Origin of the sequence: Corynebacterium pseudodiphtheriticum DSM 44287 (genome assembly GCF_000688415.1) — a bacterium.
Lineage (GTDB): Bacteria > Actinomycetota > Actinomycetes > Mycobacteriales > Mycobacteriaceae > Corynebacterium > Corynebacterium pseudodiphtheriticum.
The window spans coordinates 1-57671 of record NZ_JIAH01000012.1; the positions used below are offsets into that span (position 1 = coordinate 1).

A 57671-nucleotide genomic window follows, 5' to 3' on the forward strand; every position below is an offset into this window, starting at 1 on the left:
CCTACGGCGAGACAAAGTCGACAACGACGGAAAAGTAACCCTTCGCTGGGCCGGCAACATGCGCAAACTCTACGTCGGAAGAAAACACCGCACCAAAGAAATCATGCTCATCTGCATCAACAACGACATCACCGCCATTAACCCCCACACAGGCGAAATCTGGGGCCGATACCACTTAGACAAAACCAAAAAATACCACCGCAACCAACTCGGTGAAATCTAGAAAACGAACCCCCAAAACGAAGAAAATCTCGAGACACCGAAATAGGAACGATGTCTCGAGACTTCACAAGTGTGCGCCCGGAGGGATTCGAACCCCCAACCTTCTGATCCGTAGTCAGATGCTCTATCCGTTGAGCTACGGGCGCTTCCCGCTACACTTTGAGAAAATCTTTCGATCACTCTCCTGTGCAACGAGAATATACTCTACTAACCATTCCAGCTTTTACCAAATCGCCAGCATAAAGGCCCAAAACGAACAATTACTGCACAGCTAAAGCCCGGTTACGGGCAACTACCATGCAACTACAGCACGATATCGAAAACTGGGATGGCAACGAAGTAGACCACCAGCGTCGTCAAGATCACGGCCACGACGTTCAGCCACACGCCACCCTTGATCATGTCGCCGATGCGCACGTAGCCAGAACCGAAAGCAATCGCGTTTGGCGGGGTGGCCACCGGCAGCATGAACGCACAAGTTGCCGCCAGCGCAACCGGGATGGCCAGCACCAACACGTTGTGCTCGGCATTTGCAGTCAGGCCAATGCCGACGGCAACACCACCCATGATCGGCAGGAACGTCGCCGCGGTTGCCGTGTTAGAAGTAAATTCCGTCAAGATCAGCACCAGACCAGCGACGGCGAAAATCAGCAGGAACAGCGGCAACGAGCCCAGCCCTTTGGCGATCTCACCGATCCACAGCGACAGCCCCGTCTTCGTAAACATGGACGACAACGCCAGACCACCACCGAACAGCAGCAGCACATCCCACGGCAGCTCGTTCGCGGTTTTCCAATCCATCAGGCGCGTGCCCTTTTTATCTGCCGGGAGAGCAAACATCAGCAGGCCTGCAGCGATACCGACGATGGCGTCCTCGTAGCCGGTTTCAATTTCTAGCCACTGATCTAAAATCAGCGGCACTAGAATCCACGACACCGCAGCCAACACAAAGATGATGCTGACGCCGATCTGCGGGCCGGTCCACTTGCCCATCTCGTGCAGCTCTTTTTTAATCAGCTCACGGCCACCAGGGATTTCCGTCATCTCTGGTTTGAATACCGCCACCAGCACCGCCCAGGCGATGAACACGAAAACCACCGCGATCGGCATACCGACCATCATCCACTGTGCAAACCCGATGGTGTAGCCGTGCGCCTCGCTCATATAACCAGCCAGCAGCGCGTTCGGCGGAGTACCAATCAAGGTGCCCAACGAACCAATCGACGCCGAATACGCAATGGCCAGCATCAAGCCGGTAGCAAATTTCGCCTGCTTGCGCATGCCACCAACCACGTCTGCGGTCAGTTGCAGCACCGACATACCAATGGGCAACATGACGACGGCCGTGGCGGTATTGGACACCCACATGGACAAAAAGCCGGTAGCCAACATGAAGCCCAAAATCAGCTTCTTCGGCGAGGTGCCTACCAACAACACCACCATGAGCGCGATGCGACGGTGCACGTTCCAACGTTGCAGGCCGAGTGCGATCAAGAAGCCACCCAAGAACAGGAAGATAGTCGCCGAAGCATAAGGCGTGGCGACGTCAGAAAACTCGCCAACCTGGAACAGTGGGAACACCACTAGCGGAACCATCGCGGTCGCGGCCAACGGAATGGCCTCTGTCATCCACCAGCTGCCCATCAGCACCGTTACCGCGGCTACCAACCGCAACGACTGCAGATTGTAATCAACTTCCGGGTCCGCACCAGCGGATTGGCTCAGCGTTTCCACCGCATTCGACGGAAAAATCAAATACACCAGAACCGACAGCGCAATACCAACGAGCAAGCCGGTGTACTGGCGGGTGGTTTCGCGACGCTCACGAACCTCGGAGTCCTGGCCTTCGGCCTTCGAGGTGCTCTCGTGTATGTGAGGAGTACTCATACGAGTCCATTTCTTGATCTATGACATACGGGCTAGGGTGCCTAAATCCTAACCCATGAGCAACGCCTAAATCCCCAAAATGGTTTTCGCAATCAAGAAATAGATAATCAGGCCCGTCGCATCGCAGAACGTCGAAATGAACGGGTTAGAAAATACCGCAGGGTCCGCGCCGACGGTCTTGGCGACGATCGGCATCGCGCCACCGACGGTTGCAGACATCGCGCACACACTCAACAGCGTCAGGCCGATCACGAATCCAATATCCGAGCCATAGACCAGCGTCGCCAAGACCAACCCCAGCGTGCCCAAGGTGATGCCAAGCATCAGGCCCACACGCAGCTCACGCCACATAACCTGGGCGATATCGCGTTTTCGCACATCGCCCAGCGCCAACGCGCGGGTGACCGTCGTCGCAGCCTGGTTACCCGTGTTACCGCCGGTACCGGTCAGCAGCGGAATAAACAGCGACAGCACCACGGCTTTTTCCAACGTGCCTTCAAAAGCATCCAATACCTGCACTGTCAGCAGTGCAGACACAGCCAGCACCAGCAGCCAGACGATACGCGAACGCATGATCTTCACCAGTGGCGTCGACATGTACGGCTGCTGCAGTGGCTCAGCACCACCGGCACGGGCGGAGTCCTCGCTGTCTTCTTCCTCCACGATGTCCTGCGCATCGTCGAAGGTCAGAATGCCCACCAGGCGGTCAGTGTGATCGACAATCGGCATCGCCAGCAAGTCCAATGGCAAGAACCAACGCGCGGTTTCCTCGGCGTCGTCGTTCGCATGGGCAAAAATCGGATCCGCCATCACAGACTTCACCTTGCGATCCCCATGCGCCAAGAACAGCTCACGCAAGGAAGTCACGCCCACCAGGCGGCGATCCCGGCGCGTCACCGGAATGGAATACAGCGTTTCCAGGTCATCAGCCTCTTTGCGCAGCAGCGTCATGGCCTCATTTACCGTCATATCCTCATGGATTTCCGGCACCTCTGGCGACATGCGGCGGCCAATCGATCCCTTGGGGTAGCCCAAGATGACGCCGGTGACATCGCGTTCGGTTTTATCCAGGTTCTTCAGCAGCCGGTCGGCGATTTCCGCTGGCAGCTCGTCGATCAGCGAAACCCTGTCATCCGGGTCCAGCTCATCGAAGAAGGAATAGACGTCTTTATTGCCCAGCGCGCCAATCACGTCGGCCTGATGAGCAGCGTCCAAAGCATCGAAAACCGCGATGGAACGATCCCGCGATAGCAGACGCAGCACTACCGCCGCACGGGTGGCGTTCGAGCGTTCTACCAGCGCAACAATGTCTTTGATCTGAGGTTCGTCCAGCAGCTTGCGTAATCGCAGCGCCTCCCGCGGAGGTACGTCGTCATGACTCCTCAGCAGACCTTCTAGTTCGTCAATTGCTTCTACTGCTGCATCGTGCATAACGCACCTCCCTTACAGGATTATTGAGCGCCTCTATAGGCCGGACTAAACCCCTGGGCATGCGGTATACCCAGTAAGCTCCGGCTAGAATATACCGGTTGGGCGGTTATCAAAAATCCTGCCGGGGTGCTGGTACAACGCTACCGCTAGCCCGCCACAGCTTTTACTGCGGTTTCAAAATTCACCAGTCCCTGTGCCGGGCTGGCAAAACCCACCATGGTCACGCTCATACGGTCATCGCCCGTCGCGATCAGCATGAATCCACATTCGTTCACGTCGGCAACCCAGACTTGCCCATTCCAGTGCGGGCACATGGGCTGGGTCCGATCACTAAGCACCAATCCGTCGGTCACCCCCGCCATCACCTCTTCGTGCAGGGTGGCTAGGCGGCGCTTGCCGACGACATCGAGTACCTCACGCGCGGCAAACTCGTCGAGTCGCTCTTGCCCGGCGGCCCGCTGTGCATCGCCGTCTTGTAGCTCCGCCATCCGCACCAAGCTTGCGCCGCAGGGCCAGTGCAGGTGCGCGTGGTCCAAAGTCACGATTCCGAAGCGCAGAAACGGGGTGGGTTCTTCCACCAGGTCTTGCGCCGCATACCAGCCGGCTTGCCATTCCACTTCTGCCACGGCGTGCAGGCTGGCGATAGTGATGTCGGTACTGAACTCCAAGGCCTTCTTAATGCCGTCCAGGCGCACACGCCCGTCGCCAAGACAGGCAACATCGTCGACATGGCAGGCGATCACCATCTGGCCATGGTGGTCAAAGCCGTGGGCGGCTACCGCGATAGACACGGTGGCATCTATATCCAGCGGGACCAGTGAAAGCGTGCCAGCGCCACCCAGAATGCGTCTGGTTAGGCTTTGCGCACATATTTCCGGCGTGAGCATACAACCTCCATCTTTAAGGTATGGCTACCCTATTGCATGCTGACCTCTTTACGCAACACTGCTTTGTTAATAAGCCGCGCCACAACCCATTCCAGCGGACCACGTCGGAAAAACACCTTCCACACCGCCGCGAACACAATCAACCCCAGGGCATTCCACGCGGCGGTGGCCCAATTATGGATCTGACCAGCGTCTTTCACATCCAGCTCATCCGGATCAAACTCGTCGTCACCCAGAACCCAGCCGTTGGACTTGCCATCCCAGAATTCCGCGGTCAGCTCGTCATATTCCTGCCAGGTATCCGCTTCTTGAATAATTTTTTGGTAACGCTGAAAGCTCGGGTCAGGTTCGTCGGGTTTGGCAGGCTTGTTAATTTCGTCAGGTTTCTCAGGTTTGTCAGTTTCGGCTGCACTTTCGGATTCCGTACTTTCATGCATGCTGCCCTCAGCGGGCTCAACCCGCGAATACTGCACCGGGCCAGTACCGCTGATATCGAAAGTCTTGCCCGCATCCAACGGAATGCCACCGAGCATGAAAAAGCCCGCGATAAACACGTGTGCGACGTACGTCGTCAAGGCCATCGCACCCACCGCGCGCAACGGATAGGCAAGAATATTCGCCCAGCGCACCTGGCACAACAGGCAGCACAGGCAGATCACCGCGATGGCGCAGGTGATGCTCGCCAACAGATCACCGAACAATCCCGTGTGCGGCTCGAAGCTCTGCGTCAACAGCAATTGCACAAGCGGTTCTTTATCAAACTGCGGCTCAGTGTAGTCGGCAAGCGGGTCATACGGAAAAACCGCGGCATTGTTCACACGAATAACAAACCCCACGGCCGCAAGCAGCAACGCAGGAACCACCGCAATGGCCTGGGCCTTCGTGTTGCCCACCAGGAAGCGGTGCACCAGAACGCCCACGGCACCGTAGGTCAGCCACGCCAGCACCGGGTACGGCGGCATGAACAACTCAAAACCGAATGGCACGAGATCCACCAGCACAAACCCCACCGAAGAAACCGCCGCCAGCACCGCGATTACCACGGAAATCACCCAGGTTTTACAGCGCGGCAACCAGAACAACAGCAGGTAAATCACGGCAATGGTGCTGAGCACGATCGCGATGGTGGACTGCACCATCGACATCAACGTGCCCGCGACCAAAAGAATCACACCCCGCACCAGCGTCGCCAGGCGCGTGCGCACAGGGTCATCGGCCCCGCGCTCGTGAAAAAGGCCCAAAGAAACGCCCGCCAGCACCGCGAACAGTGCCGAGGGGTAGCCGGCAAAAGCGGTGCTCGTGTAATCCGCAACAACCCCGCCATCAAAACCGGTGGGGCCCAGATGCGCAAACACCATGCCGACGATGGCGAGGCCACGGGCTAAATCAATGCCGTCAAAGCGAAAAGCTGCTTTCATGCGCTAAGCATAGATCAGGCCAGCGTGAGCCATGCAACCGAAAATTACGCGATGCCAAAAGCCCCGGTAAGAAAAATCCTACCGGGGCCAAGCTGCGGAGATGAGAGGATTCGAACCTCCGGCCCGCTGTTAAGCAGGCAACTCATTAGCAGTGAGTCCCATTCGGCCACTCTGGCACATCTCCAACGCGATCTAGCATAACCGTTAGCATGCCCTCGCGCAATTAATCCCGTGCGCCCGCTAGATGAGACTACACTTACACGCATGTTGCGAGAAGATCTGGAATCACTGCCCGCCTACGTCCCCGGTAAGCGCATGCCGGATGCAGTCAAGCTTTCTTCTAACGAATCTGCCCACTCACCGCTGCCGAGCACCACCCAGGCCATCGCCGAATCCGCTGCGCAATCCCACCGTTACCCGGATATGGGAGCCGTGGAGCTGCGCAAGAAGCTCGCCGCACATCTGGGGCTTGCCGACGAAACCAGCGTCACCGTCGGCACGGGTTCTTCCGCATTGTGTCAGCAGCTAGTGACCATCACCTGCCAGCCGGGTGATGAAGTCATCTTCCCGTGGCGCAGCTTCGAGGCCTATCCGATTTTCACGCAGGTCACCGGTGCCACTGCCGTGCCGGTCCCCTTGCGCGAGCTGCGTAATGACCTCCCTGCCATGGCCGACGCCATCAGCGAACGCACTCGCCTGATTTTCGTGTGCAACCCGAACAATCCCACCGGCACCACCATCAGCACCGAGGAATTCCGCGAGTTCATGGACCGGGTGCCCGCCGACGTCGTCGTCGCGCTAGACGAGGCTTATGTGGAATACAACACCGCCGATAACACCCCGCTGGCCACCGAAGCCGTGCAGCAGTACCCGAACGTGATCGGCCTGCGCACGTTTTCGAAGGCCTACGGGTTGGCGGGTTTGCGCGTCGGCTATGCCTTCGGCAACCCAGAAATCATCGCTACGATGGGCAAAGTGGCAATTCCCTTCAGCGTGTCCGCAGTAGCGCAAGCTGCAGCAATAGCTTCTTTGGAGGCTGCCGACGAGCTCAACGAACGCATCACCGAAACTAATCAGCAGCGCGACCGGCTTGCCGACGAGCTGGCGCTCACGCAATCTTTCGCTAATTTCGTGTGGGTTCCGGCCGAATCTTTACACGACAGCCCACAAGAAGTGGCTGCACAGTTGGCTGAATCTGGGGTTCTGGTGCGTGCTTTCGACGAAGGTCTGCGCATCACCGCCACCACTGCAGAAGAGACCGACGCCTTGCTTACCGCGTGGAAGAAGGTGCGTGCATAATGCGTGCGCTCGCGCTGCTACTCAATATCATCACCATTGCCGCGGCCCTCGCCGTGACTGTTTGGCTGGTACCGGGCGTGAATTACACGGGCCCGAATAAACTGCTTGTCGACGAATCCTTCGATCCTGCTATCGCGCTGGGTATCGTCGCAATCGCGTTCATGCTGGTCAACTCCACCGTCGGCCCACTTGTGCGCACAGTGGGCGCGCCGATCAATTGCCTGACGCTGGGCCTGTTTTCTTTCTTCGTGAATATCGCGATCCTGTGGTTGGCTGGGGCGATCACCAATGCAATCAATATCTGGGGCATTACCTTTACTATTGACGGCTTTTGGTCCGCTGCCTTCGGTGCCGGAATTTTCGCTTTCGCACGCAGCATCGTCGCGATGATCACCTCCCCGGTACGCGCCCGGGGATAAAGTGACGACGCTGCGCAGATGAAACCGCTAGTCACACCCCGTTCTGCCCTGGTAAAGCCCCTGCATCTTAGCGTTAGCACAAACAACGCAACAGGGCAATGAAGTCAAATCAGCATTAACTTCATCACAGTTTGCGGACAATATTGACTTCACCAAGGTTTGCGGAGGACCGAAAGGAGAACATCAATGTCTAACTTCACTGAGCCCAAGAGAATCATTCGATCATTCGCTGCGGTCATCGCCGGTAGCTGGATCTACTGCCTAGTCCTAGCACCAGCTTTTTCTGCACAAAATTATGCCGATGTCGCGGCGGAAAAATCAAAAGAAATCGGTATCGGATTTACAGTCGCGGCACTGCTCGTAGGCGCAATCTGGTTCTTTATCGCCAATAAAAAATCAAGATCCTAGCGCTCTGTCCCTTGGTGTTATGCCCGGGGATTTTTCTTTGCCTGGAATCCAAGCCAAGTCAGGCGAATTCTTGCTCAGGGTATTGCACATAAAAACAATCGGTAGCACCTGAGATAGAAACAACCGGTGGCACCTAAAATAAAACAGGCGCCACCGGCATTTCCACTGGCGGAGGCGGCGGGATTTGAACCCGCGGTGAGTTTCCCCACGCTGGTTTTCAAGACCAGTGCATTCGGCCGCTCTGCCACGCCTCCAGCGACATTAACCTACCATGGAATTCTATGACTCCGAAAAAGTCCCAGAAAAATGTAACCACCAACACTGCAAAAGCCACCACAGACGCGACTATCCCGGCCACCATGCACGCCATCGTGCAAACCGATGCCGACGACCCACAGTCGCTAGAACTCACCCAAGTGGACGTGCCGACCCTGCGCGCGGGCGAGGTGCTGGTCAAGGTGGCAGCATCTGGCGTGAACCGTGCGGACTTACTCCAGGCCAAGGGCGCATACCCACCACCACCGGGGGCATCCGAACTCATCGGCCTGGAAGCCGCCGGCACCATCGTCGACGCAGGTGATACCGGCCGCTTAGTAGGCGAAGAAGTCGGCGCCTTGCTCGCCGGTGGTGGTTATGCGGAATACGTCGCTGTGTCCGAAGGTCAACTCACGCCAATCCCAGAGGGCTATTCCCTGGAAGATACTGCTTCTGTCGTGGAGGTAGCCTGCACTGTCTGGTCCAACCTGGTGATGACGGCTGGCCTGCGCTCTGGCCAAACCATTCTGATTCACGGCGGCGGTGGCGGCATCGGCACCTTCGCCATTCAGGTCGCGAAAAAACTGGGCGCGAAAGTCGCCGTCACTGCAGGCTCGGCGGAAAAGCTGGAAACCTGCAAGAAATACGGCGCGGATATCTTAATCAACTACAAAGAAGAGGATTTCGTCGACAAGCTGAAAGGCTCCTGCGACGTCATCTTGGACATCATCGGCGCGAAATACCTGAAGCAAAACCTGAAATCGCTGGCCAAAGACGGCAAGCTGGTGATCATCGGCATGCAAGGTGGCACGAAAGAAGAGATCAACCTGGGCGCGGTGCTGGCTAATCGCCTAAGTATTTTCGGCACCACACTGCGTTCCCGCGACACCGAGGCAAAAGCCGAGATCGTGCGCGAAACTGTTGCCAACGTCTGGCCTTGGCTTGCCGACGGCTCCATCACCCACCACCGGCACGCCAGCTACCCACTTGCCGACGCCGCTACCGCGCACCAAGCACTCGACTCTGGCGAAGTCACCGGCACGCTGGTGCTCACGCAGAACAGTTAAGCCAGCGAAGCCACCACGCGCGTGAGGTGCGCGATATCGGCCTCGGTATTAAACGGTGCGGCGGAAATCGTCACCGCGCCACCGATCTCGCCGACCCCCATGTTTTCCAACAGTGGGGTGTTCGGCGCGATGGTCGTCACCAGCCCGTTATCGAATAGGCGTTGATGCACCGTCGCCGCCGGTACTCCGTGCACGGCAAACGACAAACGCGGCAGCCGGTCCGCCGTCGACCCAGCTGCGGCCTCACCAGTCACACCAACGATGTGTGCGGCGGGCAACGTGCCCAAAAACGTATACATCTGGTTGGTCAGCCGCGCCATGTACGCATCCAACTCCGCCATGGACTGCTGCACACGCTTGCGCCGTGATCCAGCAGCCGCAGAGCCCAGCCGCGCCACGTGATCCACCGCCGGGCTGACGCCACCGGCCAGACCAGCAGAAAACGGAGATTCCAGCTTCGCGTAGGTATCACAGTCTTGTGTCGGTGCAATCGGCGCAATGCGTTTAAACATCGCGGTATCGCGGAAGACCAGCGCCGCTAGCTGCGGGCCACCAATCTGCGCCAGGTCGATAGCCAAGATATTGCAGTCCCAGTCATCAGCCACGATCGGCCGGTACATCGCGATGCTGGAGACGTCGACAAGCGTCCAGGCCCGCGAACGCGAACGCACGTGCTCCACGATCTCACTGACCGGCGCGACCGTGCCCAGCAAATCATGCGCGGCGGACAGTGCAACAAAGCGCGTGTGGCCGTCGACAAGATCTTTATACTGAAACGCCGGCAATTCGCCCGTGGCTAAATCCGGCAAGGCCCAGCGGGTATCGTCGACAAGCCCAGAAAACGGGGCAGAAACCTCCGGAGCATCCAAACCCGACAACACCACCGAGGTGCCACGGCGCGCGAGCATCGGCTCCATCGCCCGCGCTAAAGACTGATACAGCACCGGCAGGCTCGAACCCAGGACGACGCGATCAGCGCGCACCCCCAGCAAATCCGCCACGGCTCCACGGGCATTCTCGATGTACACATCGCCTTCTAGCCGCCCGGCATGTTGGCGCTGCGAATGGCTCCCGGTCGGGCCGGTGCTGACAGAGGTGGCATTACGGAAAGCGCGGGCAACACCCACCGCCACGCGTTCCGGGACCTGCGGAGTGGCATGCGCATTCAGATACGTCCAGCCCTCAGATAGCGTGGTGTACAAACCACGCACGCTGTAGACGTCATAAGCCATGCCTGTCTCAGCTCCCTTCTGCCTTGCCCGCTAATACTGTATACCGAAAATTGCGGCGCATTCAATCCTCCTGGCCGGCGCCTGTCACCCAAGAAATTCCCAGCTCACGCAAAGAATAACGGCAGGCTGGTGCGCGTTGTAGCCTCGCCAGCCAGCATGCAACTGCTAAGGTTTGCCCTTGTGCAGGAGAACAAAACGCAGCTTGACCAAGATATTGCCCGGATGACCTCTGGCGCCGACGGCGATGCACCCCAGTCTAAGTCCATGACCTTCGGGGCTGCCTGGCGCGATCTGTCACATGGCCTGAAGCAGCACGAATTGTGGCTGCTGCTGGGTTTACAGGACATGAAGCAGCGCTACCGACGCTCGGTGTTAGGGCCGTTCTGGATCACCATTGCTACCGGCGCTATGGCTACTGCGCTGGGTTTTTTGTATTCCATGCTGTTTGATATCCCCACCGCGGAATTCTTGCCACACGTGACTGTGGGCTTGATCATGTGGACGTTCATTTCGGGCTGCCTGAAAGAAGGCGCGTTGATCTTCATTGACAATGAGGGGCTGATCAAACAGCTCCCCGCCGCGATTTCTGTGCACGTCTACCGGCTGGTGTGGCGCCAGCTGTTGTTCCTGGCGCACAACATGATCATCTGGGTCGCACTGATCATCATCTTCCCGCGCCACCTGGGCTGGGAGCTGCTGCTGGCGATTCCCGGGCTGGTGTTGCTGGTGCTCAATGGCGCGTGGGTATCGATGTTCTTCGGCATCGTCGCCACCCGTTTCCGTGACGTCGCCCCACTGCTGGAAGCCCTGACCCAGCTGCTGTTTTATGTCACCCCCATCGTGTGGACGGTGCGCACGCTGGAAGAACAAGGCGGCGACGGCATTGAAGGCCCAGCCCGCCTGGTGGAGCTGAATCCACTGTTCCATTACCTCGAAATCGTCCGCGGCCCGCTGATCGGCCAGCCTGTCGATGCCTACCACTGGTGGGTTGTGCTGGGCTGCACCGTCGCCGGATTTGGTCTGGCGTTGCTGGCGATGAAGCGCTGGCGTTTCCGCGTTAGCTACTGGGTTTAATTTAGCTGGGTTTCATCCTGCGGGATTGTTTAAGGAGTTTCCATCATGGTCTCAATCGATACTTACAACGCCTGCGTCGATTTCCCGATCTTCGATGCCAAGTCGCGCTCACTAAAAAAGGCAATGCTGTCCACCGCCGGCGGCGCGTTGGGCAAAAACGCCAGCAACACCGTCGTCGTCGAAGCGCTGCGTGACGTCAACTTGCACCTGCGCGAAGGCGACCGCGTCGGGCTCGTCGGCCACAACGGCGCCGGTAAATCCACCCTGCTGCGCCTGCTGTCCGGCATCTATGAACCCACCCGTGGCAGCGCCGATGTTCGTGGTCGCGTCGCGCCTGTTTTTGACTTGGGCGTGGGCATGGACCCGGAGATTTCGGGTTACGACAACATCATCATCCGCGGGTTGTTTTTGGGCCAGTCGCGCAAGCAGATGGAAAAGAAAATGGACGAGATCGCGGAGTTCTCCGAGCTCGGCGACTACCTGCGCATGCCGCTGCGTACCTATTCCACGGGTATGCGGGTGCGCTTGGCGCTGGGTGTGGTCACCTCTATTGAGCCGGAAATTTTGCTTCTCGACGAAGGCATCGGCGCCGTGGATGCCGCCTTCATGGCCAAAGCCCGCGTGCGCCTGCAAGAGCTGGTCAAACGCGCCGGTATTTTGGTGTTTGCTTCGCACTCCAACGATTTCTTAGCGCAGTTGTGCAACACGGCGTTATGGGTGGACAAGGGCGAGATCCGTTCCGTGGGCCGCGTGGAGGACGTCGTCGAGGATTACGAAGGCGTCGAGGCCGGTAATTACGTGCGTGATCTGGTACGACGCTTTCAGAGTTAAGCGTTTCCAGAGCTAAACGCTTCCAGAGTTACCCCCAACCTCAGCAATAGGATGGATTCCATGACAGCTTATTCTGCTTCGCCAGAGCCAACCTCTACGTCGTCGCTGCACCGTACAGGCACGACCGCCGCGGTGATCGTGACCCACCGGCGTGCCGAATTATTGCGCGCCTCGCTTGAGCAGGTGGTTGCGCAAACGCACCCGGTGGACTGGATCATCGTCGTCGACAATGGCGCGGAAGCTGCGGTGGAAACGCTTGTCGACGAATTAGCTGGCGAGCGTGGCCACTATTTGCCGAGCCACACGAACCTCGGTGGTGCCGGCGGTTTCGCTTATGGTTTTCTCACGGCCCTCGCGCTGGGCGCGGATGCCATTTGGTGTGCCGACGACGACGGGCGCCCCGCCGATAGGCACGTGCTGGACAAGCTGTATTCCGTGGCCGAATCCCACGGGCTGCACCAGGTCAGCCCAGTCGTGTGCAATATCAACGATCCGCAGCGCCTGGCCTTTCCGCTGCGGCAGGGCCTGGTTTGGCGTCGGCGCGTGGATGAGTTGGACGGCGAGTTTTTGCCGGGCATCGCCTCGCTGTTTAACGGCGCGCTGATTTCGGCTGCCGCCATGGAGCAGATCGGAGTGCCGGATTATCGTCTGTTTATCCGCGGAGATGAGGTGGAATACCACCGCCGCCTGGTCAATTCCGGTTTACGTTTTGGCACGTGCCTGACCGCGGCGTATTTACACCCGGATGGTGCCGACGAGTTCAAGCCGATTCTCGGTGGCAAGATGCACACGCAATTTCCCGATAATCCAGGCAAGCGATTTTTCACCTACCGCAACCGGGGTTATATCTTGTGGCAGCGTGGAATGAAGAAGCTGTTGCCGCAGGAATTCGCCCGCTTTGGGTGGTTCTTCTTGGTGCAGCGTCGTGATTTCGCTGGTTTTAAAAACTGGTTGCGATTGCATAATCGGGGACGCACGGAAGATTTCCGTCGACCTCAGGGTTAAGAAAACTGTTACCTGGGCTTTACAGGTGGTGCTATGACACCGCTGTCGGCTGTCCAGGCCGGGAGCGTGATTAATTTAGACTGTCCAAGGTTTGCCGTAGTTAATATCCGGGGTGCTGGCATGAGGAAACGGGGCAAGAAGATAAGCACTCATCCAAGGACACGGAACCCTCCAAAGATGAAGATCCTGCCGATTCCACACTATGTCACCATATTCATCTCCGGTTTCAGCTTGGGCTGGCCAAGGCCGTGGCACACCCACATAATTCATGGGAATAGTGGCTCTACGCCCCACCGGATCCATCCACTCAAAGTCTTCCTCCCAGCCCTCGCAAGTAATACCACTGAAATACACAAAAACTTCTTTTGGTGTGCCGGAGACTTCGTGAGGATTTTCCAGGATTAATTCTTCATACCAAATATCATGCTCAACTTGTTTACCTTTTTCTATCCAATCCAACACCTCATTTTCACTAAAACTGGCGCCAGCTAGGACCTGCTTACCCCACCTCATATCCATATTATCCAGCGGCTTTCGGTTGACATAAGCTAGAAAAATCTTGTCAAGTGGAGCAGGCTGCAAAGTATTTTTCATTGATTCCATCGACTCCATCAAGGAACCTCACAATCTGACGTTGGGGGTTGCGCGTTAAATCGGCTCAGCGTTTTTAAAAATGAACAGGCGCTGCACGAAGAAGTTGATGACCGTGGCAGTACCCTGCGCGATCACGAACGAAACCGCCAGAGCAATCGAATCTGCCCAGCCGAAAACTTCCGAAAACAACTCGAAAAGCAGGCGCGAACCACCGACGTTAATCAGATAAGTCATCGTGTACAGCAACGCCACCGCCGCGAAGCGTCGGAAAGATTTCTGCGCCCGGAACGTCCACGCGCGGTTCAGCAAATACGCCGTCAGCGTGCCAAAAATAAAACCAACGGTACGAGCCCAAAACGGAGCCAACGCTTCCAGGCCGATCTGCAGAATCCACGTCAACGAAAAGTCCACGATCGCGGCGACGATGCCCGTGAGCAAGAATTTCAGCGACTGTGTCTGCAGCTTCTTCGAATCATCCACCGACGACGAACGCAACGCCTGCACCGCGGAAAACTTAGGCATGAAACTCACTCGACTTTCTCGGCAAACAATCTGCCAGCAACGGCAAAACCAGCAAGGGCAAACAACAACTGCACAGATCCTACCTAACCGGCAGCATCGGCACCGCGCAACACCACGCGATACACATCCAACCGGTCCACCGGCGCCACCGCCGCCACACACTGTGCCAACACGGCAAGCGAATCCGCGCACAACTGGCGTGGCTGAGCGCTCTGGCCTGTCTGGCCTGATTGCCCAGAATCTCCCAGAGCAGCAAACAACACCCCGGCGATCTCGTCGGTCATTTCCGGCCCACCCATGCACGAAAGTCCCAGCACACAAGCCCAAAACGCTTCCCTACGCCGCGGCTCGGTTTCCAGCGGCAACTGTTCCAACCGCGCGCACCTGTGCATCGACCGTGCACTCTCGGCGCACGTCAATCGCCTGCAACAACGGCACCAGATCCGTCACGCCGGAACGGCGAATCAACGCCCCGACTTCCGGGTTTACCTCCGCCAACACCTGATCAATGGCATCCGGCCCCGTCAACTGCGCGTTAATCGCGGTGAGATCAAATTTACTGCCCAAAAACGAGCCCGAGCCGCCGACGCACAACGCCACCGGGGTTTCCTTATCGCGCGGGTACGTCTCCACGGTCTGCAGCTGAAAGACCCACAGGCCCCAGTGAAAATTCAAACCGGCGTGCTCACTGCCCAGGTATTCACCAACCAGATGCTGTGGGTCGAGCCGGGAGGTTTCTACACGCAAGCTCGTCGGCAAGCGACCCGTCGTCGTGAAGTGCCAGGGGGTTTGCTCATCACGCAGATCAAAACAAGTGGCCAACACGTCGGCAAGCTCCGCCAAATCCAGGGATTCGGAGACCCCGATATGGCGGTGAATTTCATAATCGTCACGCACCAGGGAGGCACGCACGATGACAGTCCGCTCCCGCAAATACACGACGTTGCTGTGCCTGCGCATACGCCCCAGGGTAGACGAGCAGGCCAGAACACGTAGGCTTAAAGCATGTTCGGAAAACGGAAAAAAGACTCCTATGACGCCGAAAATGACCGTCTGAACGGCTCTTATATTGCATCGCAGGAAACCAACCTGCCACTCAATGAGTTCATGACGCGCCTGTTCGCCGAGGAGCTTCCCATGTTGGATAGCACCTCCCGGCGCGAGGTCTATCGCCTGTTGCGCGAATACGACGGAGACACGATCACCTCACAGGACGAGTTGCCTGCCCCCATCCGCCATTTGATGGACTTATAGTAGTAATTATGGAATTACACACCAGCGAAGCCACCCTGCACGGCTGGGGCCGCACGGCCCCGACCCGCGCGCAAGTTCTGAGCACGGAAGACCTCGACACCATCGTCGCGGCCGTCAAGCAGGTTGCCGACGATAACGCTGACAAGCCCGACCACCTCAAGCGTGGCGTCATCGCCCGCGGCATGGGCCGCTCCTACGGCGACCCGGCCCAAAACGCGGGTGGTTTGGTCATCGATATGCAGCGCTTCAACAAGATCCATTCCATCGACCCGGACACCGCCTTGGTGGTCGTCGATGGTGGCGTGACCCTGGATCAGTTGATGAAGGCCGCCCTGCCGTATGGCCTGTGGGTTCCCGTACTGCCTGGTACGCGCCAGGTGACCATCGGTGGTGCGATCGGGCCGGATATTCACGGCAAAAACCACCACTCGGCTGGTTCTTTTGGCAATCACGTCGTGTCTATGGATCTGCTGGTAGCCAGTGGCGAGATCCTGACGCTGAAGCCGGAAGGTTCCGAGGATGATCCAGACGGCGAGCTGTTCTGGGCGACGGTTGGCGGCATGGGTTTGACCGGCATCATCGTGCATGCAACGATCCGCATGACCAAAACCGAAACCGCGTTTTTCATTGCCGATGGCGATTTGACCAGCAACTTTGATGAGACCATCGAGTTTCATGCCGACGGCTCCGAGCACAACTACACCTATTCCTCGGCCTGGTTCGACGCCATCAGCCCGGAACCGAAACTAGGCCGCGCCGCGATTTCGCGCGGCAGCTTGGCGACGTTGGATCAACTGAAAGAGCTTTCCCCGAAGCTGGCGAAGGACCCGTTGAAGTTCAGCGCACCGCAGCTTGTGACCGTGCCAGATATTTTCCCGAACTTCACCATGAATAAACTGACGATGAAAGCCGTCGGCCAGGCGTGGTGGCTGAAATCCGGTGAATACCGTGACCAGGTGCAGAACCTGACGCAGTTTTATCAGCCGCTGGATTTGATTGGTGAATGGAACCGTGGCTATGGTTCGCGCGGCTTTTTGCAGTACCAGTTCGTGGTGCCACGCGAAGCCACGAGTGAATTGAAGTCCATCGTCCGTTCCATCCAGGCCTCGGGCCACTACAGTGCACTGAACGTCTTCAAGCTCTTCGGCGAAGGCAACCGCGCTCCGTTGTCCTTCCCGATGCCGGGCTGGAATATCTGCGTGGACTTTCCCATCAAACCGGGCCTGGGGCACTTCTTGGACGAGTTGGACAAGCGCGTGCTGGATTTCGGCGGCCGCTTGTACTTGGCAAAGGAATCGCGCACCTCTGCAGAGAAATTCCACCAGATGTACCCACAGATGCAGTCGTGGTTGGATACCCGTAATCAGATTGACCCGACCGGCGTATTCGCTTCGGATATGTCGCGTCGTCTGGAACTGCACTAAGCCCACAAGCTGCACTAATCCCCAAAGATTTTTAAGGACCCTATTTTTATGTTGAATGCTGTAGGTCAAGCCCAGCACATTTTGTTGCTCGGCGGAACCAGTGAAATTGGCGTCGGCATCGCCCGCGAGCTGCTGTCGGCCGGCCCGGCCAAGGTCACTCTGGCTGCGCGCAAGGATTCGCCGCGCGTGGCTGATTCCAAGCGCACCCTGGAAAATGCCGGTGCCAGCGAGGTCAACGTCATTGATTTCGACGCCACCGATTACGATTCCCACCCAGCCGTGCTGGACGAAGCCTTTGCTGCCGGCGATGTGGATGTCGCGGTGGTTGCCTTCGGTACGTTGGGTGACCAGGAAGAATTGTGGCAATCCCACGAAGCCGCGGTGGCTTCGGCCCAGGTGAATTACACCGGCCCAGTGTCGGTGGGCGTGGCACTCGGCCAGAAAATGCGCCAGCAGGGCCACGGCACCATCGTCGCGTTGTCGTCGGTGGCGGGTATGCGTGTGCGTCGTTCCAACTTCGTCTACGGTGCCGCCAAGGCAGGCATGGACGGGTTCTACGTCAACTTGGGTGAAGCCCTGCGCGATTCCGGCGTGAACGTGCTGGTCGTGCGCCCAGGCCAGGTACGCACCAAGATGTCAGCGGAAGCCGGCGAGGCCCCTCTGACCGTCAATGTCGACGACGTCGCCAAGGCCACCGTCGAGGCGATCAAAGACGGCAAGGACAATATCTTCGTCCACCCGCTGTTCCGCTACGTCTCGCTGGCGTTCCAGTTCATCCCACAGGCGATTTTCCGTCGCCTGCCGTTCTAAGCTTCCTGCCTGCCCGACAAGAAACCCTGAATGAACAAACCAGACCAACTCACCCGGCCCCAGATTTTCACGGCCCTAGCCTGCACGGGGCTGGGCAGTTTTGTCGTCGCACTCGTCGCCTGGATCATCCTGGATCGAACGAATCTACCGGCTTTTAATACCTCCATGGTCACCCGCGCGCTGGCCACCGCATTCGCGGTCGGCTTGCTCGTGCTGGTGGCCGTGTTGTTGTGGCAGTGGCGCAAAACTGACAACCGCGCACAGCCCCAATGGCATACCGCGCTAACTTACCTGGTCAGCTACCTCTCGCCTGCCGGGCTGACCATCGCTACGCTGGGTATTCCGCTTTCTGCAACTCGCCTGTGGCTTGACGGCCTGCAAGTAGACCAGCTGTTCCGCACACAGTTCCTCACCCGAACCGCTACCAACCTTGGCCACCAGGACATGAATTACCTGGATATGCCCACTTACTACCCGCTGGGCTGGTTCTGGGGTGGCGGGCGTTTGGCGAACCTGCTGGATATGCCCGGTTGGGAGGTTTATCAGCCGTGGGCGCTAGTGTCCTTGGCGACGGCCGCCGCGCTGCTCGTTCCCGTGTGGCAAGCCTTAACCGGATCGTTGCCCCTGGCGACGACTTTGGCGCTCGCGAATACTGCGGTGACGCTTTCTATGGCGGCAGATGAACCTTATGCTGCCATCGTCGGCATGGGTATAGCTCCGGCGGTAGTGATGGCTGCCCGCGCAGTGCGTGGCTCCTGGTTGGCTGTCGCTGGTGTGGCGGTCTACCTGGGAGTTTCCGCCACAATGTACACGCTGTTCGTCGGCGTGACTGCGCTGATCACCATTGTGCTAACCATCCACTATTTCTGGACCAGCCAACCGGGCCGGCGCAACCTCGGACCGTTTATCCGCCTGGCGGTCATGGGGCTGGGTTCTATGGCTATCGCTGCCATCTCATGGGGCCCATATCTGTATTTGGTAGCCACGGCAGACTACAAACCGTCGTCAGTCGCTCAGCACTTCCTGCCGTCCGAAGGAACGCAGGTTCCGCTGCCATTTTTCGAGTTTTCCGCGCTCGGCTTCTTTAGCTTGCTCGGCTTGCTCTACTTGGTGCTGCGCAGCAAGCGCCGTCCGTTGTTAATCGCCACCATCGTGCTCTACGGCTGGGTGCTGGCCTCAATGTTGATGACGTTGTTGGGCTCCACGTTGCTGGGCTTCCGCATCGAACTACCGATCGCACTGATCTTGTCAACCGCAGGCTTTTTCGCCTTCGCCGATGCCGACCGCACCGCGGTGGTGCGCTTTTTCGAGTCTCGGAAGCTCACGTTGTCCGCCCGCCAGCTCTCCGGCGCTTTCACAGTGCTACTGGTGGCAATCAGCATTGGCTATGCGCAGCAGATTTCCGTAACCAACGAAGATGAAATTGACCACGCATATACCGACACTGACGGCTACGGCGAACGCGCCGACCAATTCGCCCCAGGTTCGGCGAAATACTTCCAGAAGATCGTCGCGACGCTCGGTGCTGCAGGCCACTCCCCACAGCAAACGGTTGTGCTGACCGACGAAAACCTACTGCTGTCTTATTACCCGTTCTATGGGTTCAATGGTTTCACCTCGCACTATGCCAACCCGATGGGGCAATTCACAGAGCGCAACGACACCATCAAGCATTGGGCGGAAGCGTCATTCGAAGAGCTTTCCGACCCCCAGGATTTCGCCGCCGCTCTGGAGGACGAGCAGTGGAAGGGCCCGGATGTTTTCGTCTTCCGCGGCGATAAAAACGACGAGGAATACAAGACGCACATCGCGGTGGATCTGTACCCGAATAACCCGAATGTGGCCTATCAAGGGGTATTTTTCAACGCCGAGGTTTTCGCAGACCAAAGTTTGTGGGATGTCGAACAGATCGGGCCTTATGTGGTGATTAATCGCACCAAGTAAGCACACCCAATAGTGCGCTGGTCACATGGGCCAGAACAAGGGCCCAGTCAAGACCAATTTTCGGCTGCGGCTGGGCTAAACTGACACGTTGTGTCACCTCAACCTCTCAACCCCCAGTCAGTCGGAACCGAGGAATCAGCACAGCGAGCAGCCAGTGCCCACAGCGCCTCGAACCCCACCGCAGCCGCACATGCAAAAAAGCTCCAACTCACGGCGATCATCACCGGCGTCGTGGGCTTTTTGCTGTTTATTGCCACTCCGCTGCTGCCGGTCACCCAAACGCAATCCTCGTTCGCTTGGCCGCAAAATGACTCACTGAATTCCGTCAACGCACCACTGATTTCCGTGGCCCCGGAATCTTTCCATGCCACGATTCCGGTTTCTGCGCTGGATCAGCTGCGCGACGAACAAACCCTGGTGTTAGGCACGGTCCCGGAGGATTCCACTGAGGCCTCCAACCGCGGGTTATTCGTGCGTTCTACCGATGGTGGCTTGGACGTTTTTGCGCTCGACGAGGTGCTACTGAGCCTGCAGGAATCGCAGGTCGCTGCGCTTGCCGACGACGCACTGATCGATATTGCGGTTACTGCAGACGGTGCTGAGGTAGCCGTCGGCAAGCATTCCGCGGAGACTGAAGATGATCTGCGCCCGCAGGTCACCGGCATTTACACCGAGATCGAGGACACCCCGGAAAATGTGGCCACGCTGACCGCAGCAGGCCTGGATGTGGACGTGGAGATCAACTCGCGGTTTACCTCCACCCCAACGCTCGCGAAATCGCTGGCGATGGGGCTGGGTGTGTTCTTCATGGTGCTTTCGCTGATCGCTTTGGCGCGGATGGATCTGCTGGATGGCCGAAAGGACCTGCGGGTGCTGCCGCCGCATTGGTTTAAGTTGCGGCCGCTGGATGGCCTAGTGGTGGCGGTGCTGGCGTTCTGGCACGTTTTTGGTGCAAACACCTCGGACGACGGCTATATCCTGACGATGGCGCGGGTGACTGAACACGCCGATTATATGGCGAATTATTACCGCTGGTATGGCGTGCCGGAATCACCGTTTGGTACCCCGTACTACGATCTTCTGGCGCTTTTTGCTTCGGTATCCACGAACTCGCTGTGGATGCGCCTGCCTGCGCTGCTGTGTGGTCTGGCGATCTGGTGGGTACTTTCCCGCGAGATTCTGCCGCGCCTGGGCGAGATGGTGAACGAACGACGCGTGGCACATTGGACCGCCGCGCTAGTGTTTTTGGCCTTCTGGTTGCCTTTCAACAACGGTATCCGCCCGGAGCCATTCGTCGCCCTGGGCGTGGTGCTCACCTGGGTATCTTTTGAGCGGGCGATTGTGGCTCAGCGTCTGCTGCCTGCGGCGATTGGCACCTTCATCGCAACGGTCACCTTGGCCGCGGGACCGACGGGACTGTTTGCGGTCGGTTCGTTCCTGATCGCGCTGCCTTATTTGCTGCGGATTCTGTTCTACCGCCTGCAGTTGTTGGAAGGTGGCAAGCTGACGGCCGCGGCGATGATCGCACCGTTTTTGGCTGCCGGAACCATGATCATGGTGATGATCTTCAACAACCAAACCATCGCGACGGTCATGGAATCTACCCGCGTGCGCGGCGAGGTCGGTCCGTCGTTGGAGTGGTTCTTCGAGTTCGTCCGCTACCAGACCTTGTTTGAACAAACCGTGGATGGCTCGTTTACCCGCCGCTTCGGCCCGGTGGTGATGTTCGCCTGCATCGTCCTGATTCTGTACGCGTTTGTGCGGGACCGGAAGATGGCGAATGGCCCGGCGTTGCGCCTGGTGTTGATCGTGTTCGTCTCGCTGTTCTTCCTCATGTTCACCCCGACGAAGTGGACCCACCACTTCGGTATCTACGCAGGTATTGCCGCCGCAATCGCAGCACTGGGTGCAGTGGTGCTTTCGCAGGTAGCGGTGCGCTCCCGGCGCGCTCGTGTGCTGTCGATCGCAGGCGTGTTGTTCCTGCTGGCGTTCACTCTGGCCGGTTGGAATGCCTGGTGGTATGTGTCGTCGTTTGGTATCCCTTGGTGGGATCGCACGATCCAGTTGCGCGGTGTCGAAGCCACCAACGTTGTGTTGCTGTTGGCTCTGATCGTGTTGCTAGTCGGCGTCGTTTATTCTTTCCGCTCGCCGAAACCAGAACGCAATACGCGTTGGGCTGGTGTAATGGCGGCACCAATCGCGGTGGTTTCTGCGCTAGCGGTTGCGCTGTCGATGGCGTCATTCGCGAAAGCTTTTGTGGATCAATACCCGTCGTATTCCATCGGCAAGGGAAATCTGCAGGCGTTGACGGGGGGCCATTGCGCGCTTGCCGACGACGCCTTGTTAGAAACCAATACCAATGATTCGTTCTTGCGTCCGGTTAATGGGGAACTCGGCGAATCGCTCGAGGCTGGTGACTCGCGCGGTTTCACCCCAAATGGTGTGCCTTCTGAGATCGAGCCGGATGGTGGCGATTCAGCTGCTGTCGGTGTGATCGGTGATGCCGATTCGCCAACCAGCGCGGGCCAGGGTTCGGAATCGACTGAGGAAACCGAGGACGGTACCCGTGCCGATGCCGGCGTAAACGAATCCACCATCCGTCTGCCATTCAACCTGGACTATAACCGGGTGCCAGTGTTGGGTTCGTGGGTGGATAAATCCGAGCCACAGGCAGCCGCAGAGCTGAGCACAGGCTGGTATGAACTGCCGGAACGCCGCGAGTCGGCCCCGCTGCTGGTCGTCTCTGCCGCTGGTCGCATCGCCCACCACGACATCAACGGCATCGAGCAAGAAGGCGAAGAGCTGTTGCTGGAATACGGCACCCGCGGTGCGGATGGCAAGGTCAAAAACACCAAGAAGGTGGAGATGATGGACGTCGGCCAGCGCCCGGACTGGCGCAACCTGCGCTTCCCACTGGAGGAAATCCCCGAAGACGCCGACGTGGTGCGCTTGGTGGCCGAGGACTATTCGCTGGACCCGGAAGACTGGATCGCGCTGACCCCGCCACGCAACCCGGAGTTGGAGCCGGTGAGCCAACGTTTCGACGGCGATACCCCGGCGCTGCTGGACTGGTCGACGGCCTTCCAGTTCCCGTGCCAGCGCCCGTTTGACCACTACGCAGGCGTCACAGAGATCCCAGAATTCCGCGTGTTGCCGGATTCTGATGCGCAATCCCAGCTGGGTGGTTTCCAGGACTACTACGGTGGTGGCGCGATGGCCACGGCAGAAGCCGTGAACTGGTCCTATGAAATCCCCGGATATTTGGATGGCGACTGGAACCGCGACTGGGGTGCGGTGCACAAATACGAGCTGCGACGCGATTCTGCAGGCAATGCGCCGGATGAAGCTACGATCGACTACAGCGAGCACACCCGCAGCGGTCTGTGGCACAGCTCGGATATGAAAATCCGTAAAGAACGGAGTTAAGCAATGGACGCAGCGGTTTTCGTCGCCAGTCTCATCGCCGTGGTGATCTTGCCCGGGTTGCTGGTTGGCTGGCGGGCTCGCCTGTCAGTGCCAGTTGCTCTGCTGGCGGCACCGGCGATTACGTTTGGCATCGTCGCTGCTGGTGTACAAATAAGCAACGTGTTTGGGGCTGGCTGGCGCTTGCCGACGGCCGCGATCACCTTGCTGGTTGCCGTTGTGCTGGCGGAATTGTGGGGGCGTCTGGTGCCCGTACCGGTAGCGTCGACGCTAGCGCCGAAGCGCCGTCGTTGGGAAGCAAAAGATTGGCTTCCGGTTGCCGGTGTGGGCGCGGGTGCACTGAGCATCGGCGGAATGTACTGGAATTACTTGGCGGATATGCCACATGGCATCAACAATGTCTTCCAAGGCTGGGACGCGCACTGGCACGCGAATGTGCTGGCGTTTATCAGTGAGGAAGGTATTGCGGCTCCGGGCGAGATGGGCGCGTTGCATCACCAGTTCACTGGCGCCCCGATGTACTACCCCACCGCGTGGCATTCCGTCGTTTCCATTCCTGCGCGCTGGGTGGATCTCACCACGATGGCCGAGTACAACCTCGGGTCCGGCATCATGCTGGCTTTGGTGACTCCTTGGGCAGTGGCTGCATTGGCTGGCCTGCTGGGTGGGCGTGCGGTGGCCGGCATCGCTGGAGCCGGCACCGCGTTTTTCCCGGCACTGCCATGGATCGAGATTCGTGTGGCAGCAATCCCCGCTGCTACCTCAATGATGCTGGGGGTCATGGCGGCGATGTTGACGATCCATTGCCTGCGCGATCGCCGAGCCATCCCCTTTGCCATCTTCGCGTTGTTTGGTGCACTGAGCAGTCAGCCCCAGGGTTTGTTGGTGGCGGTGTTCCTGGTGGTGTTCTACTGGCTTTTCCATGCGCTGTTCGCACCGACGCGCTCACGCTTGGGCGATTTCTTAACTTTGGCCGCGGTGGGCCTCGGTGCAGTGGCTACCGCCATTCCGGCTGCTGTGTTTCTGTTTGGCAACGAGGATGCAGAAGATTTCGGTGATTTCGCCCGTACCTTCGAGGTCCAGGGAATTGACCGCGCGGAAAGCTGGCGTTTGGCTGCGGGATTGCTCACGAGGCACACGAATGAATTTGGCCCTACTTGGCATTTGCTGATCATCGGTGGCATTGGTGCGCTGGTTTTGCTGGCTCGCAAAACCGTCTGGCCTATTTTGCTGTGGGCTTTTGGCGTGGCCTTGTCTGCGCACGCCATGAAGTATTTTGAAACCCCGGTGGGAGATTTCCTACAAGAGATTGTGAGCCCGTTTTATTCGGATGCCCGGCGCATCAACGTGTGGGTATCCATTCTGGTGGCGGCCACAGCTGCTCTACTGCTGGGGTGGATCATCCACAAAGTAGCCGCGGCGATGAACAAAGACCGCATCCGTAAACTACCCGTCACAGTCGGGGCCACCAGCGTCGTTATCGCTATCGTGGCGGGTACTTCCCTAATCACGTTGCAAGAACCGGCCCGGGCACTATCCCAAGATTCGCGCTCTGGCCGCCTGGTGAGCGAGCGCGACCTGCGCGCCTATGATTGGTTGGCTGAACAGCCGAAAGCCTATGACGGGCACATTTTTGTGAACCCGGATGAAGGAAACGGCTGGATGTATGCCTATAACCGGCTTCCTAGCACCGCACGGCATTATTTCTATACCGGTGCCGTAGAACCGGAGCTAACCGCGCTTTTCCATACCCTGGACCAGGCGGGTTCGGGTACTAACGACGGCGAAGAAGTCGACGCCATCCTCAAACGCATGAACATAAACTATGTGTTCATCAGTCCACCGAATTTTTGGGGTCCAGAAAAGCAACCACCCAATGACGTCTTGCTGAACTTGCGAGATACCGCGCCTGGACTCACCGAAGTGTACCGCCACCGCGAAGTCACCATCTACGCCGTCGACGAAATGTTTAGTGCCGCAGAATTGGAAAAGATCCTGGAGAATAGCCCCTACCCGCCGCAGACACCATAGGGCGGAAGGCGTAACCTTAGGGTCATGAAGGCTTTGGTTACCGGCGGCGCCGGATTCATCGGTTCTACATTGGTCGATCAACTTTTGGCACGGGGCGACGAGGTTGTCGCCCTAGATAACCTCAGTCGAGGTAACCGTGCCAACTTAGAACTGGCGCGCGACCATGACGGTTTCAGTTTCGTGGAAGCCGACATCATCACCGGCGATCTCGAAAGCATCTGTGCAGAACATGAGCCAGAAGTAATTTTCCACCTGGCCGCGCAGATCGACGTGCGCCACTCCGTGACGGATCCATTGCATGATGCGCAAGCCAATATTATTGGCACGATTCGTCTGGCCGAAGCCGCGCGGAAAACGGGGGTCCGCAAAATTGTTGGTACACCATCCGGTGGTTCTATTTATGGGGTTCCGGACGACTACCCAGTTGATGAATCCACAGCAATTGATCCGCACTCGCCGTATGCGGCCAGCAAGGCAGCTGGCGAGATTTATTTGAATACCTACCGGCACCTCTACGGCCTGGAGTGTTCGCATATTGCACCGGCGAATGTCTACGGCCCGCGGCAAGACCCGCACGGGGAAGCCGGCGTAGTAGCGATCTTCGCGCAGCGGTTGTTGTCCGGTGAGCCCACGAAAGTCTTCGGCACCGGCAGCAATACCCGGGATTATATTTTCGTCGACGACGTGGTCGCGGCCTACCTGGCGGCTTCTGGCACCGCAGGTGGTGGCGAGCGCTTCAATATCGGTACGGGTGTGGAAACTTCAGACCGGCAGCTGCACACCTTGGTTGCCGCGGCCGCTGGGGCCCCGGATACCCCAGAATTTGCCCCGGCGCGCCTGGGCGATGTGCCACGCAGCTGCCTGAACCCAGCCAAAGCTGAACAGTTGTTAGGTTGGCGCCCGCAGGTAGATATCGCAGAAGGTGTGGCGAAAACCGTGGAATACTTCCGCAGCTAGGACCAGTCGCAGCTAGGACTGGTAGCTACTAAGCCCGGTCACCGCTGGGCCTAATCATTATTAGGCCCAGTTTTCTCTGGCACCGGTTGGCTCCGCATTATCCGCATCATTCAAATCATCCGCGTCATTCAAATCATCCGGAGCCTGGGCATTGCTCAACGCCACCGCACGCGCCAGCCGGGCAAAGCGTAGTTCTTGTTCGCGGAAGCGCAGATACGAGCTGACCGTGACAAACACGAAGGCTACGATCAGCGCATAAAGCATCAAATCGGTTCCCCGCTGCACGCCCACCAGTTGCGCCACCCACGTCGTCGCGTCGGGGAACAGCACCGCGAAAATAGCAAGGATCAGAAATGTCACGAAGCCGATTTTCACGCCGGCTTTCGCGCGTGCCTTGCGGCGGTTGCTCAGGAAATACAGCGTCAACGCGGCAACCGCGATGACCAGCAGAATTTGAATCAACAACATTTAATCCAGCCTCTTTCCCAGTAGCCCGTCGGCAAGAATATTGACACCATTGAACAGTGACTGGCCCTTCGACATGGAATATTCGGTGTACAGCACGTCGACGGGTTCTTCGCCCACAGCCCAATCGCCGCTGCCCATAATGTCCACGAATTCACTGGCGTGGCTCATTCCGTTCATGCGTAGTTGCAGTGCATTGCCGAAGCGATGCCCCATCACGCGCAAGCCATTGTGGGCGTCGCTTAAGCCCAGGCGTTTTAACTTCGGCGACAGTGCCACCACGATGCGCAACACGATGCGCTTCAGCAGCGGAACCTGGGAAGATTCGCGTTCGTAAGCGCCAAAACGCGTACCAACGACGATGTCTAGGTCATCTTGGCGCAACCGGGCAATCATATTCTCCACGTCGTGGACCTGGTGTTGCCCGTCGGCGTCGAAGGTGACAAAAATGCGTGCACCGGGTTGTGCACGCGCGTATTCCACGCCGGTTTGGATCGCCGCCCCCTGCCCCAAGTTCACTGGGTGTTGCACCAGGTGCGCGCCGCCAGCCAGGATTTGTTCTGGTGAGCCGTCCTTGGAGCCATCATCAACCGCGACGATATTTGGAAAGGTCTTTCGCGCGTTTGCGATTACGTCACGGATCACCGTCGCTTCATTGAAGCACGGGATCACCAGCCAGACATCGGAATATTTCATCAAGCGTTACTATATCCTAATCAGACGCATATTTTGGACGAAGCCGGGCGAGTGTGGCGACATGCCAGGCCACCCCAGCCAAGGGGCCAACCGCGAGGGCCAACGCGGAACGGGTCACCAGATCCAACGGCACCAATAGCAGCAATATATAAGCAATCGCTGCTGCCCACCAGCCGAGGGTATACGAGCGGTGCCGCTGGTGCGCGAGCACCGCCGAACCCGTCAGCATCAACAGTGCAGTTCCCACCGATGCCGCTGTCAATACCGCGAGCACTGAGCCGGGCAAAATGAAATCATCATCCAAAAACAGGCCAAACAACCACGGCCCAATTGCCCAGGCTAAACCTGCCCCGACAATACCGAGCCCAACCAGACCTGCCACCGGGGCACGCAAAGCCCCGAGTGGTTGTTCGCGGCGGCGCAAAAAGAACATGACGACGGCGGATTGGAATGCTGTCAGTGGTACCAGAAGTGGGGCGCGGGTAAGCATCACACAATACAGCAAGGCAGCGATAGGTACCGCGGTGGTCGTCGGTGAGATCGACAGGCTGAGATCCACGAGGGCCGGAAATCCAGTGACCATCAGCGCGGTGGCGACGGTAGCGGCCATGGCAGCCAGGCTGTTGCGCCACAGCTGCCGACCCGTGACATCGACCTCGGCGTGCACGATGCTCCGCCGGTCGCGGGAGGCGGCGATGACGATAATCCACGAGATCGCGCCGCAAACCGTCGCAATCATGAAGCCAATTTGGTAGCCCGCTGGTGGGATCATCTGCACGGTCAAATAATCCAGGGATAATAACCCGGCGATCGCCAAGCGGAGCGCAGCATCCATCCCCAATAAGGCGGCGTAGCGGTTCCACCGGTTTGTGCCTGATAACAAGCCCGCGACGGTTTGTTGCACGAAGATACTCGCGATGCCGACGGCCATGAGGATGCCCGCCCACCACGAATGTTCTGGCGCCACCGACGGCGCCCACCACAGGGCCGTCAACGCCGCTAATGCGCCCAGGCCAATACCGGTGATCCCGCCTGTGCGCAGTGGATTTGCTGGTTTGTTCGGGCGCGCAGCCGTGGTAGCGGCAGGTGCGGCTACTGGTTGTGCGTCTTGCGCTTTCTGCCCTTCCTGCGGTTCCTGAGCTTCTTGTGTTTTTTGTTCTTCCTGGTTTTGCGCCTCCCCCACCGCCCGGGTGGTTTCTTGCAGCATGCCGTTGGCCACAGCCGCGACCGCAAAGAACGACGACCAAAACACCAACCAACGGTCGGCCCCATCAGTGCCTAACACGGCAGCGGCCAACACCATGACCACATATCCACTGGCAGCAGCAAACACCATCGCTACAGTCATCCAACGCACGAATTTGCTCCTTTAGCTGTTTCCTGCCCAGGCTTCTGACCGGAACAACACCCGATACGCAAATCGCAGCAGCGGCGGCGGAAGTACCCGGAAAGTATTACGCGCGAAAAAATTAAACACGGCCCGGGGCCACGAGATCAAACCATAGCTGACCAAGTTACGCTGCAGCCGCCATTCGGAAACAAACGCCTTTTTGTGCAAGCGGCGTTGAAACATCGCATCGTTCACCCGAAAGTACAATAAAGGTTCCACTAAGTTCGCAGCCTTTGCCCCGTGTGCCAGCATGCGTGCAAGAAAGTCGTAGTCTTCCAACAGCGCCACCGGACGATAGCCACCAACTGCGCGTGCGAGTTCTGTTCGCATGATGACCGTCGGATGGTTGAACGGCGTCACCGTTTTTACTTTCTTGGCAATTTCCTCGGTGGGCGTTCCCGGACGACGCGCCACGATAAGTTCTTCCGGCTCACCGTCACCATCCCCGTCGAATTCATACATGGCCGCACCTACTAGGTCCAGGTTATCGTCGGCAAGCGCGGCCAGTTGGAACTCGAAGCGGTGCGGCAAGCACACATCATCGGCGTCCATCACTGCGGTGTAGATGGTTGTGACCTCATCCAAGCTACGTTGGCGCGCGATGGCAGCCCCACAGTTTGCTGGCAAACGAAACAGCGTGATGCGATCGGCATATTCCGCCAACACCGCGTCCAGCTCCTGCCCAACGGGGCCATCGACGGTAACGAGGATTTCTTCCGCCGGGCGCGTCTGGTGCAGTAAAGAATCCAGGCACGCACGCAAGGCATCGGGCTGGTCCCTGTGATAAACCGACATGATCACGCTGAGATCGGTCTGCAGCCGCGGAGCACTTGGCTCATTTGGCGCATTCGGCTCGTTTGGCTCAATTGGCATCAGCGAATTCCCCACAACTCCGCAATTTCCCGGACTGCCGCACGCGCCGTGGTAGGCGTGGCAACGTGGCGGTGTGCGGTAAGTTGCTGCCGCACCACCCGCTTGCCGACGCCCGCAACCGCAGAAGAATCTGCACTCCCGAAAGTGAGCACCAGGGCGTCGACCAGATCAGCGTGCTCCAGCAACAAATCAGCCCCAGCCCACTTGCCCCACGCGAGCAATTCGTTACTTTCTGCAGTGGTTTCCGCCGAAGCACGCACTGCCTCCACCGCACGGCGTACAAATGCACTAGCTTCTGCAACAGAAGCCTCCGGCAGCAAAGGAAAATGCACGCTGAAAATTGCCCGCTGCGAATAACCAGCCAATGCGGCGATCTCCGGCTCCCACGACATTTCGCGGGCAGCACCGGCATACCACCAGCCACCAACCACCGCGACGGCCACCCCACGTGGGTTTTCTGGCAGGTACCACCGGCCAAACTCATCATCCCGTGTCTCGATTCCTTGGGCATAGGCCGTAACTGGCAACGAATGATCCACCGCGCTTCCCAGCATGATCATCGCAGCGTGGGTGATGCGGTCCGGCAGGCGGGCCAGGTAATTTTCGATTTCTGCGCGCGCGTCGGCAAGCTGGTTGCCGGGGTGGTCAGTTCCCGACTGGGCTGCGTCGGCCTGTGCAGATGCAGCATACTCAGAGGCATTTTTCCCGGCCTCTGCCTCCCAACCAGCGGGTTTATCGTAGTGAGCATCAATAAACGACGCCAGCTGCTCCAAGCGTTCGCTTTCCGGCATCTCGCGCTCGTGGCCCCCGATCTGAAAATCGTCGTACATGCGTGCTTCTTCCGCACTCAAACCTTCCGGGCGCTGCTTGCTGACGTTTTTATTGATCGCACTATTTTCCGTCATGGGTTGTAGTTTACGTGGCTAGTCCAGCTGACTAGTCCAGCCGTCTAGTCCAAACTTCTAATCCAGACGTCAGGCAGGCCTGGCTCGGTACTATGGGGCCCAACAGTGATCCATGTGAAAGGAGTCCCTGATGACCGCAGTCGCAGAAATTTTTAATGCGAAGTTACAACCAGGCAAAGAAGAAATCGCCGCACAACACGGCAATATCAACGATTTGCAGGGCTTTTACCGCCTGGTGGACCCGGCCGGGGAAGTCGGCATCGAGGTCTATGTGGGCACCGACGATTCCGAGCAGCTCCGCCAACTATCACTCAGCTACCGCGCCGCAGACAACCTGGACCCACGCGCGGCAGATAACCCGATCGTGTCCATGCAACATTCTGTACTGGGGCAACGCTCCTTAGCCTACGGACTATGCGATTCCGTCGCCGTCGAACAGTGGGTACGCGCCATGATGACTGGGCAGCGGGGTGCGGCGTTTTCCAACGGCATCATCCCGATTTTCGCCATCCGCGGCACCGGAAAATCCCCCGATGCCCACATCAGCGCAGTACACCTAGACAAGGGCACCGTTGATTTCGCGGAAGGCACCGTCAACGTCGACGGTGAAGTGAAAAACTTTGAGCTGCACTTCCGCACAGAATTAACGCCCAGCGAGCAAGATGAAAAAGACACCTATGGCTTGCTGGGCGTGCACCGCGACAATGGCGAAGAGTATGTCCTCGCCAGCCTCACGGTGAAATAACGCAGGCAGCTGCGTGCTGCATGCTACGAGCTACTTGCGCAGTAATTACCAAATACTGACGCGCTGCTCCGGCGGCAAATACATCGGCGAATCCGTGTCGATTTCTTCGAAGGCCTCGTAGAATTCATCGATATTTGCTGCGATCTGGTTACAGCGGAATTCCGCTGGTGAGTGCGGGTCAATGGCCAAGTACTGCTTCGCCATTTCTGGGCGAATCGCAGTGCGCCAGACCCGCCCCCAGGCCAGGAACAACCGCTGTAGGCCGTTGAACTTCCGCTCATAAAGCTCAGGCTGCGCGCCTTCAACCGCAAAGGCTTCCACGGCGGTGTCGTCGTAGCTCATGCCGCGATCCTGCAGATACAACCGGTACGCCACCACGGCGATACCCAATCCTCCCAGGTCGCCAATGTTTTCACCCAAGGTGAACTCACCGTTCACGCCCGGCTTCTCGACGCTGTCGGTGTTCTCAGCGTTGTCGGCAGAACCATCTGTACCGCTTCCCGTGGCCTGCAGTACTGATGGCACCAAACCGTCGAATTGCTGCACCAGTTTCTCGGTCAGCTCGTCAAAAGCCGCGCGGTCTTCATCCGACCACCACTGGTTCAGGTTGCCCTGGCCGTCGTAATTCGAGCCCTGGTCGTCAAAACCATGACCAATCTCGTGCCCGATGACGGAACCAATCGCACCGAAGTTCTCCGCGGCATCCGCCTCTGGGTTATAAAACGGCGCACGCAAAATCGCGGCCGGGAAGGTGATGTCGTTGACCACTGGGTTATAAAACGCGTTGACAGTCTGCGGGTTCGCTACCCACTCGTCACGACGCGCCGGTTTGCCAACCTTGCCCAGCTCATAGTCATGGCTAAACGCAGCCCCGGCGCGCACGTTTGCCACCAGATCGGCACCTTTCGGGGAGAACTCCAAGCCGGAATAGTCCCGCCAGGTATCCGGGTACCCGATTTTCGCCTTAAACTGTTCCAGTTTCTCCAACGCACGTTCACGAGTAGCTTGCGTCATCCACTCCAGCTCAGAGATGCGCTGGCGGTAGGCGCGAATCAGATAATCCACCAGCTCCAGCATGTCTTCCTTAGACGAGGCCGGGAAATGCTTGTCGACGAAGAGTTTGCCGATCTCCTGCCCCACCACAGATTCCACGATTCCGACAGCACGCTTCCAACGATCGCGCTGCTCGGTGGAACCAGTGAGCTGGCGGCCGTAGAAATTGAAGTTCGCCTCGGTCACTTCTTCCGGCAGAATGCCCGCGCGGGAGAGCAGAATGTGCCAGGTAGCCCACAGCTGCCAGTCCGCTAACCGGTCGTCGGTAAGCAGCCCAACCAGATGTTCCACATAACTCGGCATCATGTTCACCAGGCGGTGCTCCGGCAAGTTGCCACCACGTAGCAAGCGCTGGATCAACTCTGGCAGCTCGTCGAAATCCGTCGGGTTGTAGGTTTTCAGGGCATCGCGGCTAGCAACCACATCCCAATGCCCAGAGGCGATTTCGGTTTCCAGGGCCACGATGCGCTCTGCGGCCACGTCGGCATCCAACCCGAACAGCTTCGCGGGATCCACAAAGCCCAGCATCTTTGCGACGTGCTCGCGGTAGGCAGCCAAGGTTTCCGCATGGGTTTCGCTGCGATAGTAGGCCTCATCCGGGAGACCAAGCCCGGATTGCACCAGGTAGGCCACCGAATCTTCACTGCCAGAATCCTTTTCTACCCAGAATGTCAGCGGGCTGCCGACGCCGACGCGTTCCAGTGCACCCAGGTTTTCTACGAACTCACCAATATCAGCGACAGAAAGCTTGGCGAAGTCGTCGGCAAGCGGTTCCAACCCAGCAGCATTGACGCCTTCGGTATCCATGAAAGAGGCAAACAGGTTACCGGCGCGGCCGTTGTCCTCGTTCACGATCTCGCGAACATCTTCTTCGGCCTGATCACGTAATTTGTGAAAGGTGCCATCCACGGCGCGATCGTCCGGGATCACATGGTTTTCCAACCACGGGCCGTTGACATAGCTATATAGGTCATTCATGTTTGCCTAGTTTACTAGGCTGGCTAGCATGCCCGCTCCAGTTTCTCTGCCCAATCTGCGCCCCACCCAACTGCGCTTGTACCGTAGCCAGCCGCAACGCACCACGTTGCTGTGGGTGGTGCTTGTCCTGGCGGTCGTCGCCGCCATGCTCGCTCCGGTGGTGCTCAACAAGGTCACCCCGTCGGCGCAGCAGGCCACCACTCCCCTGGTGGTGAAAGACCCTGTGGCCGGTGCAGAGATACGCCTAGCGGACCGGGAATGCCCCGTTGATGCCATGGCGCTAACCGGGCAGGGCTGGAACTGCCCTGGTCTACATATTGAATCGCTGACTACCCCGCACGCCGGTGATCCGGACCTGACGCTGCGCCGCATGTTTCGTTTTGTGGCGGGCACCGACCTGCCCGAAGGCGATATTCTGCGCGCAGGCGAACAGCGTTTGCTTATCGAGCCCAACGGCCACGGTATCGCCATGTCGACGAGCCAACTCGGCGCTTCCCAGGTCATCGTGTTCCGCGGGCGCATCAACGAAAACTTAGATATTGTCACCGGCTCCTGGCGGGAAATTTCCGGCGAGGAATTGCCAGAAATCGTCCGTGAGCTGCTACAAAGCTATACCGGAACGGGCAGCGATGCGGCGGACAATCCGCTGCGAGCCCCAGAACCACAACCCGTGCATAACGCAGCACCATATCCGAGCGCACAAACTCACAGCAACACACAAGCACACACCGTCAGGCGGGTCGCATAATCATGAGTAAATTATTCCGCTATTCGCTATTTTTGTTCATCCTGCTGGGCTTGCCATTCATGGCTCTGCCGGTGCTGACGCATGCTCTCGCCCTCCCCGTGCCAGCGGTAATCAGCACAGTGTTCACTGTGTTGTATTTGGGTATTCTCATCGCAGTGGTTCGCAAGACCCGCCTGTGGCCATACCAGGGCTGGGCACCCGCGTTGTTGGCGGTGCTGTGGGGTGCGGGCACCAGCTACGCGCTGGTGTCGGTGAGCGCACCGTCGATTATTGATCTCGCCGCACATACCGGCGCCACGACAACAGCAGCGTCCTGGGGCGGGGCGTACCCAGAAGAAATCGCGAAAGCCACCGGCGTAGTTTTTATTTTATTGGCGTTTAAGCAGCTCAACCGCCCGTGGCATGGTTTTGTCATCGGCATGCTGGTTGGCTTAGGTTTTGAATCTTTTGAAAATCTGCTTTACGGCATCGTGATGTCGCCGATCCACCCATCCTCAGACATCATGGGGGTTCTGCAGATTTGGGGTGCGCGAGTGTTCCTCGGCCCGTTTTTACATATCGCGTTCACCGGTCTGGCCGGTTGGGGCATCGGTTGGGCATTGTTTGCCGCTGACCGGAGCCTGGGGTGGCGGCTCACGCACGCGCTGGGTTGGTTTGTCGTGGCGTTTGCCTGCCATTTTGGCTGGAATATTCTTGGCGACGACCTCGTGCTGCTCATCGGCAGCAAGATCGTCACCGGAATCGTACTGTATGCGTCGTTTATCTACGTCTGGGTGGCCGCCTACAAAGCGGCCAAACCCCACGATGAGTTGTATACGGCGGTCAGCCAGTTACCGAATAAGCAACCGACTCACTAGTTACTGCTGGCCAAACTGACCGTGCACGGTAGGCGTCAGGTTGTGGTACACGTGCTTGTGCTCCTGGTATTCCGCCAAGCCGACCTCACCTAGTTCGCGGCCGTTACCGGATTGCTTGTAACCGCCCCACTCTGCCTGCGGCAGGTATGGGTGGTAGTCGTTGATCCAGATGGTGCAGTGTCGCAGCCCGCGCACGATGCGCTCGGCTTTGCCGGCATCGGTGGTAAATACTGCGCCGGTCAGGCCGTAGATGGTGTCGTTGGCGATCTCCAGGGCTTCGTCTTCATCGCGGAAAGTCTCGATGGTGACGACTGGGCCGAAGGCTTCGTCATAAACGAAATCCATGTCGGCATTGCGGTCGACGCCGTCGATGACCGTCGGCAAGTAATAAAAACCTGCGCCCAGATCCGACTGCCCGGTGCCGTGCTGGCCGTTGGTGTCCTCGCTGGTGGCAACGCGACCGCCAGAGAGGATCTTCGCGCCGTGCTCGCGGGCTTCTTCTACATAACCGGCGACTTTTTCGCGGTGCTCGGCGGAAATCAGCGGGCCGGTTTCTGCCTTGTCATCGGTGGGGCCACCCAACTTGATGTTGTTGGCGCGCTTGGCAAATTCTTCGACGAATTTATCGTGCAGCGATTCCTCCACCAGAATGCGCGAACCCGCCGAGCAAACCTGGCCGGAGTGGAAGAACGCGCCGTTCAACGCGTTGTCGACGGCAACGTCGAAGTCTGCATCCGCGAAGATGATGTTCGGGTTCTTGCCGCCCAGCTCCAGGGCCACGCGCTTGACGGTTTCTGCCGCGTTGCGGGCGATGAGCTTGCCGGTTTGCAGGCCACCGGTGAACGAGACCATGTCCACGTCTGGGTGGGTAGACAATGGGTTACCGCAGTTTGCGCCTGCACCGGTGATCAGGTTAGCCACACCGTCAGGCAAGCCGAGTTCCTTGGTGACTGCCATCAACAGCATTGCGGTGTGCGGGGTCAGTTCTGCCTGCTTGAGCACGAAGGTATTACCAGCAGCGATGGCCGGTGCGACCTTATAGGCGACCTGCAGCAGCGGGTAGTTCCATGGGGTAACCATGCCGACGACGCCGACTGGTTCGTGATCAATGCGCGAGCGCACATTATCCATGCCCGGGTCGATCACGCGGCCGGCCTGGTGGCCGATCAAGGTGCCGAAATGTTCGAAGGCTGCGGCGATATCGTCCATATCCACCAGAGAATCTTCGAAGCGCTTACCGGTGTCTGCGGATTCTGCGGCGGCGAAGAGTTCCTTATTTTCCCGGATTTTATCTGCAATACCGATGACCAAACGGCCACGGTCCCGGGCTGGCACCGACGACCACACGCCGGAGTCAAAAGTTTCACGGGCTACCTTGATAGCCGCGATGGTGTCGTCATCCGTGGCTTCCGAGACCATGCCCACCGTGGTGCCATCAGCGGGGCAGTTAATGGTGCGAGTGCCGCCTTCTTGCGCCTGGCGCCACTGCCCACCAATGAACAAGCTGGCTGGGGCGTCGTTTCCGGCGCGGTAGACGTCGGCAAGCAAGTCCGTGGTGGTGGGGTCAAACAGCGTGCTGCGGTTATTCGCGTTGGTCAAAATGACACCTTTCGCTTGGGTTTTCGTGTCTGAATATCCCAATTTTACTGCGAAAGGTGGCCCCGCGCTGTGCAAGTTTGCTCACGCCCGTGGCAAGAAACCTTTCAACCGCAACAGTTTATCCATGCCGTTGACCGCTCCATTGCCTAGATTTGGTTCATCTCCATTGCGCGCCATAGTCTGCTTGATCCAGTTGATCTCAGCTGAGATATCGGCCAAGTTCATCGGCGTTCCGTTGCCAGAAATCGCGGAAGCTACGCCGGATAGCTTACCGTCAATGAACAATGGTCCGCCGGAATCACCAGGCTGTGCATACGCTCCGTCTTTGTGGTGAACGGTGTACATTTTGCCGTTGTTATAGCTGCCGTTTTGATATAGGTTTTTCACTTCTGCCTGGGAGTGCGGCAGCCGCTTGTGCGAGGTGCTATCCCAGCCGTAGAAGGTTCCTACCTGGCCTGGCTTTGGCGCTTCAGTAGCCAACTCTGGGTAGCTATCGAAAGTGAATGCGGAGTGCGTGGACATACGCACCAAGGCAATATCGCCAGTTGGTGCGTGGTAGGCCTCTTCAGTGCCATCCACTCCGGTCTTTTCAACACCAGTGTGCAACAGGTGCGCCGTGGTGCCATTGCCGAAGCAGTGTTTTGCTGCCAAAATCCAGTGCGGGCTGATGGCAGTTCCGGTACATCCGCCGACGATGACGACGTTTTTCGCCAGTGCATCGTCATCCGAGACCGGAGTGCCGCCCTGCACGGCATGAGCGGACGGGGCGGCAATGATGCTTGCTGCCATTGTTACGGCAGCAGCTAAGGATAGCGCAATCTTATTTATGTTCATGCGGGACATGTTACTTCATTTGGAAAAGTCTCCATGTGGCCCAAAAGGAAATTCCCGGACAGAAATTTACAGGCTGGACGACGACAGCAGCGGGCTGCCCTGGTTAGGCCGTGCAGGTTTCGCTGGCTGCTGCTTGCCAGGTTTTGGTTGGGCAGGTTTTGGTTGGGCAGGTTTTGGTTCCTGCTTCTCTGACTGCGCAGGTTGCGGCTGTGGTTGCTCTGGATTTGCTGCCTGCTCCTGAGTTTGCTGCCCGTTTTCTTTATCTTTTTCTGCCCCCGGCTTCTTCAGCCCCTTCTCCTGCAAAATTTTGTCCATGCCATTAACCGCGCCATTGCCCAGGTTTGGCTCGTCACCGTTTTTCGCCATGGTCTGTTTGATCCAGTCCAACTGGGCAGAGATATCGGCCAAATTCAGTGGCACGCCGTCACCGGAAATTGCGGAAGCCACACCGGACAGCTTGCCGTTGATGAAGAACGGCCCACCGGAATCACCTGGCTGCGAGTACGCACCGTCTTTGTGATGAACAAGATACATCTTGCCATTGTCGTAGCTACCGTCCTGGTACATACCTTGCACCTCAGCCTGTGAATGCGGCAAGCGCTTGTGTGAGGTGTTATCCCAGCCGTAGAAGGTTCCTACCTGGCCTGGTTTCGGTTCTTCAGTGGCCAGCTCTGGGTAGCTGTCAAAATCAAATGAGGAGTGCGTGGACATGCGCACCAAGGAAATATCGCCACTCGGTGCATGATAGACCTCTTCGGAGCCTTTCGTGCCGGTCTTTTCAATCCCGGTGCGTACCAGCTTTGCGGTGGTGCCGTCACCGAAGCAATGCCGTGCAGCCAGCACCCAGTGTGGGCTGATGGCGGTGCCGGTGCATCCAGAGACGATGACGACGTTTTTCGCGTTTGCATCGTCATCGGAAACTGGAGTTCCGCCCTGTACGGCGTGAGCGACTGGAGCGGTAATGATGCTTGCTGCCATCGTTGCGGCAGCAGCTAAAGACAGCGCAATCTTTTTTGTACTCATGCGCATTACAATACTTTATTCGGAGAAGTCTTGTACTGAGCTGAATGTGGGTCGCAAGTTATTTAATGAATGCGATAATTTACACACTGCTAACACCGGAGCTGCTGCTTTTTGCTAAGGAGTCCTCATGAGCTATTCAAAACTGGCACAGTCGTGCATCATTGCCGCATGGGCAGCATTGATCATCCCTATACTGTTGATGATTTTTGTTGACTCCACCGGCGGACTGTGGCTTTTGGTTCCAACTTTCCTGACAGCTGCTGCTGTTACTTCTTTTTGGACAATAAAAGCCACACAATAGCTTCATCCGAACAGCAAGAAACCCCCGGAATCACAGCGGACTGTTGCCTACAAGGTGATCTGGGGGCTTCGCTATAGCTGTACTGCTGACGCGCTAATCGCACCGCGGTTACTAGCCAGGGTCAATAACACCGGCTTTATTCGGAGAAGTCTTCCTTCCAGCTGCGAACCGGATCCGAATTATCCGACAGGTCCGAAGAACCACGCAGCGGCGCCTGCATGTGCAGGTACTCCAAGTGGCGATCGTAGAGGTCAAGCACGTTATTGATCAGCTGATCTTCGTCGTAGCCATAGACGTCAAAGCCCATGGATCCGTTGTTATCGAAGACCTCCAAGCGATAATAATCACTATTTCCGTCCACGAAATCCGGGCTTTCAGTCTGGATTGGGTACAACTGATAACGGAACTCGCGCTCGTCACCCAGCTGAATTTCCAGGTCCAGCTGCGGCAACTGACACTCTGGTACCAAGCTGGTGAGCAAACGGGCATCCAGGCCTTCGTTGCGCAACTCGGTGCAGAGTTTCTCCAGCGCAGGAGTGGCGGTGTTCTCGAAGTACGCGGTAATTTCCTCGCCGTTTGGCCAGCGGTTGGCACGACCAATCCGGGATTTCCACCGGGCACCGGCAACACGACCGGCGATCGCGGAGTGCAGCGCCACTGCACGGGAATCACGTTGGATGTTCTCTTGCCGCAGGGACTTCCACAGCGAGAACATCACCATCCACATCACGAAAGCGAACGGCAAGCCCATGATCACCGTGGCAGCCTGCACCGCGGCCACACCACCAATCCCCAGCATGCCCAGCGTCAATACGCCGACGGTCAGCGACCAGAACACGCGCAACCACGGCGCGCCATCCTGACGATGGTCAATGATGTGCGAGGTGAAGTTCGCCATCACCAGCGCACCGGAGTCCGCCGAGGTGATGTACAACAACAGACCACACAAGGTAGCCAGCAAAATCAGGGCCGATGCACCCGGGTAGGTGCCCAGCAGTTCATAAAAACCGGACTCCGGCTGTGCCATGGCGGTTTCGGCAAATTCTTCATTATTGCCACCCATGACCAAATCCAGTGCGGAGTTACCAAAAAACGACATCCACAGCACGATGAATAGGAATGGGAACATCAAGGTACCGATGACGAATTGGCGCAGGGTGCGGCCGCGGGAAATGCGTGCCAGGAACAGGCCGACGAAGGTCGCCCAAGCAATCCACCAGGCCCAGAAGAACAGCGTCCAGGCTTCCATCCACGCGCTGACGGCTTCCTGATCATCCGCGTAGGCGTAGGTGTCCATCACCCAAGCCGGGAAACTCGCCAGCATCGTGCCGACGTTATCGATCAGCGAGTTCAGCAACCAGGCGGTCTTACCGGCGATAAGCACGTACAAGCCCAAGAAAATGGCGACGGCCACGTTGAGCTCCGAAAGACGGCGAATACCCTTGTCGACGCCGGAAATAGCGGAAATCGTCGCCACGATCACGCCGACGGCAACCAAGGTAGCCTGCAAGCCCATGGTCACCTCAAAGCCGAAGATAATGTGCAAACCGTAGCTGAGCTGAACCACACCGATACCCAGCGACGCCGCGATACCGAAAACGGTTCCCAGCATCGCGGCAACTTCCACGGAATGCCCAGCAGCACCGTGAATACGCTTACCGATGATGGGATACAGCGCCGAGCGGATCGCCAACGGCATGTTCAAGCGGTAGGCGAAGTAACCAAAAGCCATGCCCATCAACGCGTACATAGCCCAACCGACGATTCCGTAGTGGAACATAGCCCAGGCCACGGCTTCTTTTGCCGCGGCGTAGGTTTCTGGGTCCGTTGTTGGTGGCTCAAAGTATTGCGTGAGAGGCTCAGCGACACCGAAGAACATCAGGTCGACGCCGATACCAGCAGCGAACAACATCGATGCCCAGGTGTACAGGCTGTACTTCGGACGGGAGTGGTCCGGCCCCAGCCGGATACTGCCGGTGCGAGAAAATGCTACAACCAACACGAAGATGACCACCGCGGTGGCAGTCAAAATATAAAACCAACCAAAATTACCGGCGATCCAGCTGGTGATCGCGTTCAGGTTGTTTTCCGCAGATTCCGTAGCAATGAAGGTGTAGAGCGCGATTGCCAGGATGATCGCACTGGAAAAACCAAACACCATCCAGTTCGGCTTCGCCACTGGGACGTCATCGCCGTGATCATAGCCGGTTTCTACACGGAAGGTTCCCACCAGCGCCCGCGGGATAAACCGCGAAGCTCTAGTATTTGTCGATTGCGGCTCAGCTTGTTCAGCCACCACCATCTCCTTATTTTACTGTTACGCATATGTCGCTGCGTTTTGCGGATGCGTTGTGCGGATTTTTTGATTCCACTTTGAACCAATTCTCAGTTTTCAAGCTTTTTGACTGTATACCATCACACAGTCATTGGCTAGGGCTATTTTTCACCGCTAGGCTGGAATATTGTTCCGCACACGGCTACCGCCGTGGGCTCTAGCAGTAGAAAGGACACAGCGTGAGCATTTTTTCGCGACTGTTTAATTCCATGAATGCCGCGACCTCGGCCAAAAAAGCGTCGAAAAACTCGGCGCCAGTTACCGACGAGGTCAGCGATGTCGTAGTCGTCGGCGGTGGATCTGCAGGATCGGTGGTTGCTAACCGCTTGACCGAAGACCCTGATACCCGCGTCGTCGTCCTGGAAGCCGGACGCCCAGACAGCATCTGGGACCTTTTCATCCACATGCCTTCGGGCTTCTCCTTCCCCATCGGCGATAAAGACTACGACTGGCTCTACGAAACCGAGCCAGAGCCAGAGATGAATGGCCGCCGCGTACCCCACGCCCGCGGCAAAGTCTTGGGTGGTTCCGGTTCCATCAACGGCATGATTTTCCAGCGCGGCAACCCGCTGGATTATGAAAAGTGGGCAGAAAACCCAGGTCTAGAGCACTGGGACTACGCACACTGCCTGCCTTATTTCAACAAAATGGAAACCGCGAAAGGCGCCGACGCCAACGATCCGCGCCGTGGCCACAACGGCCCGCTGTACCTGTCCCGCGGCCCGGCCACCAGCCCGCTGTTCCAGGCACTGTTCAAATCCGTGCAGGAATCCGGCTACGAGCTGACCAACGACGTCAATGGCTACCGGCAGGAAGGCTTCGCGCCTTTCGACCGCAATATTAAAAAAGGCCGCCGCCATTCGTCGGCACGCGCCTACCTGCACCCAATCTTGCAGCGGGAAAATCTGGAAGTACGCACCCAGGCTTTCACCCGTCGCGTGATTTTCGACGGCACCACCGCCAAGGGCGTGGAATACGAATGGCAGGGTGCTACCCGCCGCATCTACGCGGACAAGGTCATCCTGGCTTCCGGCGCTATCAACACGCCACAGCTGCTGCAGCTTTCCGGCGTGGGCCCACGCGAATTGCTGGAAGAGCACGGCATTGACGTCGTCAAGGAACTGCCAGGCGTGGGTGAAAACCTGCAGGATCACCTGGAAGTCTATATCCAGTATGAGGTAGATACGCCGCATTCCTCGCAGCCTTACCTGCGCAAGTGGCGCTGGCCTTTCATGGGCCTGCAGTGGTTGCTGACCCACAAGGGCCCTGTGGCAACTTCCCACTTTGAGGCCGGTGGCTTCGTGCGCTCCAACGACGACGAAGAATACCCGAACCTGATGTTCCACTTCCTGCCTATGGCAGTGCGTTACGACGGCACCCCGGCCAAGGTCAAGCATGGTTTCCAGTGGCACGTCGGCCCAATGTTCTCCGATACCAAGGGCTGGGTGCGCATCCAATCGGCAGACCCACACGTCAAGCCGAAGATGCTGTTCAACTACCTGCGTACCGAGCAAGACCGCCGCGAATGGGTCGAGGCTGTGCACAAGGCACGTGAGCTGATGGCCACCGACGCGATGGCCGAGCACGGCACCCGCGAATTCTCCCCTGGCCCGGCTGTGCAAACCGACGAGGAGATCCTGGAGTGGGTCCGCAACGACGGCGAGACCGCTTTGCACCCTTCCTGTACTGCAAAGATGGGCGCTGAGGACGACCCAATGGCAGTGGTGGACCCAGACACCATGCAGGTGTGGGGCACCGAAGGCTTGTACGTCGTCGACGCTTCGGTCTTCCCATCAATCACCAACGGCAATATTTACGCGCCGACGATGATGGTCGCGGAGAAGGCAGCAGACCTGATCAAGGGCAAGAACCCACTGCCAGCAAACAACGCGCCGTTCTACCGTGCCGGTCAGGACATGCCGTTGTACGCCGAAGGAGAAGAACGCCGCGACCACGTCGAGGCGCCTAGCTCCTGGGAGTAATGAAAACTGATGCTAATTAAGCACGTGCGCCGTCGACAGGTGCACGCCTGGTTTCGTGCCCGGCGTGCCCAGTGTGCCCGGCGCGCTTGCTCAGCAAGACGTCGGCAAGCAGCATCGCTGCCAAGCTAATTCCGAATAGCGGCAAGAAACCGCCCACGGCAACCAGGAATACTGCGACGATGGTCCACTGCTTGGTGCTCAGCTTCGTGCGTGGCCCCGGGATGCCTGCGGTCGCGCCCGGGGTTGGGCGGCGCTTCCACCAGATCATGTAGCCCAGCACCACCAGGCCCGCGATGGCCAGCGCGGTGACCAACAGCAGGATCTGCAGTGGCAGGCCGAACATGATGCCCATGTGCAGGTAAATGCCCCAAGAAGTCAGCTTGGAAAACAGTGGCAGCTCGGAAAATGGCAGGCGGTCGATGACTTCGCCGGTCTCACCATCGACGGAAATGGCATCCGAGGTGGTGCGCCATTCGGTCCAGCGCTCGCTGGCCTGCCAGCCGTGCTCAACGCTTTCGCCTGGGTACATGCGCAATGAACCAGTCAGGCCCTCTTCACGAGCCGTCGCCAAGACCTGATCGGCCTGTTCGGCAATTTCCTCCGGGGTCCAGGCGCGAGCTTCTGCCTCTGCTTCCGCGCCACCGCCACCGCCGTGGCCAGCGTGTTCTGCGTGCGGGTCTGCGGCTTCTGCTGATTCACCGCTGAGTTCCGTGGTGATCGGATCCGCCCGCCACTGCAACGCTTCCACGGTGCGGTTTACGTTTCCGCCAGCGTAAGTGGACCACGTAATTCCGGTGACCGACAGCGCCAGCATGCCGATGAGCATCCAGGTTCCCGTCACGCCGTGCAGGTTGACCAGGCGCCGACGTCCGGTGCCTTTGTTTTTGGTGTCCTTGGCATCCTTGACGCCACCATTTTTCACTTCTTTGCCGGTACGCGCGTTACCGAACCCGAATAGCTGCTGCACCTTTTTATTGCGGGAAGCCCACAACACCAGGCCACCCAAGGCGAAAAACCACAACCAGCTGGCAGCCAGCTCCGAATACAGCTCGCCTACTGGCCCCAGGTGCATGCTCTCATGCAGGTGTGAAATCCACCGGCGCAGAGGCAACTCGCCCAGACCGGAATAAGATGGCTCGTCACCAACGACGGCTCCGGTGTACGGGTTGACGAACACACTGCGCAGTTCTGCCTCGTCAATGGTTTCGTCGATAAGCAGCACGCGGGTGGTCTCACCAGGTTCCGAGGACGGCCACACCTGGGCAATATCCAAATCCGGGAAGGCTTCGTGGGCGTTATTTACTTGCTTTTCCAACGAGATGGTGTTGGTAACGCCTTCTGCTCCGGGTGGCGGGGTGACGGTCAGTACGTCCTGGTACACCAGCTTTTCTGCGGTGGGTGCGACTGCATACAGTGCACCACTGATGGCGGCGATGAGCAGGAACGGTCCGATGAACATGCCAGCATAGAAATGCAGGCGTCGGAGCAGCGCAACCAGTGCATTGGGTTTGCGTACGCCACGTTTATTGCGCGCAGAGGTCTCGTCGACGGCGCCAGCAGGCATCGTGGTAGATGCTTGCGCTGGGCGATCTTGGCGTAGAGTCATGGACAAAAGCCTTCGGGTTCGGGGACTAAAACTTGTTAAGTGAAGTTCTCGTCTGCAGCCGCGAACTACACAAAGTAGTCGCACCCCGAGTGGGAAAAGTTCCCAAGCAATTTTTAAAGTTTCGGGTTGATGATCTTTTCAAGTCAACCGGTTGAAACTTCCCAGCAAAATAGGCATGAGACGCACCACCGCGGAGGCTTTCCACCACACGACTTAAACTGCTGGGCATGACCTCTCACGCTGCAGTACAGATCTCCGCTGGCACCTACACCGCCACGATCGACCCGCATGGTGCTGGCCTGGCAACCTTGCTTTACGACGGAAAACCCCTGGTAGCGGGCTATACGCGCACCCGTCCGATGACCGCCGGAGCACTCCTCGCACCGTGGCCCAACCGTACCGGCGACGGCATCTTTTCCCACCACGGCAGCATCCACCGTCTAGCCTGCAACGAGGCCGACCGCAACAACGCTTTGCATGGCTTTGCCGCCGAAGCTGCGTGGGAAATCACCGACCGCTCGCCCGGTTGCGTCACTTTGCAGTGGCAGGGCCCGGCGCGCACCGAATGGGCCTGGCCGCTGCACTATTCCATCACCTGGGCGCTTGCCGGCGATGGCCTGTCCGCAGAACTCACTGTCACCAATACCGGCACCGAATCTGCCCACCCCGGCACCGAGTCCAGCCCCTTCGGCCTGGGCTGGCACCCGTACCTCAGCGCGCTGGGTGCACCGCTGGATGAGTGCACCTTATCTATGTCAGCAGCCACGAATCTGCCGCTCGACCCAGACCGCTTGCTTCCGGCGGGGCCGGAAATCCCGGCCACGGAAATCGTCGACAAGCAGCAACACATGGCGGGAATAGAATTGGACCATTGTTTTCGCCTGGAAGCACCCCAGAACGACGACGGCCACGCTGCGCACAAAGTCGAACTGCGCAATGCCGACGGCCACGGCGCCATACTGTGGGCGGATGAGCATTTCAGTTGGTGTCAGGTCTACACTTCACCGGAATCTGCCCCGAGCATCGGCAGGGCTGTCGCCGTGGAGCCGATGACGTGCCCGCCAAATGCACTGCGCAGTGGCGAAAGTTTGCTGCAGTTGGCGTCGGCAAGCAGCATGAGGTTCCGTTTCGGAATTTCAGCCATTTCGACCCCACCTCACCCTAAACCAACCCTTTAGGGTTATGATGAATGCGCCGCAAAGCATCTTTCATGTGATGGTTACCTAACTTGGGTAGTTTTCGCTGCTGGGTGCACATCCATTTTCCTTCGCACAGGGACCGAGCGGGCCAGCAATGCAGGTCTTCCTCGGCTTTGGGGAAGGCCTATTTTCCGGGAGGTTCCCGTTATGCAGGAAGACGCCCTGCTTTTGAATGCATCCTGGGTGGACTACACCCTGGTGGCGATTTATTTCTTGTTCGTGCTGGGCATCGGCTGGGCAGCGAAGTCAAAGGTGTCGAGTTCCATCGACTTCTTCTTGTCCGGACGCTCTCTACCAGCCTGGGTGACGGGCCTAGCGTTTATTTCCGCCAACCTGGGTGCTGTCGAAATCGTCGGTATGTCCGCAAACGGTGTGCAGTACGGCTTCGAGACGATGCACTACTTCTGGATCGGCGCAATCCCAGCAATGGTATTCCTGGGTATCGTGATGATGCCGTTCTACTACGGCTCCAAGGTTCGTTCGGTTCCCGAGTTCATGCGCCGTCGTTTCGGTAATGGTGCGCACCTGGTCAACGCCTTGTCATTTGCCTTGGCGCAGCTGCTGATCGCCGGTATTAACCTGTTGCTGCTGGCTAAGGTCGTCAACTCGCTGCTGGGTTGGCCGCTGTGGGTCACGCTGGTGATCGCCGCCGTCATCGTGCTCTCCTACATCACCTTGGGCGGCCTGTCGGCTGCCATCTACAACGAGGTGCTGCAGTTCTTCGTCATCATCGCTGCCCTGCTACCACTAACCTTGATTGGCCTGCACAGCGTCGGCGGCTGGTCTGGCCTGAAGGAAAAAGTAGCTGATCCAAGCCACTTCAGCGCTTGGCCCGGTACGGAAATTTCTGGTTTCGACCACCCAATCATTTCCGCGGTTGGCCTGGTCTTCGGCCTCGGCTTCGTGCTTTCGTTCGGTTACTGGACCACCAACTTCGTTGAGGTGCAGCGCTCCATGGCAGCGGATTCGCTGTCGTCGGCACGCAAAACCCCGATCATTGGTGCGTTCCCGAAGATGTTCGTGCCGTTCATCGTCGTCATCCCTGGCATGATCGCCGGCGCCACCGTCACCCCACTGATGGATGGTTCTGCAGAACCGAACGACGCCATGCTGTACCTGATGCGCGATCTTCTGCCAAACGGCCTGCTGGGTATCGCTTTGGCTGGTCTGCTGGCTGCATTCATGGCTGGTATGGCCGCGAATATTTCCGCATTCAACACCGTGTTCTCCTATGACCTGTGGCAAACCTACATGGTCAAAGACCGGGAAGACGACTACTACACCCGCGTCGGCCGCTTGGCGACGATCGGCGCCACCGTCATCGCCGTGTTCACCGCGCTGCTGGCGTCGAACTTCGGCAACGTCATGGACTACCTGCAAACCTTGTTCGGCTTCTTCAACGCGCCGCTGTTCGCCACCTTCATTTTGGGTATGTTCTGGAAGCGCATGACCCCGACCGCTGGTTGGGCTGGTCTGGTTGCCGGTACTGGTTCTGCGATTGTTTATTGGGCGATTGCTACCTTCTCTGCTGTCGAAGCTGGCCTGTTCAACCTGCCGGGCCAAGGCACCGCGTTTGTCGCAGCATCGCTGGCCTTCGTCGTGGACATCCTGGTTTCCATCGTCGTGTCCCTGGTCACCAAGCCAAAGCCGGACGAGGAGCTGGTGGGCTTCGTCAAGTCCGTCACCCCGAAGGAAAACCTCACAGATTCCACCGAAGATGGCCTACCGTGGTACCGCCGCACTGTCCCGTTGGGTGTGCTGTGCCTGGTGTTGGTCGTTATCCTCAACATCATCTTCATCTAGCAAGGAGCACGCATAATCATGAGTACACAAGGATCGCAGCGCTCCCACACCGCCGGCGCATTCGACATCCGTAACGTCATCGGCGCACTGCTGGGCCTGTACGGCCTGATCTTGCTGCTGAGCTTCTTCTTCCTGGACCCGGGCGTGGATGCCGCGACGGGTGCAGCGAAGGATTCCTCATATAACCTGTGGACCGGCGTGGCGATGCTGGTCGCCGCCGGTGTGTTCTTCTGGTGGACGAAGGCCAACCCGATCAAAATCGACGAGACTGAGGCTGGCGCTGAGGCTAGCAACAACGCTGAGGCTAGCGCTGCAGCTGAGCCACAATCCGGCGATTCCACCACCCGTTAAGTCTGGAGTTTTCCATGCAGCATCCGATGCGCATTACCCGCACCCAGCTTGCCGACGGCCGCGAGCTGCTCTACTTCGATGACACGCCAGAGTTCGTCTCCGGCGAGCGCACCCGCAAGCTTGTCGACGAACGCGAGTTGCCCACCGCCACCAGCGCTTCGGAGCTGCGCCAGGATCCACTGACCGGTGCCTGGTATACCTATGCCGCGCACCGGATGAACCGCACTTTTTTGCCGCCGGCGAATGAAAACCCGCTGGCACCGACGCGCCCTGGTCAGCTGCCCACCGAGATTCCTGCCGACGACTACGACGTCGTGGTTTTTCAAAACCGATTCCCGTCGCTGGCACAGGCGGAATCGCAGGCTGGCTTGGGTGCTGGTTTAGATGCTGGCTCTAGCCCTGCAACAGGCACGGCCAAGCCTGCTTTCGTGCCCAGCAAACCAGGCCATGGGCGCTGCGAAGTGGTGTGTTTTACCCCGGATTCGCAGGTTTCTTTCCGGGACCTGCCGTATACCCGGGCCCGCACCATCGTCGAGGCCTGGGCGCACCGAACCAAAGAACTTTCCGCGCTGCCTGGTATCGAGTACGTCTACCCGTTTGAAAACCGGGGCGAGGAAATCGGTGTCACCCTGCAGCACCCGCACGGCCAGATTTATGCTTATCCGTTCGTTCCGGAGCGCGCCGCGCAGATCGCTGCCCGCACGCAGAAATTTCGGGAAGCACAACGCGGGTCTGGCGCTGGCGCTGGTGGCGCTGAAACCGGCCCAGATCTGTTCGATCACATCCTGGAATGCGAGCATGCCGACGGCCAGCGCGTCGTCGTCCAGGGCGAGTATTTCACCGCTTTCGTGCCCGCCGCGGCAAAGTGGCCCGTCGAGATCATGCTGGTCCCGCACCGCGCGGTGCCGAATTTTGCGGAACTGCACGATGCCGAAAAACACGAGCTGACCCAGATGTACCTGGATATTCTCGGGCGCATGGACCGCTTTTTCGACGGCGTCGAACGCACCCCGTATATTGCGTCGTGGAACCAGGCCCCAGTCAATGCACCGGAGGATGGTCGGTTGCACCTGCAGCTGTTTTCGCTGATGCGTTCGCCGGGCCGTATGAAGTTCTTGGCTGGTAGTGAGTCCGGCCAGGGTGCCTGGATTTCCGATACCACCCCGGAGCGCATCGCCGCACGATTCCGAGAAGTTGCAGAAAAAGAAGGCACAGAAAACCAGCTCACAGAAAAAGAGGTGACCCAACACGATGGTTAATTGGTTTTCCACCCGCAGCAACGAGCAGGCAATCGCCGATGTCACCGCGCTGTTTCGCGAGCACTTTACAGAGCCCGCTGGTGTGTGGTCGGCTCCGGGGCGGGTGAACCTGATCGGTGAGCACGTCGACTACGCCGGCGGTATCTGCTTGCCGTTCGCCTTGTCGCAGCGCACTTATGTGGCGGCAGCGCTGAACCACGACGGCGTCTACCGCGTGGTCTCACAGTTTGGTGCGGAAAACACGCAGGCAGAAACCATGCACGAAGAAATTGCCATAGACCAGGTTTGCCCCGGTTATCCGGATAATTGGGCGGGTTATGTCGTCGGCACGGTCTGGGCCGCGGGCCTCGAGGTTCCGGGCCTGGATATCGCGATTGTCTCGGACGTGCCGGTAGGCGCCGGATTGTCGAGTTCCGCAGCGCTGGAGTGTTCGGTAGCGTTGGCGGCGGCGGATCTGGCAGCAGACCTGGCTGCGGATCCGGCGGCGGGCCTAAGCAAAACCAGCACTGATCGCACCGCCTTGATGCACGCTGCCATCCGCGCGGAAAACGAGGTCGTCGGTGCTTCCACTGGTGGTTTGGATCAGCGCATTGCGTTATTCGCCGAGCCAGGCCACGCGCTTGCGATTGATTTCGCCACCGATTCCACCCACCAGGTGCCGTTCCAGATCGCCGACCGTGGCTTGGCCGTGCTGATCACTAATACAAACGCACCGCATTCACTTGCCGACGGCCAGTACGCCTCACGTCGTGCCGTCGTCGATGGCGTCACCGCTGACTTGCAGGTGCCGAGCCTGCGGTATGCCGACAATGCCGAGGCCGCATCTGCGCGCTGGGCGGAGGCCAACACCCCCGAAGATGTCGATGCTGCTGCCTGGCAGGAGGTCGTCGGCAAGCGGGTGCGGCATATCGTCAGTGAGATTGCCCGTACTGCCACTGCAATCGAGCAACTACGGGCTGGTGATCTGGCAGGCTTCGGCGAATCTATGCAGGCCAGTCACGCGTCGCTGCGCGATGACTATGAGGTCAGCGTGGCGCAGTTGGATGTTTCGGTAGACGTCGCGATGCAACATGGTGCGCTGGGGGCGCGCATGACCGGCGGCGGCTTTGGTGGTTCGTCGATTGCTTTGTTGCCTTCTGAGAACGTGGAGCTGGCCGCGGAGGCCATCGCGCGGGCTTTTGCCGAGGCCGGTTTTGCCGAACCCGAGTTTGCGGTGGCTCTTCCGGGTCCGGGTGCGCGCAGGGAAGCGTAGCGTGAGCTGCGGGTTTTATTCCTACTAGTCTATTTATCGCTTTTCTACCCGACCATTCATCACCCCATTAGCACGCCGTTTATCACGCCTTTATCCGACCATTTATCACCACACCACCACGACGACTAAGGTATGTGCCGTGTTGCGTACCATGCTGAAATCCAAGATCCACCGAGCCACGGTCACCCAGGCTGACCTTCATTATGTCGGTTCCTGCACCATCGACGCCGCGCTGATGGAGGCCGCGGATATTCTCGAAGGCGAGCAGATCGACATCGTCGACATCAACAACGGCAACCGCCTGACCACCTACGCGATCACCGGCGACCGGGGCACCGGCGTCATCGGCATCAACGGTGCGGCCGCGCGGCTGATCAACCCAGGTGATCTGGTGATCATCATCGCGTATGCGCAGTACAGCGACGAGGAACTACGCGACTACCGTTCTCACGTGATCTTCGTCGACGAGCAGAATAGGCAGCTGGAGGCCGGCGCCGATCCCGCACATGCACCGGAGGGCTCGGATCTGCTAAACCCGCGACACCCGGAGGGCTGAAATGTCGGCAAGCGCACAGCGTTCTGACCAGGAACAAGCATCCAAACGGTCCGCGAAAACCGCCATCCACGTCGCGATCATCGTCGCCGTAACCGCCATCATCTATTTCCTGCCCGCACCCGAGGGCGTCGACCCGCGCGGCATGCATATGGCGGGGATTTTTGTCGGCACGATTTTGGGCTTGATTTTACAACCCTTGCCGACGGCTTCTGTTGCGTTGATTGGCCTGGCTGTGGCCATGATTACCGGCACGATGGATGCCAAGGAAGAGGCGCTGCAAGGCTTCGGCAACTCCACGATTTGGCTGATCGTCGCCGCGTTTTTCATTGCTGATGGTTTCTTGATCACCGGTTTTGGTCGGCGCATCGCGTTGTTGTTTGTGTCGGCGTTGGGGCGGAGTTCGCTCGGGCTGTCTTATGGCATGGCCTTGACGGATTTGGTGTTGGCTCCGGCGACGCCGTCGAATACCGCGCGTGCCGGTGGTGTTGTCTACCCGATCATTAAATCGCTGGCGCACGTAAATGATTCCCGCCCGGATACTGATGAATCCCGCAAGCGACTGGGTTCCTATCTGTCGTTGACTGCGCTGCAGGTCAACACGATCACTTCCGCAATGTTTATTACCGCTATGGCGGGTAACCCGGTGGCGGTGAATTTGGCTGCTGACCAGGGCGTTGACATCAGCTGGGGCACATGGGCATTGGCTGGTGTGGTTCCGGGCCTGGTGGCTTTGGCCGTGATGCCGTGGGCCATGTCGAAGGTGTACCCGCCGACGTTGAAGAAGACCCCGAATGCGCCGGGCCACGCCCGTGCTGAACTGCGCGACCTGGGACCGATGACCACCGCCGAGTGGATCATGCTGGCGACGTTCGCGCTGTTGCTGGGGCTGTGGATGTTTGGTTCACAGTTAGGTGTTTCAGCTACCTCGGCGGCGTTTTTGGGTATCGCTATTTTGTTGGTGACGAAGGTGTTGACCTGGAAGACGATGGCTGCGAATAATGGCGCCTGGTCGACGTTAATTTTCTTCTCCGTGCTGGTGGGCATGGCTAGCCAGCTCAACGAGTTGGGGGTCGTCGACTGGATTGGTGCAGATGTCGCTGGTGTGATCGGCGGAATGCACTGGATTGTGGCCTTTGCGATCTTGGCGCTGGTGTATTTTTACGTGCATTACCTGTTTGCTTCGAATACCGCCCAGATCATTGCACTGTATTCCGTATTTTTGGGTGCGGCTGTTGCTGCGGGTGCACCGCCACTGTTTGCTGCGCTCATGCTGGGTTTTGCCAGCAACTTGATTGGCGCGTTGACACACTATGCTTCCGGCCCAGCTGGTCTGATTTACGGTTCCGGCTTCGTGAAAACCGCCGAGTGGTTCCGTGTCTCATTTATCGCTTCGGTGATCAACATCGTCATCTTTGGCGTTGTCGGCACCGCCTGGCTCATGCTGCTAGGCATGATGAGCTAGCAGCGGTCACCGAGTATTAGAGAATCACAGAACCAAAGAGGTAGCCCAGCAGCACAGAGCTGGCGATGCTGACCACGCCCGGGATCAGGAATGGGTGGTTGAACACTGCTTTGCCAATGCGCGTGGTGCCGGTGTCGTCCATTTCGACGGCCGCCAGCAGCGTTGGGTACGTCGGCAAGATAAAGAGTGCGGATACTGCCGGGAAGGCTGCGACGGCCGTGACCGGGTTGACGCCCAGGGCGAGGGCCGCTGGCATGAGCGCTTTGGTCGTCGCTGCTTGCGAGTACAACAGTGCCGCGCCGAAGAAGAGGACCACCGCAAGCAACCATGGCGAAGATTCCAGAACACCACCGGCGAGGTTTTGAATGTCATCGAGGTAGTGGTTGATCAGCGTAGTTCCGAGCCAAGCCACACCCAATACGCACACGCAGGCAGACATGCCTGATTTGAAAACCGGGGTATTGAGAACGTCGCCAGCGGGGACTTTGGTGAGCATGACGATGATCGTCGCCGCCGTCAGCATGACCGTCATGATGGCTTCATTTCGCGGCAAGGTTGGCTCGGCGATGAGGCCGACCTGATCGGAGGTGATGGTTGCCCAGGCCATGACGATGACGATAGCGGCGAGGAAAATCAAAACAGAGGCTTTGGCACCAGCTTGCGGCTGGTAGTTTTTTGCCCCGAGTGGTTCTGCCACCAAGCCTTGTGCTTTGCGCTCCAGGTAGACGGGGTCGTCGACAAGTTCTTTGCCGAATTTATTGGCTAACCAGGCGGCCGGGAAGATTGAAACGAAGGTCGCCGGGACAACAACCGCGAGCACCTGCAGGTAGCCAACGCCCATAGGTTCCAGCAGGCCAGCCAACAACACGACGGCGGCGGAGATCGGTGAGGCACAGATAGCCATTTGCGAGGCAACAACGGCTACCGACAGGGGGCGTGATGGGCGCACTTTGCCTTCTTTTGCAACTTCCACGATGACCGGAAGCGTCGAAAAAGCCGTGTGCCCAGTACCTGCGAGGACCGTCATCAGCCAGGTAACGATGGGTGCGTAGAAGGTAATGCGCTTGGGGTGTTTGCGCAGGAAACGCTCGGCAATGTGCACGAGGTAGTCCATGCCGCCAGCGCGTTGCATCGCTGCGATCGCCGCGATGACCGTCATGATGATGGCGATGACGTCGAAAGGAATATCTTCCCGGGTTACGGGAATTCCAGAAAGGCCCAGCAGAACGACGCCTAAACCGCCGGCCATACCGATGCCGATGGAACCAATTCGTGCGCCGAGGAAGATGGCGCCGAGCACGATAGCAATGTGAACAATAACCATGCCCATGCTCCCTTTCATTTTCTTGTAGCTGCTTGTAGTTGTCTGTGGCTGCCTGTAGCTTTTGACTGCTTGTAACTCTGTTTAGTTGTTTACAGTTATGCCCGCACTTCCATTGTCTCGCACTCAGTCGGTTTGGTTTTCAAAATCAGGGCATTTGTGGTGCGCCCCATATGTGTTTTATCCCTCCTCACGCCGACGGATTTTTAGCCAAACGCCTGCCAAAAACCGGCCCGCAACGATTCGAACATAAATAACCTTTCATATTCAGCACACTAGCAGACCGATGCGACAAATACGAACATTCCTTCTAGTTCAACAAAACAGCCATGATCTCGTGCATTCTCGAGAAACAACCCCAAAACCCTGCCATTATCAGCAGTTTTACATGCACATTCACACACCACAACCAAGGTTCCCAGAGTTCCATAGCACTGTGTCCCAAATTCTTGGGGCATACCTTCATTCGAACACCATTGCTTTTTAGTCTTTTCATCGCTAGACTAAAATCATTCTAGTTAGCAATCACGTTCGGGGAGGGACGTCATGGCAAAGAACAACCATCGCCGCAAAAGCCAGCAAGGCGTCCAGCATTCTTCTGAGTTCCCAGAGGTATATTTCACCCACTGCAATCCACACGATAAAGACGCCATGACGATGCTGGAGCTGCGTCGTCACGCTTATTTTGCGTGGAAACGAATCACTGATCTTGCCAGCGATGATTACGACCTCATGTTGCGGTATATCACTGCAGCCAGCGGTGTTGGCAGCCACAAGGCCGGTAACATCGCCAGCGCGTTTTACCGCATGTCAGACCTTCCACAGCTGCGCGAGCTAGCAACCTCGATGTGGCAATTAGATCTCGAACATTGGATCACCATTGATCGTGCTCTGAATAAAGCAGGTGCCGTCAATGCCAGCCTGTTTGCCGCCATCGATGAGCTGCTCGTAGAGCTCCTCACTCCTACCAAACCTAACCAGCAGATGGCGTCGAGAAGAGTCATAAGAAACCGGATCATTCGCGAAATTGATGCCCTTGATTCCTCGGTGCGCAAAGACAAGAAGAAGGAATCACCCAGGAAAACCTACGATGTTAACGATATTCCCGATTTTGAGCGCAACGATACCGATACGCATGAAATTCGCTTCGATACTGACGCCGCCACTGCAGTCACAATCGATGCGCACATCCGTGAGCATGCGAAACAAGCCGGACTTTCGCTTCGCGACGCCACCATCGATCTGCTCTTGGGCAAAGCACACACCTCCGTGACCCTAAATTGCTACCGTGCCAACGACGTTGCCGACGCCCCACTGTTCGTCTCCACGGATACCGGTGCTGGCGTGGCCACCCTGTTTGGCACCGCTGCCGACAACCTAGCCGCTAAGGCGAGCAAGCACCACGACATGGATGCACCCGCGAACCACGAGGTCACAGGCTATGCCACCACACCAACCATGCGCGCTGCCGTAACCGGCCGCGATGGACACTGCCGCTACCCAGGCTGCGAGGAACCCGCAACCATATGCCAAATGGACCACGTCATCGAATACAACGACGGCGGGCCCACAACCCCAGCCAACCTCATTTCACTGTGCCAGCACCACCACAACATCAAAACCGACAAACGCACCCGCCCCATCTTCGAACCAGCCACCGCAACCATCGTGTGGCTATTCGCCGACGGCACCTGGCAATCCACCGAAGCAGAAGGCCCACTAGCTAAGCCAAACCGCCGGTGGGTACAAACCGTGGCACAGAAAATGTCGTGCTACCGCAAAGCACAGCGCGAAGAAGCACAAAAAATGCAGCGCCTGGCCGCAGAGAACAACCAAACAGATACACCGGGCATGTCGGACTCGTCGCAGACCCCGAAAACATCTAGAACTTCGAGATCATCCAGAACATCGGAAACAATGACGGAAGAGCAACAGCTCTGGTACAGCGACATTTTAAAACTACAAAGCATGCTGAATCACGACAGTTTCCGCACGATCAAAATTGCCGCCTGCCGGAAACACATCAACAAAATCCAACAAGCAATCACTGCGATACGGAACCTCGACCCAGTGGCTGAATCCCGGGATCGCACAGACGAGTGCACAATCACTCAACCCAAGGTTGCAGGCGACCCCTGGGTGGCAGCCGCCCGGCAGAAGTCTGACGATCCACCACCGTTTTAAACTTTGAGGTGTTATTTCAATCATTATTCGTCGTGTTCACGCCCATTGAGTCAGCGATCGCCGCTCGTTTAACATAAGGAGTTTCGTGCTCCGCCATCACAGCCAAAAAATCCATCTCCCGCTTCGTAGCATTCTTCCAGCGGGCAAATTCGCCAAATACGTATACTTAAACCGTTCAGCGAAACTCACCACATCAATAATCACATCCTGAGTATGGCTTAGCCCCGCACATAGGGTCATCAACGGCAGCTCTGATGACCCTGATTGCACATGTTGCCAAGCACAATCGTGCCAGTACTTCTCGATTCAGAACACCACGCATTCAGGCCATCAGACTCTGCCAGAATGAAACCATGAAGGTCATCTCCACCAACGTCGCCGTCCGCCGGGCTGATCCGAGTAGAAGGCACACATACACCGGCATCGACAAACAGCCGCAACCAGCCATTGAATTATCCACTCCCGGCCCACACTATGGCGACGGGTCCGGGATCATCGGTGATTCCATCGGCGACCACAAACACCACGGAGGCGCCGACAAGGCCATCTACGCCTTCGCCCGCGAAGAACTCGACTACTGGGAAACCGAACTACACCGTGACTTTCGCAATGGATTCTTCGGCGAAAACCTCACCACCAGCGGAATCAGCCTGGCAAACCTTCTGATTAACCAACAAATCTCCATCGGCGACGCACTCTTAGAAGTCTCTATTCCACGCAGCCCCTGCGCCACGTTCGCCGGCTGGATCAACGAAAAAGGTTTTCTGAAATCCTTCACCAACCACGGCGACTGCGGTGCGTACCTGCGCATCATCACACCAGGAACCATCACCGCAGGTGACGGCATGGAGCTCGTCGGCAAGCCAGACCACGACGTGACCATGGGTATGGCCTTCTGCGCGAAAATGGGCGATATGGACTTAGCCCGGCACGTCGTCAAGATCGGTTGCCTAGCGCCGGTGCATCACAAGCAGCTGGAAGCAAGGCTCGGGAAGTATGATGCGCGGCAGCAGCGCTAACAGCGCCTAAACGCGAACAACGCTAGCAACGCTGCGCCCTCACGCTCCCTACTGTGCGAACTTATCCGCTAAGCCCCGAGCCGCACCTGCAAGCAACTGCACATCGGCGCCAACCAGGACAAATGACGCGCCGGCGTCCAAATAAGCTTGCGCCTGCTCCAAATTAAAAGCATTCACGCCAACTGGTTTGCCCGCATCCTGGCATGCCTTCATCGCGTGGGAGACGGCATCCAGCACATCTGGGTGCGTCTGCTGGCCTAGCACGCCCATCGAGGCAGCCAAATCAGAAGGCCCAATGAACAACTGATCCACGCCATCAACGGCGGCGATCTCTGCCGCGTTGTCCACGGCAGTCGCCGATTCCAGCTGGATAGTCAGGCTCACCAGGTCAGATGCATTTTGCAGGTAATCTTCCACAGCATTCCACCGCGACGAACGTGCCAACGCAGCACCGACCCCGCGCACCCCCCGCGGCGGATAA

Annotated in this window: 50 protein-coding genes, 3 tRNA genes and 1 pseudogene (1 of these 54 running past the window's edge); 29 read left to right on the forward strand and 25 right to left on the reverse strand. The window is 58.1% G+C overall.

The genetic code is table 11. The features are described 5' to 3' along the window. Positions 1 to 223: pseudogene (locus O146_RS12895) on the forward strand (IS481 family transposase); the annotation flags it as partial. A gap of 72 nt (positions 224 to 295) precedes the next feature. Here the strand turns inward: O146_RS12895 and O146_RS0109610 are convergent. The 6 genes from O146_RS0109610 to O146_RS0109635 form a co-directional block, all read right to left on the reverse strand. Next, positions 296 to 368, reverse strand: a tRNA-Arg gene (locus O146_RS0109610). 157 nt (positions 369 to 525) lie between these two features. Beyond that, a complete protein-coding gene (locus O146_RS0109615; protein WP_027018328.1) occupies positions 526 to 2109 on the reverse strand; it encodes an SLC13 family permease in 1584 nt (527 codons plus the stop codon). A 66-nt stretch (positions 2110 to 2175) separates the two neighbouring features. Further along, entirely contained in the window at positions 2176 to 3540 is a 1365-nt protein-coding gene (gene mgtE / locus O146_RS0109620; RefSeq protein WP_021353155.1) for a magnesium transporter, read from the reverse strand. Positions 3541 to 3686: 146 nt separating this feature from the next. Then, the gene (locus O146_RS0109625; protein ID WP_021353156.1) at positions 3687 to 4427 is read right to left on the reverse strand and encodes a hypothetical protein; all 741 of its coding nucleotides are present in this window, start codon (positions 4425 to 4427) and stop codon (positions 3687 to 3689) included. A gap of 29 nt (positions 4428 to 4456) precedes the next feature. Next, entirely contained in the window at positions 4457 to 5845 is a 1389-nt protein-coding gene (locus O146_RS0109630; protein WP_027018329.1) for a heparan-alpha-glucosaminide N-acetyltransferase domain-containing protein, read from the reverse strand. 95 nt (positions 5846 to 5940) lie between these two features. Continuing rightward, a tRNA-Ser gene (locus O146_RS0109635) sits at positions 5941 to 6029 on the reverse strand. A gap of 80 nt (positions 6030 to 6109) precedes the next feature. Between O146_RS0109635 and hisC the strand changes: the two genes are divergently transcribed. The 3 genes from hisC (at position 6110) to O146_RS0109650 (ending at position 7971) form a co-directional block, all read left to right on the forward strand. Then, a complete protein-coding gene (gene hisC, locus O146_RS0109640; protein WP_027018330.1) occupies positions 6110 to 7144 on the forward strand; it encodes a histidinol-phosphate transaminase in 1035 nt (344 codons plus the stop codon). Continuing rightward, on the forward strand, positions 7144 to 7563 hold the full coding sequence (locus tag O146_RS0109645; protein ID WP_021353159.1) for a phage holin family protein: 420 nt from the start codon (positions 7144 to 7146) through the stop codon (positions 7561 to 7563). Before hisC ends, O146_RS0109645 begins: the two co-directional genes overlap by 1 nt. A gap of 186 nt (positions 7564 to 7749) precedes the next feature. Continuing rightward, positions 7750 to 7971, forward strand: coding sequence for a hypothetical protein (locus tag O146_RS0109650; RefSeq protein ID WP_027018332.1), 222 nt, complete (start codon positions 7750 to 7752; stop codon positions 7969 to 7971). 166 nt (positions 7972 to 8137) lie between these two features. Here O146_RS0109650 and O146_RS0109655 read toward each other — a convergent pair. Further along, positions 8138 to 8225: transfer RNA gene (locus tag O146_RS0109655), tRNA-Ser, on the reverse strand. Positions 8226 to 8330: 105 nt separating this feature from the next. Between O146_RS0109655 and O146_RS0109660 the strand changes: the two genes are divergently transcribed. Then, positions 8331 to 9293 (forward strand): NAD(P)H-quinone oxidoreductase, encoded by a 963-nt coding sequence (locus O146_RS0109660; RefSeq protein WP_027018333.1) that lies wholly within the window; start codon positions 8331 to 8333, stop codon positions 9291 to 9293. Here O146_RS0109660 and O146_RS0109665 read toward each other — a convergent pair. Then, on the reverse strand, positions 9290 to 10525 hold the full coding sequence (locus tag O146_RS0109665) for an aminotransferase class V-fold PLP-dependent enzyme (RefSeq protein ID WP_023018540.1): 1236 nt from the start codon (positions 10523 to 10525) through the stop codon (positions 9290 to 9292). The genes O146_RS0109660 and O146_RS0109665 overlap by 4 nt on opposite strands. A 222-nt stretch (positions 10526 to 10747) precedes the next feature. Here O146_RS0109665 and wzm point away from each other — a divergent pair, with 222 nt between their 5' ends. From wzm to glfT1, 3 genes are read left to right on the forward strand one after another with little or no spacing between them, the layout of a single operon-like run. After that, positions 10748 to 11599 carry a galactan export ABC transporter permease subunit Wzm/RfbD gene (wzm, locus tag O146_RS0109670; RefSeq protein ID WP_152514631.1) on the forward strand — a complete coding sequence of 284 codons (852 nt, stop codon included), beginning with the start codon at positions 10748 to 10750 and terminating at the stop codon, positions 11597 to 11599. Positions 11600 to 11644: 45 nt separating this feature from the next. Beyond that, positions 11645 to 12430, forward strand: a complete 786-nt coding sequence (gene wzt / locus O146_RS0109675; RefSeq protein WP_021353164.1) for a galactan export ABC transporter ATP-binding subunit Wzt/RfbE — start codon at positions 11645 to 11647, stop codon at positions 12428 to 12430. Positions 12431 to 12490: 60 nt separating this feature from the next. Then, positions 12491 to 13435, forward strand: a complete 945-nt coding sequence (gene glfT1, locus O146_RS0109680) for a galactofuranosyltransferase GlfT1 (protein WP_051619388.1) — start codon at positions 12491 to 12493, stop codon at positions 13433 to 13435. A 75-nt stretch (positions 13436 to 13510) separates the two neighbouring features. Here glfT1 and O146_RS13055 read toward each other — a convergent pair whose 3' ends face one another. From O146_RS13055 to O146_RS11865, 4 genes are all read right to left on the reverse strand, one after another. After that, positions 13511 to 14047 (reverse strand): hypothetical protein, encoded by a 537-nt coding sequence (locus O146_RS13055; RefSeq protein WP_244266840.1) that lies wholly within the window; start codon positions 14045 to 14047, stop codon positions 13511 to 13513. 36 nt (positions 14048 to 14083) lie between these two features. After that, entirely contained in the window at positions 14084 to 14551 is a 468-nt protein-coding gene (locus O146_RS0109690) for a GtrA family protein (protein ID WP_023018545.1), read from the reverse strand. Between the two features lie 83 nt (positions 14552 to 14634). Continuing rightward, positions 14635 to 14835: a hypothetical protein gene (locus O146_RS12260; protein WP_208853951.1), complete on the reverse strand. Its 201-nt coding sequence runs from the start codon at positions 14833 to 14835 to the stop codon at positions 14635 to 14637. A gap of 52 nt (positions 14836 to 14887) precedes the next feature. After that, positions 14888 to 15511: a hypothetical protein gene (locus O146_RS11865; RefSeq protein ID WP_155896267.1), complete on the reverse strand. Its 624-nt coding sequence runs from the start codon at positions 15509 to 15511 to the stop codon at positions 14888 to 14890. A 45-nt stretch (positions 15512 to 15556) separates the two neighbouring features. Here O146_RS11865 and O146_RS0109700 point away from each other — a divergent pair, with 45 nt between their 5' ends. From O146_RS0109700 to O146_RS0109730, 7 genes are all read left to right on the forward strand, one after another. Next, a complete protein-coding gene (locus O146_RS0109700; RefSeq protein WP_021353564.1) occupies positions 15557 to 15805 on the forward strand; it encodes a hypothetical protein in 249 nt (82 codons plus the stop codon). Positions 15806 to 15813: 8 nt separating this feature from the next. Next, positions 15814 to 17229, forward strand: a complete 1416-nt coding sequence (gene dprE1, locus O146_RS0109705; protein WP_027018337.1) for a decaprenylphosphoryl-beta-D-ribose oxidase — start codon at positions 15814 to 15816, stop codon at positions 17227 to 17229. 48 nt (positions 17230 to 17277) lie between these two features. Then, positions 17278 to 18039: a decaprenylphospho-beta-D-erythro-pentofuranosid-2-ulose 2-reductase gene (dprE2, locus tag O146_RS0109710; RefSeq protein ID WP_027018338.1), complete on the forward strand. Its 762-nt coding sequence runs from the start codon at positions 17278 to 17280 to the stop codon at positions 18037 to 18039. A gap of 30 nt (positions 18040 to 18069) precedes the next feature. Further along, positions 18070 to 19983, forward strand: coding sequence for a galactan 5-O-arabinofuranosyltransferase (locus O146_RS0109715; protein ID WP_027018339.1), 1914 nt, complete (start codon positions 18070 to 18072; stop codon positions 19981 to 19983). Between the two features lie 90 nt (positions 19984 to 20073). Continuing rightward, complete coding sequence (locus O146_RS0109720) at positions 20074 to 23409, forward strand: arabinosyltransferase domain-containing protein (RefSeq protein WP_027018340.1); 3336 nt, start codon at positions 20074 to 20076, stop codon at positions 23407 to 23409. A gap of 3 nt (positions 23410 to 23412) precedes the next feature. Further along, on the forward strand, positions 23413 to 25437 hold the full coding sequence (locus O146_RS11870) for a DUF6541 family protein (RefSeq protein WP_051619391.1): 2025 nt from the start codon (positions 23413 to 23415) through the stop codon (positions 25435 to 25437). A gap of 24 nt (positions 25438 to 25461) precedes the next feature. Next, the gene (locus tag O146_RS0109730; RefSeq protein ID WP_023018551.1) at positions 25462 to 26394 is read left to right on the forward strand and encodes a GDP-mannose 4,6-dehydratase; all 933 of its coding nucleotides are present in this window, start codon (positions 25462 to 25464) and stop codon (positions 26392 to 26394) included. A 60-nt stretch (positions 26395 to 26454) separates the two neighbouring features. Here O146_RS0109730 and O146_RS0109735 read toward each other — a convergent pair whose 3' ends face one another. The 5 genes from O146_RS0109735 to O146_RS0109755 are packed head-to-tail and all read right to left on the reverse strand — an operon-like array spanning position 26455 to position 30723. Further along, positions 26455 to 26862, reverse strand: a complete 408-nt coding sequence (locus tag O146_RS0109735; RefSeq protein WP_126850157.1) for a DUF2304 domain-containing protein — start codon at positions 26860 to 26862, stop codon at positions 26455 to 26457. After that, positions 26863 to 27555 (reverse strand): glycosyltransferase family 2 protein, encoded by a 693-nt coding sequence (locus O146_RS0109740; protein WP_021352075.1) that lies wholly within the window; start codon positions 27553 to 27555, stop codon positions 26863 to 26865. 16 nt (positions 27556 to 27571) lie between these two features. Then, positions 27572 to 28912 (reverse strand): hypothetical protein, encoded by a 1341-nt coding sequence (locus O146_RS11875; RefSeq protein ID WP_023018552.1) that lies wholly within the window; start codon positions 28910 to 28912, stop codon positions 27572 to 27574. Positions 28913 to 28924: 12 nt separating this feature from the next. Beyond that, positions 28925 to 29818 carry a glycosyltransferase gene (locus tag O146_RS0109750; protein ID WP_051619392.1) on the reverse strand — a complete coding sequence of 298 codons (894 nt, stop codon included), beginning with the start codon at positions 29816 to 29818 and terminating at the stop codon, positions 28925 to 28927. Then, positions 29818 to 30723, reverse strand: a complete 906-nt coding sequence (locus tag O146_RS0109755) for an alpha/beta hydrolase family protein (protein WP_027018343.1) — start codon at positions 30721 to 30723, stop codon at positions 29818 to 29820. Before O146_RS0109755 ends, O146_RS0109750 begins: the two co-directional genes overlap by 1 nt. A 130-nt stretch (positions 30724 to 30853) precedes the next feature. Here O146_RS0109755 and O146_RS11880 point away from each other — a divergent pair, with 130 nt between their 5' ends. Then, positions 30854 to 31468 carry a CG0192 family protein gene (locus O146_RS11880; protein WP_051619393.1) on the forward strand — a complete coding sequence of 205 codons (615 nt, stop codon included), beginning with the start codon at positions 30854 to 30856 and terminating at the stop codon, positions 31466 to 31468. Between the two features lie 45 nt (positions 31469 to 31513). On the opposite strand, the gene O146_RS0109765 is transcribed toward O146_RS11880, so the two are convergent. Then, complete coding sequence (locus tag O146_RS0109765; RefSeq protein ID WP_027018344.1) at positions 31514 to 33499, reverse strand: M13 family metallopeptidase; 1986 nt, start codon at positions 33497 to 33499, stop codon at positions 31514 to 31516. A 28-nt stretch (positions 33500 to 33527) separates the two neighbouring features. Here O146_RS0109765 and O146_RS0109770 point away from each other — a divergent pair, with 28 nt between their 5' ends. Both O146_RS0109770 and O146_RS11885 read left to right on the forward strand, forming a co-directional pair. Then, positions 33528 to 34247 carry a hypothetical protein gene (locus O146_RS0109770; RefSeq protein ID WP_027018345.1) on the forward strand — a complete coding sequence of 240 codons (720 nt, stop codon included), beginning with the start codon at positions 33528 to 33530 and terminating at the stop codon, positions 34245 to 34247. A gap of 2 nt (positions 34248 to 34249) precedes the next feature. Continuing rightward, the gene (locus O146_RS11885; protein ID WP_051619394.1) at positions 34250 to 35104 is read left to right on the forward strand and encodes a PrsW family intramembrane metalloprotease; all 855 of its coding nucleotides are present in this window, start codon (positions 34250 to 34252) and stop codon (positions 35102 to 35104) included. Here O146_RS11885 and O146_RS0109780 read toward each other — a convergent pair whose 3' ends face one another. The 3 genes from O146_RS0109780 to O146_RS0109790 all read right to left on the reverse strand — a co-directional run bounded on the left by O146_RS0109780 (position 35105) and on the right by O146_RS0109790 (position 38560). Beyond that, positions 35105 to 36703, reverse strand: a complete 1599-nt coding sequence (locus O146_RS0109780; protein WP_027018346.1) for an aldehyde dehydrogenase family protein — start codon at positions 36701 to 36703, stop codon at positions 35105 to 35107. A gap of 81 nt (positions 36704 to 36784) precedes the next feature. Continuing rightward, positions 36785 to 37537, reverse strand: a complete 753-nt coding sequence (locus O146_RS0109785) for a trypsin-like serine protease (protein ID WP_242720863.1) — start codon at positions 37535 to 37537, stop codon at positions 36785 to 36787. Between the two features lie 66 nt (positions 37538 to 37603). Next, on the reverse strand, positions 37604 to 38560 hold the full coding sequence (locus tag O146_RS0109790; protein ID WP_244266841.1) for a trypsin-like serine protease: 957 nt from the start codon (positions 38558 to 38560) through the stop codon (positions 37604 to 37606). Between the two features lie 127 nt (positions 38561 to 38687). Between O146_RS0109790 and O146_RS12695 the strand changes: the two genes are divergently transcribed. Beyond that, a complete protein-coding gene (locus tag O146_RS12695) occupies positions 38688 to 38861 on the forward strand; it encodes a hypothetical protein (RefSeq protein ID WP_023018560.1) in 174 nt (57 codons plus the stop codon). Positions 38862 to 38997: 136 nt separating this feature from the next. On the opposite strand, the gene betT is transcribed toward O146_RS12695, so the two are convergent. Further along, positions 38998 to 41163 carry a choline BCCT transporter BetT gene (gene betT, locus O146_RS0109800; RefSeq protein WP_024272634.1) on the reverse strand — a complete coding sequence of 722 codons (2166 nt, stop codon included), beginning with the start codon at positions 41161 to 41163 and terminating at the stop codon, positions 38998 to 39000. 242 nt (positions 41164 to 41405) lie between these two features. Here betT and betA point away from each other — a divergent pair, with 242 nt between their 5' ends. Then, positions 41406 to 43178 (forward strand): choline dehydrogenase, encoded by a 1773-nt coding sequence (betA, locus tag O146_RS0109805; protein WP_027018349.1) that lies wholly within the window; start codon positions 41406 to 41408, stop codon positions 43176 to 43178. Positions 43179 to 43194: 16 nt separating this feature from the next. On the opposite strand, the gene O146_RS0109810 is transcribed toward betA, so the two are convergent. After that, complete coding sequence (locus O146_RS0109810) at positions 43195 to 44784, reverse strand: PepSY-associated TM helix domain-containing protein (protein WP_027018350.1); 1590 nt, start codon at positions 44782 to 44784, stop codon at positions 43195 to 43197. Positions 44785 to 45011: 227 nt separating this feature from the next. Here O146_RS0109810 and O146_RS11890 point away from each other — a divergent pair, with 227 nt between their 5' ends. The 7 genes from O146_RS11890 to O146_RS0109845 all read left to right on the forward strand — a co-directional run bounded on the left by O146_RS11890 (position 45012) and on the right by O146_RS0109845 (position 52666). Continuing rightward, positions 45012 to 45962 (forward strand): aldose epimerase family protein, encoded by a 951-nt coding sequence (locus O146_RS11890; protein WP_035000794.1) that lies wholly within the window; start codon positions 45012 to 45014, stop codon positions 45960 to 45962. 168 nt (positions 45963 to 46130) lie between these two features. After that, positions 46131 to 47786, forward strand: a complete 1656-nt coding sequence (locus O146_RS0109820) for a sodium:solute symporter family protein (RefSeq protein WP_027018351.1) — start codon at positions 46131 to 46133, stop codon at positions 47784 to 47786. Between the two features lie 18 nt (positions 47787 to 47804). Then, complete coding sequence (locus O146_RS0109825; protein ID WP_027018352.1) at positions 47805 to 48137, forward strand: hypothetical protein; 333 nt, start codon at positions 47805 to 47807, stop codon at positions 48135 to 48137. 14 nt (positions 48138 to 48151) lie between these two features. Beyond that, complete coding sequence (galT, locus tag O146_RS11895; protein ID WP_051619395.1) at positions 48152 to 49396, forward strand: galactose-1-phosphate uridylyltransferase; 1245 nt, start codon at positions 48152 to 48154, stop codon at positions 49394 to 49396. Next, positions 49389 to 50648, forward strand: a complete 1260-nt coding sequence (gene galK, locus O146_RS0109835) for a galactokinase (protein WP_027018353.1) — start codon at positions 49389 to 49391, stop codon at positions 50646 to 50648. The genes galT and galK overlap by 8 nt, the downstream gene beginning before the upstream one ends. Positions 50649 to 50787: 139 nt before the next feature. Then, positions 50788 to 51204, forward strand: a complete 417-nt coding sequence (gene panD / locus O146_RS0109840) for an aspartate 1-decarboxylase (RefSeq protein WP_027018354.1) — start codon at positions 50788 to 50790, stop codon at positions 51202 to 51204. Between the two features lies 1 nt (position 51205). Next, the gene (locus O146_RS0109845; RefSeq protein ID WP_027018355.1) at positions 51206 to 52666 is read left to right on the forward strand and encodes an anion permease; all 1461 of its coding nucleotides are present in this window, start codon (positions 51206 to 51208) and stop codon (positions 52664 to 52666) included. A 16-nt stretch (positions 52667 to 52682) separates the two neighbouring features. Here O146_RS0109845 and O146_RS0109850 read toward each other — a convergent pair whose 3' ends face one another. After that, on the reverse strand, positions 52683 to 53990 hold the full coding sequence (locus O146_RS0109850) for an anaerobic C4-dicarboxylate transporter (RefSeq protein ID WP_027018356.1): 1308 nt from the start codon (positions 53988 to 53990) through the stop codon (positions 52683 to 52685). A gap of 543 nt (positions 53991 to 54533) precedes the next feature. Here O146_RS0109850 and O146_RS11900 point away from each other — a divergent pair. Beyond that, the gene (locus O146_RS11900) at positions 54534 to 56171 is read left to right on the forward strand and encodes an HNH endonuclease signature motif containing protein (protein ID WP_051619396.1); all 1638 of its coding nucleotides are present in this window, start codon (positions 54534 to 54536) and stop codon (positions 56169 to 56171) included. Positions 56172 to 56524: 353 nt separating this feature from the next. Beyond that, entirely contained in the window at positions 56525 to 57190 is a 666-nt protein-coding gene (locus tag O146_RS0109865; protein WP_027018357.1) for an MOSC domain-containing protein, read from the forward strand. Positions 57191 to 57238: 48 nt separating this feature from the next. Here the strand turns inward: O146_RS0109865 and O146_RS0109870 are convergent, their stop codons facing one another. Beyond that, positions 57239 to 57671: the 3' portion of an HpcH/HpaI aldolase family protein gene (locus tag O146_RS0109870; protein WP_027018358.1), read on the reverse strand. It continues 347 nt past the right edge of the window; 433 of the gene's 780 nt are visible here — the last part of the coding sequence; its start codon lies off the right edge, out of view; its stop codon occupies positions 57239 to 57241.

Coding starts and splice junctions, on each gene's coding strand:
- O146_RS0109755 (WP_027018343.1), bottom strand. CDS start 30,723: ATGACGGAAAATAGTGCGATCAATAAAAACGTCAGCAAGCAGCGCCCG.
- O146_RS0109810 (WP_027018350.1), bottom strand. CDS start 44,784: ATGACTCTACGCCAAGATCGCCCAGCGCAAGCATCTACCACGATGCCT.
- O146_RS0109865 (WP_027018357.1), top strand. CDS start 56,525: ATGAAGGTCATCTCCACCAACGTCGCCGTCCGCCGGGCTGATCCGAGT.
- O146_RS0109625 (WP_021353156.1), bottom strand. CDS start 4,427: ATGCTCACGCCGGAAATATGTGCGCAAAGCCTAACCAGACGCATTCTG.
- O146_RS11865 (WP_155896267.1), bottom strand. CDS start 15,511: ATGCGCAGGCACAGCAACGTCGTGTATTTGCGGGAGCGGACTGTCATC.
- dprE1 (WP_027018337.1), top strand. CDS start 15,814: ATGGAATTACACACCAGCGAAGCCACCCTGCACGGCTGGGGCCGCACG.
- O146_RS0109845 (WP_027018355.1), top strand. CDS start 51,206: ATGTCGGCAAGCGCACAGCGTTCTGACCAGGAACAAGCATCCAAACGG.
- O146_RS13055 (WP_244266840.1), bottom strand. CDS start 14,047: ATGGAGTCGATGGAATCAATGAAAAATACTTTGCAGCCTGCTCCACTT.
- glfT1 (WP_051619388.1), top strand. CDS start 12,491: ATGACAGCTTATTCTGCTTCGCCAGAGCCAACCTCTACGTCGTCGCTG.
- O146_RS0109630 (WP_027018329.1), bottom strand. CDS start 5,845: ATGAAAGCAGCTTTTCGCTTTGACGGCATTGATTTAGCCCGTGGCCTC.
- O146_RS0109790 (WP_244266841.1), bottom strand. CDS start 38,560: ATGAGTACAAAAAAGATTGCGCTGTCTTTAGCTGCTGCCGCAACGATG.
- O146_RS0109740 (WP_021352075.1), bottom strand. CDS start 27,555: ATGAAATATTCCGATGTCTGGCTGGTGATCCCGTGCTTCAATGAAGCG.
- O146_RS0109770 (WP_027018345.1), top strand. CDS start 33,528: ATGCCCGCTCCAGTTTCTCTGCCCAATCTGCGCCCCACCCAACTGCGC.
- O146_RS0109730 (WP_023018551.1), top strand. CDS start 25,462: ATGAAGGCTTTGGTTACCGGCGGCGCCGGATTCATCGGTTCTACATTG.
- galT (WP_051619395.1), top strand. CDS start 48,152: ATGCAGCATCCGATGCGCATTACCCGCACCCAGCTTGCCGACGGCCGC.
- O146_RS0109735 (WP_126850157.1), bottom strand. CDS start 26,862: ATGTTGTTGATTCAAATTCTGCTGGTCATCGCGGTTGCCGCGTTGACG.
- O146_RS12260 (WP_208853951.1), bottom strand. CDS start 14,835: ATGACCGACGAGATCGCCGGGGTGTTGTTTGCTGCTCTGGGAGATTCT.
- O146_RS0109825 (WP_027018352.1), top strand. CDS start 47,805: ATGAGTACACAAGGATCGCAGCGCTCCCACACCGCCGGCGCATTCGAC.
- betA (WP_027018349.1), top strand. CDS start 41,406: ATGAATGCCGCGACCTCGGCCAAAAAAGCGTCGAAAAACTCGGCGCCA.
- O146_RS11880 (WP_051619393.1), top strand. CDS start 30,854: ATGACCGCAGTCGCAGAAATTTTTAATGCGAAGTTACAACCAGGCAAA.
- O146_RS0109850 (WP_027018356.1), bottom strand. CDS start 53,990: ATGGTTATTGTTCACATTGCTATCGTGCTCGGCGCCATCTTCCTCGGC.
- mgtE (WP_021353155.1), bottom strand. CDS start 3,540: ATGCACGATGCAGCAGTAGAAGCAATTGACGAACTAGAAGGTCTGCTG.
- O146_RS0109690 (WP_023018545.1), bottom strand. CDS start 14,551: ATGCCTAAGTTTTCCGCGGTGCAGGCGTTGCGTTCGTCGTCGGTGGAT.
- O146_RS0109785 (WP_242720863.1), bottom strand. CDS start 37,537: ATGAACATAAATAAGATTGCGCTATCCTTAGCTGCTGCCGTAACAATG.
- O146_RS11870 (WP_051619391.1), top strand. CDS start 23,413: ATGGACGCAGCGGTTTTCGTCGCCAGTCTCATCGCCGTGGTGATCTTG.
- hisC (WP_027018330.1), top strand. CDS start 6,110: ATGTTGCGAGAAGATCTGGAATCACTGCCCGCCTACGTCCCCGGTAAG.
- galK (WP_027018353.1), top strand. CDS start 49,389: ATGGTTAATTGGTTTTCCACCCGCAGCAACGAGCAGGCAATCGCCGAT.
- O146_RS0109715 (WP_027018339.1), top strand. CDS start 18,070: ATGAACAAACCAGACCAACTCACCCGGCCCCAGATTTTCACGGCCCTA.
- O146_RS11900 (WP_051619396.1), top strand. CDS start 54,534: ATGGCAAAGAACAACCATCGCCGCAAAAGCCAGCAAGGCGTCCAGCAT.
- O146_RS0109615 (WP_027018328.1), bottom strand. CDS start 2,109: ATGAGTACTCCTCACATACACGAGAGCACCTCGAAGGCCGAAGGCCAG.
- O146_RS0109665 (WP_023018540.1), bottom strand. CDS start 10,525: ATGGCTTATGACGTCTACAGCGTGCGTGGTTTGTACACCACGCTATCT.
- wzm (WP_152514631.1), top strand. CDS start 10,748: ATGACCTCTGGCGCCGACGGCGATGCACCCCAGTCTAAGTCCATGACC.
- O146_RS0109750 (WP_051619392.1), bottom strand. CDS start 29,818: ATGCCAATTGAGCCAAACGAGCCGAATGCGCCAAATGAGCCAAGTGCT.
- O146_RS0109820 (WP_027018351.1), top strand. CDS start 46,131: ATGCAGGAAGACGCCCTGCTTTTGAATGCATCCTGGGTGGACTACACC.
- O146_RS11885 (WP_051619394.1), top strand. CDS start 34,250: ATGAGTAAATTATTCCGCTATTCGCTATTTTTGTTCATCCTGCTGGGC.
- wzt (WP_021353164.1), top strand. CDS start 11,645: ATGGTCTCAATCGATACTTACAACGCCTGCGTCGATTTCCCGATCTTC.
- O146_RS0109645 (WP_021353159.1), top strand. CDS start 7,144: ATGCGTGCGCTCGCGCTGCTACTCAATATCATCACCATTGCCGCGGCC.
- O146_RS0109700 (WP_021353564.1), top strand. CDS start 15,557: ATGTTCGGAAAACGGAAAAAAGACTCCTATGACGCCGAAAATGACCGT.
- betT (WP_024272634.1), bottom strand. CDS start 41,163: ATGGTGGTGGCTGAACAAGCTGAGCCGCAATCGACAAATACTAGAGCT.
- O146_RS11890 (WP_035000794.1), top strand. CDS start 45,012: ATGACCTCTCACGCTGCAGTACAGATCTCCGCTGGCACCTACACCGCC.
- O146_RS0109650 (WP_027018332.1), top strand. CDS start 7,750: ATGTCTAACTTCACTGAGCCCAAGAGAATCATTCGATCATTCGCTGCG.
- O146_RS0109660 (WP_027018333.1), top strand. CDS start 8,331: ATGCACGCCATCGTGCAAACCGATGCCGACGACCCACAGTCGCTAGAA.
- dprE2 (WP_027018338.1), top strand. CDS start 17,278: ATGTTGAATGCTGTAGGTCAAGCCCAGCACATTTTGTTGCTCGGCGGA.
- O146_RS12695 (WP_023018560.1), top strand. CDS start 38,688: ATGAGCTATTCAAAACTGGCACAGTCGTGCATCATTGCCGCATGGGCA.
- O146_RS0109765 (WP_027018344.1), bottom strand. CDS start 33,499: ATGAATGACCTATATAGCTATGTCAACGGCCCGTGGTTGGAAAACCAT.